The sequence below is a fragment of the Flintibacter porci genome (assembly GCF_041925195.1).
Classification (GTDB): Bacteria; Bacillota; Clostridia; order Oscillospirales; family Oscillospiraceae; genus Lawsonibacter; species Lawsonibacter porci.
Genome location: NZ_JBHEVB010000008.1, coordinates 1 through 57,381, shown reverse-complemented (window position 1 = coordinate 57,381; position 57,381 = coordinate 1). Strand labels below are relative to the sequence as shown.

Genomic DNA, 57,381 nt, shown 5'->3' with positions numbered 1-57,381 from the left:
TTGGGTTTAATGCCTTCACCGTGGGCTTTGGGGAACTGCTGGCCTGCTATATTCTGGGCAGCGTGCTGCTGGCAGCCCTGCCTCGGGTGTCCTTCTTCCGGGCTATGATCCCCCAGAACCGCCTGGAGCGCCTGGGGTTTGAGCAGAAGACCCCCAAGCTTTCTTGAAAGAAAGCTTGGCAAAGAACTTTGCGGGAAACTTCGTTTCCCTTCTGCGCCCGTAAGGAAGATTTTTTGTGGGAGTGACGTTCTGCGTCGCTCCCACTTTCTTTTCTTGAAAGAAAAGAAAGCAAAAGAACTTTGTGGGAAACTTCGTTTCCCCTCTGTGCCCGTAAGGAAAATTTTCGTGGGAGTGACATTCTGCGTCGCTCCCGCTTTTTTCTTGCCCAAAAAGCAACATCTGTCCCTTGCGTTTTGTTCATAAAAGAAACATAATTTATTCACACTTAAAATTTGATTTTCCTGGGAAATGGACTAAGATAAAGTAAATTCGTGATAACAGATCACGTTTCTTCCCCAAGGGGAGATCAGAAAGGATGGAGCTTTTATGCAGGAAGTGAAAAAACCTTCCAAGCGCCCCCTAGTTTTCTATTATCTCATCGGTATGCTCATTTTAATGGTGCTGAACATGACGTTTTTCCCGTCTGTGCTGGAAAAACAGGTCCAAGAGGTGAGCTACTCCACCTTCATGTCCATGACCTATGAGGACAACATCGGTCTGGTGCAGATCGAAGGGGATGAGATCACCTTTACCGACAAGGCTCAGGAGAAGATTTACAAGACTACCGCCATCGACAGCGATACTGAGATGGTCCAGCGGGTTTATGAGCACGGCGGCGATATCAACCGCATCGATACCCAGCCCGGACTGCTCACCTCCATTCTGGTGGGGTGGGTGCTGCCCCTGGTGCCCTTCCTGCTCATTGGCTACTTTATCCGCAAGCGGATGCAGAAGAGCATGGGCGGCGCGGACGGCATGATGTTCGGTATGGGCGGCGGCTCAGGCGCCAAGGTATATGTCCCCTCCTCCAGCGGCATCCGCTTTGCCGACGTGGCCGGTGAGGACGAGGCCAAGGAGCTGCTCAGCGAAATTGTGGACTTCCTCCACGACCCCGCCAAGTACGCCGCCATCGGCGCCAAGCTGCCCAAGGGCGCGCTGCTGGTAGGCCCTCCGGGCACCGGCAAAACCCTGCTGGCCAAGGCTGTGGCCGGTGAGGCCAACGTCCCCTTCTTCTCCATCGCAGGCAGTGAATTTGTGGAGATGTTCGTAGGCCGGGGCGCCGCCAAGGTGCGTGACCTCTTTAAGCAGGCCAACGAGAAGGCCCCCTGTATTGTCTTTATCGACGAGATCGATACCATCGGCAAAAAGCGTGACGGTCAGCTGGCCGGCAACGACGAACGGGAGCAGACCCTCAACCAGCTGCTCACCGAGATGGACGGCTTTGACGGCTCCAAGGGCGTGGTGGTGCTGGCCGCTACCAACCGCCCCGACAGTCTGGACCCCGCTCTGCTGCGTCCCGGCCGCTTTGACCGGCGTATTCCCGTGGAGCTGCCCGACCTCCAGGGCCGCATTGAGATCCTGAAGGTCCACGCCCGGAAGATCCGTCTGGCGGAGGACGTGGACTTTGAACCCATCGCCAAGACCGCCGCCGGAGCCTCCGGCGCGGAGCTGGCCAATATCGTCAACGAGGCCGCCCTGCGGGCGGTACGGTCGGGACGGCAGTTTGCCACCCAGGAGGACCTGCAGGAGAGCGTGGAGGTGGTCATCGCGGGCTACCAGAAGAAGAGCCGGGTGCTCTCCGACGAGGAGAAGAAGATCGTGGCGTACCACGAGGTGGGCCACGCTCTGGTGGCCGCCTTGCAGAACCACTCCGCCCCGGTGCAGAAGATCACCATTATCCCCCGCACCTCCGGCGCGCTGGGCTATACCCTCCAGGTGGACGACGGCGACCACTTCCTTATGTCCAAGGATGAACTGCTCAACAAGATTGCCACCTACACCGGCGGCCGGGCCGCGGAACAGCTGGTCTTCCACTCTATCACCACCGGAGCCTCAAACGACATTGAACAGGCCACCAAGCTGGCCCGGTCTATGATCTCCCGCTTCGGCATGAGCGAGGAGTTCGGCTTTGTGGCCTTTGAGACGGTAAGCAACCAGTACCTGGGCGGCGACGCCTCCCTGGCCTGCTCCCCCGAGACCCAGGCCCGTATCGACAAGAAGGTCACCCAGCTGGTGGATGAACAGTACCAGAAGGCTATGGAGCTGCTGAAGGAAAACGAGAGTAAGCTCCATGAGATCGCCGGGTACCTCTATGAGCATGAGACCATCACCGGACAGGAGTTTATGGACATTTTGAATCGGTAAGATGGATTTCCCCCAGGGCTTGTCCCTGGGGGAGTTTTTGTTTAGGGGGAGGATGTTACTTTGCCCGCGGCGGCAAAGTAACCAAAGCGCCGCCGGGGGACGGCTCCGATGAGCGCTGCGCCTTTGCTTGCGCTCATAGTCACCTTTCCCCCGGACCCCTATTTACGGGGGCGTGTCCCTTTGGCGTGTTGGTCAGTTTCGGCGGTCCGAAACTTTGACCATGCACACCCCTACTCTCGGGCCAATGGGCCCTTTTTCCATCAAAATTTGTGGGCTGTTTGATTCTATCGCACGCCGCCTGGTGCCTGCCTACCTGTTTGGTGAGGCGGTAGTCGAGCGGAGCAACTGCCACAGTTTTGCCAGGGTAGGCGGTGCCATTTCAGCGCAATTCCCACCAAATTTTGCATATAAAGGGCCTAAGGCCCGAGGCAAGTGGTATCACAGAACTTGTTTTAGGCCCGCCGGGAGGTTTTTAAAAGTTTGCAGGAGGGCGTTCCCCGCAAAAAGGGGTCCAGGGATGGCGACTATGAACACCCGCCTTTGGCGAGGTGTTCGTCGGAGCCATACTCCCTGGCGCATCTTTGGTTACTTTCTGTGCGAGCAGAAAGTAACATCCGTCTCTATAACGGAACCTGTCCCGCAGGGCGGAACTCTTCCCATAAAAAAGGTGGGAGCGACCTGAGCAGTCACTCCCACAAAAAATTTCTCTTACGGGCGCAGAAGGGAAACGAAGTTTCCCACAAAGCTTTTTTGCCTACTTTTTTCTCCGAAAAAAGTAGGTTACCGGCGGACGATGTTTTCCGAAATCTCCCCCAGCGCCTGAGCGGCCTCCATATCAAAGCGCTGGCTGCGGGCCAAATCGGCCAAGGAAACGATGCCCACCAGCTTTCCTCCCTCCACCACCGGCAGGCGGCGCACCTGCTGGCGGGCCATGAGCTGGGTGGCGGCCCGGCAATCGTCCTGGGGCGACACCGTGGCGCACCCCCGGGTCATGATCTCCCGCACCAGGGTCTGGGCGGGGTCCTCCTCGGCGGCCACACAGCGCAGTACGATATCCCGGTCGGTGACCATGCCACGCAGCTTCCGGTCCTCCCCGCACACCGGCAGCACGCCCACGTTGTGACGGCTCAGGAGCCGGGCGGCCAGGGCGGCGGAGGAGGTGGGCTCAATGGTGACCACACTGGGGTTCATCAGATCCTTAACTTGCACAGGGATCATCCTTTCCAGACGCACGGCGTCCTGTTTCTGTCAGTATGCCCCGGGCCTGCCTTTACCATACCGGCGATTCTTTAAATCAGATTAAGAATTAGACGAGAGTGTCAAAATCCCGTTGCATTCTCCCAGAAAAACAGGTATACTTGCATCATTTCCAAGCGGTATATTTTACCGCAGAGAGGAGAACCAACTTGAATAACGAAGGAAAAAAGCCCCGGAAAAACCTGAGCAAACCGGGCAAGATCCTCATCAACCTGCTGGTGACGGCGGTGGTAGGCTTTATCTACTTCTATCTGGGCCTGCCCGCCATCAATCTGCAGTCTCCGGACTTTTACAGCTTCATTTTTGTGCTGTGTCTGGCCTATGTGGCCTCTGCCCTGGTGACCTCCGGTTTCCGGGACGGCAAGACCTCCGGTAAAGCCCGGGTGGGAGACTACTTCCGCTTTATCAAGCAGCAGTGCCTGCCGGTGGGCATCTTTATGGTGCTGCTGGTAGTGGTGGCCCTGGTGGGTCAGATCATCTCTCTGCCCATCTTCCGGGCGGGAGCCTACCGGGACCTACTCACTGTGGAGAACGGCACCTTTGCCGAGGATATCAGCCAGATCTCCTTTGACAAGATCCCCACCCTGGACCGGGACAGCGCCGAGTACCTGGGCGACCGGCAGATGGGTACCCTCAGCGACATGGTCAGCCAGTTTGAGTACCCCTCCAAGCAGTCGGTGCAGATCAACTACCAGGGACGGCCGGTGCGGGTCTCCCCCATTGCCTACGCCGACCTCATCAAATGGTTTACCAACCGGGGCGAGGGTCTGCCCGCCTATGTGGTGGTGGACATGGTGACCCAGGAAGCCAGCGTGGTGCGGCTCCAGGAGGGCATGAAGTACTCCTTCTCCGAGCCCCTGAACCGCAACATTATGCGCCATCTCCGCTTCCAGTATCCCACTTATATGTTCGATAGCCCCAAGTTTGAAATCGACGAGGATGGCCAGCCCTGGTGGATCGCGCCCCGGGCGATGAAGACCATCGGCCTGTTCGGCGGCACCGACATTAAGGGCGCGGTGCTGTGCAACGCCATCACCGGCGAGAGCACCTACTACGACATTGCCGACGTGCCCAGCTGGGTGGACAACGTGTACACCCCCCAGCTCATTATGGAGCAGTACGACTACCATGGCACCCTTATCAACGGCTTTATCAACTCCGTGCTGGGTCAGCGGGACGTGACCGTGACTACCGAAGGGTATAACTACATTGCCCTCAACGACGATGTGTATGTGTACACCGGTGTCACCTCCGCCAACGCCGACCAGTCCAACCTGGGCTTCCTGCTGAGCAACCAGCGCACCAAGGAGACCAAGTTCTACTCCGCCCCCGGCGCCACGGAAAACGCCGCCAAGGGCTCGGCCCAGAGCGTGGTCCAGGACCTGGGCTACACTGCTACCTTCCCCCTGCTGCTGAACATCGCCGGGGAACCCACCTACTTTATCCCCCTGAAAGGCCAGGATAATCTGGTCAAGATGTACGCCATGGTGAATGTGGCCCAGTATCAGATCGTGGCCACCGCCACCACCGTGGCTCAGTGTGAGCAGGCCTATGTCCGACTGCTCTCCGACAAGGGGATCACCCAACCTGAGGAGGTGCCTCAGACCACCGCCCAGGGCACCGTGGCCGAGATCCGCTCCGCTGTGCTGGACGGCAACACCTACTACTTTGTCCGCCTGGACGGCGAGCAGGTATTCTACTCCCTGTCGGCGGCCAAGAATGAACTGGCTGTCATTCTGAACGTGGGCGACAAGGTGACCATTGAGCACGCAGCTACTGAGGAGGGCGGCTCCATTCTGGACGGTTACTCCCTGACCATCGATGGCCGTGCCGCGTCCAATCAAGCCGACACAGGCGAGAATACCGCCCAGCCGGCGGCATAACTTAAAATCTCAAATCAAAGAAGGCCGTCCCGGCAGGGACGGCCTTCTTTGATTGCTTAGTTCAGATTTTGTTGGACGGTACAGCCCATGCCGATCATGCTGGCCCGGTTGCCCAGCTGAGCAGCGACCAGACGGCAGCCCAAGAAGCTGGACTTCAGCAGGGGATGCACCCGAGCCTCCACCCGGGGCAGGACCTGTGGGGCCTCCATGACCCCGCCGCCTAAAATGACCCGCTCCGGGGCAAAGGCGTGGATCAGGCCGACCAGACCCAAAGCCACCTCGCCGCACCAGCGGTCCACCAACTGGGACACAGCAGGCTCAGCCAGGCGGGCAAAGATAGCGCGGCCATCGGTGAGGGTGGGATCTAGTTCCCGGGCCATGCGGACCAAGGCGGTGGTGCTGGCGTAACGCTCATAGCTGCCCGAACCCCGGTCATCGGCCTGCAGATCCTCCGGGTGGACCAACATGCCGCCGAATTCTCCGGCGCTGGCCATGCCCCGGTAGAGCTGCCCATTCAGAATGCAAGCTCCGCCTACTCCGGTACCATAGCTGACCATAAGGCTGTGGCGGGCCCCCTGGGCCGCGCCGTGGAAGGCCTCGCCCAGAGCGGCAGCGTTGACATCGTTTTCCACTGCGGCCGGCACTCCCAGCTCCTGAGTGAGCAGACGGCCCACCTCCATGCCGGTGTAACCGGGGATATTGTCACATAATAGAATACGGCCGCTCTCCGGCTCTACTTCTCCGGCGGTGGACAGGCCTACCCCGTCAATGGGGCCCATAGCACGGACCAGAGTAATCACCCGGTCCAGCACCGCCTGGGCGCCCTCCTGGGCGTGGGTGGGAGTCTGCTGGGTGTGAGACAGTGCAGTTCCGTCCCACAGGCCGCTTTTAATCATAGTGCCGCCTAAATCAATACAGGCAATGCGATAAGACATGATAGCTTCCTTCCTTATGAGTGAAATTTCTGCCCTCAAGGTACAATACTCTGCGCAAAAGAGTGGGAGCGACGGAATACGTCATTCCCATAAATATATTTCTTACAGGCGCGGAAGGGAAACGAAGTTTCCCACAAAGTTCTTTGCCAAGCTTTCTTTCAAGAAAGCGGTGGGCGCAGAGGCAAAGCGAAGCTTTGCAGAAGGCTTTTTTGCTAACTTTTTTCTTGAAAAAAGTTAGTGCATGTCGTGGCTGTTCAGGAGGTTCTGCTTGATGTCCCACAGCTTCTGGCTCAGGTCCACATAGTAGTTGTGGGGGTTCTCAAAGCGCTTTACCTCGTCCCACAGGGAATCCACCTGCCGCTGGCAGTAGGAGCGGCTGGCCTGGAGGTCGGGCACCTGATAGACCAGTTCGCCGTTCCGGAAGATGGGGACCATCAACTCCCGGGCCTCATAGTCGGTGTAGGTCTTGCGCTTCCAGGTGGCGTCGGGATCAAAGAGCTCCAGGGGCTGGGTAAAGTCAAACTCCTCGTTGTGCAGGCAGATGAGATCGGCCTCCGCCTTGCCCGTGTCCTTGGAGAAGATACGGTAGATCTTCTTGAAGTGGGGGGTGGTGATCTTGGCGGCATTCTCGCTGATCTTGATCTTGGGAATGATATTGCCGCTCTCATCCTCGATGGCCACCAGCTTATACACCCCGCCGAACACCGGCTCAGAGCGGGAGGTGATGAGCCGCTCGCCCACGCCGAAGGAGTCGATACGGGCGCCCTGGCGCACCAGATCCCGGATGATGTACTCGTCCAGGGCGTTGGAGGCAAAGATCTTGCAGCTGGTAAGACCCGCCTCGTCCAGCATCTCCCGGGCCTTCCGGGACAGGTAGGTGAGGTCGCCGGAGTCCAGGCGGATACCGCACTTGGTGATGCCCATGGGCTCCAACACCTCTTTGAAGGCACGGATGGCGTTGGGCACGCCGGATTTCAGCACGTTATAGGTGTCCACCAGCAGGATGGCGTTTTCCGGATAGAGCTGGCAGTAGGTCTTGAAGGCGGTGTACTCGTCGGGGAACATCTGCACCCAGGAGTGGGCCATAGTGCCGGTGGCGGGAGAGCCGTAGTGCTGGTCGGCCATGGTGCAGGCGGTGGCGGAGCAGCCGGCAATGTAGCTGGCCCGGGCGCCCAGCAGAGCGCCGTCGGGGCCGTGGGCCCGGCGGGAGCCAAATTCCGCCACCGGGCGGCCCTCGGCGGCCCGGACGATGCGGTTGGACTTGGTGGCGATGAGGCACTGATGGTTGAGGCACAGCAGGACAAAGGTCTCAATAAACTGGGCCTGGATGGCGGGGGCCCGCACGGTGAGGATGGGCTCGCCGGGGAAGATGGGGGTGCCCTCGGGCACAGCCCAGATGTCGCCGGTAAAGCGGAAGGTGCGCAGATAATCTAAAAACTCCGGGGCAAAGCAGCCCTTGGACTGGAGGTAAGCGATGTCCTCCTCGTCAAAGCACAGGTTCTCGATGTACTCCACCACCTGGGCCAGGCCCGCCGCAATGGCGAAGCCTCCCTTGTCGGGGACGGAGCGGTAAAACACGTCAAAGTAACAGATCCGGTCGGCCAGTCCGGTCTGGAAATAGCCGTTGCCCATGGTCAGCTCGTAGAAGTCGCAGAGCATGGTCAGGTTTGTTTTTGCTTTCATGGCTGGGGCAGCCTCCTCACATGGGGGTGACAAGACACCCCGAATTGCCTTTATTATACCCGCTCCCCTGGGGAAAGGCAAGGACAAGCGGGGCATTCCGTAAAAAAATTGTTAAAATCCAGGAGAATTTCGGAAAGGGTATGTAATTTTGTTCTGACTGGCAATACTAAATGGAACAAAGGACAGCGCAAAAGGAGGCGTTTGGTATGGATGTGCCCAGCCGTACTCTGGAAAATCTGGCCCGGGGACTGGCGGAGAAAAATCTGGCCCGCAGCCGGTATATGCTGGCGGCGGGAGCGGCCCACCGGGATGGGCTTGCGGTGGTGGAGCTGCTGTTTGTGCGCACGGCGGAGCAGGAGCGGGTCCATGTACGGCAGTTCGCCCGGCTGAGCCAGAAGCTGGGGGGCGCACATGTGCGGGCCGAGGGGGCCTATCCCCTGGAGATGGAGCAGGACACCGTGCAGTGGCTGCGCCGGGCCAAAGAGGAGGAGGACCGGGAGGCGGGAGAGTGGCGGGAGTTTGCCCGTCAGGCCCGGGAGGACGGAGTACCTCAGGCCGCAGACCTGTTTGAGCGGGTAGCCCAGGTGGACGAGACCCACGGGGACCGGTTTGCCCGGTGGGCCGGGCGGCTGGAGGACGGGGAGCTGTTTGCCCGGCCTCTCCCCTGCCTGTGGCGCTGCATCGTCTGCGGTCACACCCAGTATGAGGAGGGGGCGCCGGAGCGCTGCCCGCTGTGTCTGGGACCGCAGAGCCAGTTTCTGACTCTGGAGGGGGAGGACTGGTTTTAGTCTCAAAAATGCAAGCATTTTTGAGAGAGATGCAGCCCGCTGCAGCGCACTCGCTTTGCTCGCACGTTTGCGGGCTGAGAAGAGTTATTTCCCAGGCGCTTCCCTCAGGGGACCTTCTCTTGCCCCTTCGGGGCAATTCACCTTGTGTCCTGGGAAATAACGAATTTAATTTTGTTTTGCCGCCTGGAGGCGGCAAAACTCTGCCGAGGGCTTTTCGGCAAACTGAAGGAATCTTAATGCTTTTTTCATTGCTCTGGCCTGGGAAGCTGTGATATACTGACTCTATCTGGACAGGGCAGCCTGTCCGGTCTGATGATAAAGAAAAGGCGGGATACAAGTTGGAGCGTACCTTTGACGCGCTGGTGGTCGGCGCGGGTTATGCCGGGGCGGTGTGCGCCCGGCAGTTGGCAGAGCAGGGCGGCAAGCGGGTGCTGGTGCTGGAGCGCCGGGACCATATCGGCGGCAACGCCTACGACTGTCTGGACCAGGCCGGCGTGCTCATTCACCAGTACGGCCCCCATATCTTCCACACCAACGACAAGCGGGTCTTTGACTGGCTGTCCCGGTTTACCCCCTGGCGGGACTACCAGCACCGGGTCATCGCCAACATCCCCGACAATGCCGGGGGTCGCATGACCTACCCGGTCCCCTTCAACCTCACCTCCCTGGAGACCGCCTTTGGTCCCAAGGAGGGCAAGCGCCTGGGGGACAAGCTGCTGGCCGAATACGGCGCGGAGCAAAAGGTGACCATTCTGGAGCTGCGGCAGAACGCTGATCCGGAGATCGCTGCTCTGGCCGACTATGTGTACGAGCACGTGTTTGTCCACTACACCATGAAGCAGTGGGGACAAAAGCCGGAGGAGATCGACCCCAACACCACCGCCCGGGTGCCGGTGTTCCTCTCCCGGGATGACCGCTACTTCCAGGATGCCTTCCAGGGCATGCCTCAGGAAGGTTACACCCCCATGTTTGAGCGGATGCTGGACCATCCCAACATCACCGTGGAGCTGGGCTGCGACGCCCTGAAGCGGCTGGATGTGAGCGGGGAGCAGATCCGGGTGGACGGCGAAGTCTTTGACGGCCCCGTCATCTACACCGGCCAGGCCGACGAGCTCTTTGGCTTCCAGTTTGGCCCCCTCCCCTACCGCACCCTGGACTTCCGCTTCGAGACCCTTCCCCAGGACGACTTCCAGGGCTACGGCACGGTGAACTACACCGTGGACGAGGACTATACCCGCATCACCGAGTTTAAGCACCTCACCGGCCAGAAGGTGCCCGGGAAGACCACCATCGTGAAGGAGTACTCCCGCGCCTATACCGGAGCGCCGGGAGAGATCCCCTACTACGCCATCATTAACCCGGACAACAATGCCCAGTACGGCCAGTACAAGGCCCTGGCGGAGAAGTTCCCAAACCTCCACCTGTTGGGCCGCCTGGCGGAGTACAAATACTACAATATGGACGCTATCGCCGGCCGGGCGCTGGACCTGGCTGAAGAGCTGCTGAAGTGATTGCGGCGTGAGCCGCCGGGGCGCGGAACACCCGCGCCCCCTCCGACGAGAGGAGAGAATTACATATGGATAAGCTGATTACCTTTGCCGTCCCTTGTTATAACTCCGCTGCCTATATGGAGCACTGCGTGGAGACCCTGCTCCAGGGCGGCGACGATATCGAGATCATCCTGGTGGACGACGGCTCCACCAAGGACGACACCCCCGCCATCTGCGACCGCTACCAGGAGCAGTACCCCGACATTGTCCGGGCCATCCATCAGCCCAACGGCGGCCACGGTGAGGGTGTCAACCAGGGCATCCGTAACGCCCGGGGTATCTACTACAAGGTGGTGGACTCCGACGACTGGGTGGACGTGCCCTCTCTGCACAAGGCGCTGGACAAGCTGCGCCAGTTCGTCCGGGACAACAAGCTGGTGGACATGATGATCTGCAACTATGTCTACGAGCACGCCGAGACCAACACCCAGCGGGTGATGCACTACCGCAACGTATTCCCCCGCAATAAGGTGTTCGGCTGGGACCAGATCGGCCGCTTCCGTCCCTCCCAGTACCTGCTGATGCATTCGGTCATCTACCGCACCCAGCTGCTGCGGGACTGCAACCTGGAGCTGCCCAAGCACACCTTCTATGTGGACAACATCTTTGTCTACCAGCCCCTGCCCTATGTGAAGAACATGTACTACCTGGATGTGGACCTGTACCGCTACTTTATCGGCCGCTCCGACCAGAGCGTCAACGAGAAGGTGATGGTCACACGGGTGGACCAGCAGCTGCGGGTCACCTACCACATGATCGACTCCCACGACCTGCGCCAGGTCTCTGCGGAGCACAAGAAGCTGGGCCGGTATATGTTCAACTACCTGGCTATGATGATGGCCATTTCCTCCATCTTCCTGGTCATTGACAGCTCCCCCGAGGCCCTGGGCAAGCGCACCCAGCTGTGGGAGTACCTGCGTACCGTGGACTCCGGCATCTACCACAAGATGAAGTACCGCGCTGTGTCCGCCTTTACTGCTTTCCCCGGCTATCAGGGACGGAAGCTGTCGGTGGGACTTTATCGTCTGGCTCGGAAGATTTATAAATTCAACTAACCTACTTTTTTCGAGAAAAAAGTAGGCAAAAAAGCTTTGTGCAAAGCTTTGCTTTGCCTCTGCGCCCGTAAGAGAGATTTTTGTGGGAGTGACGTGTTCCGTCGCTCCCACTTTTTTGTTTGGAGGGTTCCGCCCTGCGGGGCGGGTTCCTTTGCCAGCGGCGGCAAAGGAACCAAACCGCCGCTGGGGAACGGCTCCGAGGAGCGCCTTCGCACAGCGGGCGCTCCAAGTCGCCTTTTCCCCAGACCCCTGTTTACGGGAGAGGGCAACTTTGGCCTTTTGGTTATCTCCGGCGGGCAAAATGTTGACCGATTTCCTCTCTCCACTCGGCCCACTGGGGCCTATTGCCATCAAAATTTGCAAGCTTTTGCCCTCTATCGTACACCGCCTGGTGCGTCCCTACCTGTTTGGTGCGGCGGTGATCGTGTATACTGCCCAGCTACCACAGCTTTGCCAGACTAGGCGGTGTCATTTCAACCCCATGTCTCCTAAATTTTTGCCTTGTAGGCCCCAGTGGGCCGAGGCAAGAAGAACGCAAGGTCTTGTGTTCGGAGCCGCCGGACGCAAGTGCCAATCTTCCAGGAGGGCGTCCCCCGTAATTGGGGTCCGGGGCAAGCCGCCTATGAGCGCCCGCTGGGCGAAGGCGCTCATCGAAGGCGGCCCCGGCGATTCTTTGGTGACTTTCTGATCGTTCAGAAAGTCACACCCCCGTCTCCCGATTGAAAAAAAGAACCCCTTCCCCTTGACAGCGACTCAAAAAACAGATAAGATATTCTGGCAAATAAGGAAAACCGCGTGGAAAAGGAAAAGTACCCGCCTCTGAGACGCACAGAGAGCCGCCATTTAGGTGCAAGGCGGACGGGAGGAGCCGGGGAACATCACCTTGGAGCAGAGGGCTGAACTTAAGTAGGCCTCTCCGGACGCCCCCGTTACCGGGCAGAACTTGAGTGGCCGGACGTGTTTGTCCGGCAAGAAGAGTGGTACCGCAGAGGATATTGCCTTTGTCTCTTTGTTGAGACAAGGGTTTTTTTGTTTTCTGAGAGGAGTGGCTTTGATGAACTGCCCCAAATGTGGAAACGAAATGTCATCTGGATGGATGATTCCGGGGAAAATCTGCCAGCTGGAGTGGGCCCCTGAGCGCGGGCAATTTCCCTTTCCCCGCAAGGGCAGGGTACGGCTCAAACCCACCCCGCCCCCGGATACCCTCTTTGACCTTGTGGAATATCCTGCTTATCTCTGCGCGGCTTGTAAAACCGTAATCTTTGAGTATCAATAAATGGAGGAACACGAGACATGGACTACAATAAGACCATCAATCTCCCCCAGACCGACTTCCCCATGCGGGCCGGTCTGCCCAAGCGGGAGCCCGACATGCTCCAGCGCTGGAACGATATGGACCTGTACAACGAGATGCTGAAGAAGAACGAGGGCAAGCCTCTCTTCTCCCTCCACGACGGCCCTCCGTTCTCCAACGGCAACCTGCATATGGGCCACGCCCTGAACAAGTCCCTGAAGGACTTCATCACCCGTATGTACGCCATGCGGGGCTACTACACCCCCTATATCCCCGGCTGGGATAACCACGGCATGCCCATCGAGAGCGCCATCATCAAGGAGCAGAAGCTCAACCGCAAGCAGATGAGCGTCCCCGAGTTCCGCACCGCCTGCCACAACTATGCCCAGAAGTATATCGACATCCAGATGGAGGGCTTCAAGCGCATCGGCGTGCTGGCCGACTGGGAGCACCCCTACAAGACCATGGACCCCGGCTTTGAGGCTGAGGAGGTCAAGGTGTTTGGGGAGATGTACAAGAAGGGCTATATCTACAAGGGCCTCAAGCCCGTTTACTGGTGCCCCAACGACGAGACCGCCCTGGCCGAGGCCGAGATCGAGTACCAGGACGATCCCTGTACCACCGTGTACGTGAAGTTCCAGATGAAGGACGACCAGGGCAAGCTGGCCGCCTATGACCACAGCAAGCTCTACTTCGTGATCTGGACCACCACCATCTGGACCCTGCCCGGCAACCTGGCCATCGCCCTCCACCCCGACGAGAGCTACGCCCTGGTGAAGGCTCCCAACGGTGAGACCTATATCATGGCCGAGGCCCTGGTGGAGAAGGTCATGAAGGTGGGCGGCTTCGAGTCCTGGGAGATCGCCGAGACTCACCCCGGCTCCTTCTTCGAGAACATGCTGGCCCAGCACCCCTTCCTGGATAAGACCTCCCGCCTGCTGCTGGCCGACTACGTCACCATGGACTCCGGTACCGGCTGCGTCCACACCGCTCCCGGCTTCGGCGCCGACGACTATCAGACCTGCCGCCGCTACGGCATGGAGATGGTGGTGCCCGTGGACGACCGCGGCCGTCACACTGACTACGCCGGCAAGTACGCCGGCATGAAGACCGAGGAGTCCAATCCCGTCATCCTGGCTGACATGAAGGAGAGCGGCGCTCTCTTCGCCAGCGAGGAGATCGTCCACTCCTACCCCCACTGCTGGCGCTGCAAGAAGCCCATCATCTTCCGCGCCACTCCCCAGTGGTTCTGCTCCGTGGATGCCTTCAAGGACGAGGCCTGCGCCGCCTGTGATGACGTGCGCTGGGTACCCGGCTGGGGCATTGACCGCATGAAGTCCATGATCCGGGAGCGCGCCGACTGGTGCATCAGCCGTCAGCGCCGCTGGGGTCTGCCCATCCCCGTGTTCTACTGCAAGGACTGCGGCAAGCCCATCTGCACCGACGAGACCATTGCCGCCGTTTCCAAGCTCTTCGGCGAGAAGGGCTCCAATGCCTGGTATGAGATGGAGGCTTCCGAAATTCTGCCTGCCGACTTTGCCTGCCCCCACTGCGGCTCCAAGGGCGGCTTCACCAAGGAGGAGGACACCCTGGACGGCTGGTTCGACTCCGGTTCCACCCACTTTGCTTCCATGCAGAAGGACCAGGGCTTCTGGCCTGCCACCATGTACCTGGAGGGTCTCGATCAGTACCGCGGCTGGTTCCAGTCCTCCATGCTCACCGCCGTGGGCGCTCTGGGCAAGGGTGCGCCCTTCAAGGAGTGCCTGACCCACGGCTGGACCGTGGACGGCGAGGGCCGTGCCATGCACAAGTCTCTGGGCAACGGCGTGGACCCTGCTGATATCTTCAAGAAGTACGGCGCCGACCTGCTGCGTCTGTGGGCCGGCAGCGCTGACTACCATGTGGATGTGCGCTGCTCCGATAACATCTTCAAGCAGCTCTCCCAGAACTACCTGAAGTTCCGCAACACCGCCCGGTACTGCCTGGGCAACCTCAACGGCTTTGATCCTGAGAACCTGGTCAAGCCCGAGGAGATGCTGGAGCTGGACAAGTGGGCGGTGACCAAGCTCAATGAGCTGACCCAGAAGTGCTTCGCCGCCTATGATAACTACGAGTTCCATGTGGTGTCCCACGCCATCAACGACTTCTGCGTGGTGGAGCTGTCCTCCTTCTATCTGGACATCATCAAGGACCGCCTCTACTGCGAGGAGAAGGACGGCCTGAAGCGCCGCTCTGCCCAGACCGCTCTGTGGCTCATCCTGGATACCATCACCAAGCTGTTTGCCCCCATCCTGGCCTTCACCTGCGACGAGATCTGGCAGGCTATGCCTCACTGCGCCGACCAGGATGCCCGCAACGTGGTGCTCAATGAGATGAACAAGCCCTTCGCCGACTATGCCCTCAGCGAGGACGAGATGGCCAAGTGGGACAAGATCATCGACGTGCGTACCGCCGTCAACGGCGTGCTGGAGAGCGCCCGGAACGAGAAGAAGATCGGCAAGAGCCTGGAGGCCGCCGTGGAGCTGACTGTTCCTGCCGAGGACGCCTTCCTGGCCGAGATGGACGAGGAGTATTTGGCTGACCTGTTCATCGTTTCCCAGGTCCATGTCACCGTGGGCGAGGCCCTGGCCGTTCAGGTCTCTGAGGCCAAGGGCGAGAAGTGCGAGCGCTGCTGGAAGCACCACGTCAAGGTGGGCTCCGACGCTAACCATCCCACCCTCTGCCCCCGCTGCGCCCAACTTTTTTCGTGAAAAAAGTTGGCAAAAAAGCTTTCTGCAAAGCTTCGCTTTGCCTCTGCGCCCGTAAGTAAGATTTCAGGTAGGAGTGACGTTCTGCGTCGCTCCTACCTTTTTTCTTGTTAGCCTATATTTAAAAGTTTTCCACATTATCTGGCCTTTTTGTGGAAAGTAAAGTAGAATAGAGAAAAACGGAAGGAAATGAGGTGCCGTGATGACCGATGTAATTGTGGTGGGAGGCGGCCCGGCCGGACTCACCGCCGGGCTGTACCTGGCCCGGGCGGGGCGCAGCGTGCTGGTGCTGGAGGAGAGCACCCCCGGCGGACAGATCAACTTCTCCCCCCTTGTGGAAAACTATCCCGGTCTGCCCCGGGTGGCGGGCAGCGAGCTGGGTGACACCCTGGCCCAGCAGGCCCAGGATCTGGGCGCTCAGCTGGAGTATGAGAGCGTCACCGCCGTGACGCCTCTGGAGGATGGTTTCCAGGTGGACACCGACTGCGGCAGCCATACCTGCAAGGGGCTGATTCTTGCCACCGGTGTGCGCCACCGTCCCCTGGGTCTTCCCGGTGAGGAGGATTTGGTAGGTCAGGGCATCTCCTACTGCGCCGTGTGCGACGGACCCTTCTGTAAGGGCAGGCCCGTGGCCGTAGTGGGCGGCGGCGACACCGCCCTCCAGGACGCCCTGTTTTTGGCCCAGCTGTGTCCTCAGGTGACCCTCATCCACCGCCGGGACCAGTTCCGGGGCGCTCAGCGGCTGGTGGATCAGGTTCTCGCCTGCCCCAATATTCGGTGCCTTATGGACAGCACGGTGGAGGCCCTGGACCAGGCAGACGGACAGCTCACCGGCATCCAGGTAAAGAACAAGATCACCGGAGAGACCACCGCTCTGGCGGTGGACAACCTGTTTGTGGCGGTGGGGCGGCAGCCTCAAAACCAGCTCTTTGCCGACCTGGTGGAGCTGGACGAGGCGGGGTATATCCGCTCTTCCGACTGCCGCACCAGCCGGCCCGGGGTGTATGCCGCTGGAGATTGCCGGACTAAAGATGTGCGGCAGCTGACTACTGCCGTCAGCGACGGCACGGTAGCCGCCCTGCTTTTCTTGGAAGAAACATAATCTATAAAGGGAAAATGTGCCTTTCTGAGCGATCAGAAAGGCACGAAAGAATCGCCGGGGGACGCCTTCGATGAGCGCCTACGCGTAGCGGGCGCTCATAGGCGGCTTTCCCCCGGTCCCCCGTTTACGAGAGTGTGTCCCTTCGGCTGGTCAATTCGTTCCGGCGGCCTAAGCTTTGACCGTGCGCCTTTCTACTCTCGGCCCACTGGGGCCTACCGCTTTGAAATTTGCCGTTCCGGTAGTTCTATCCAACACCGCCTACCCCCTGCCTACTTGTTTGGTGCGTGCGTGGTCGGATGGACCAACTACCCTGGCTTTGCCAGAGTAGGCGATGTCATCTCAACTGCACATCTCCTAAATTTTTGCTTTGTAGGCCCCAGTGGGCCGAGGCAAGTGGTATCACAGAACTTGTCTTTGCCCGCCGGAAGATCACTGCCAAGAAATCAGGAGTGTGTCCCCCGTAACCGGGGGTCTGGGGGGCAGATGACTGTGAGCGCCCGCTGCGCGAAGGCGCTCACCGGAATCAACCCCCAGCGCGTCTTTAGTTCCTTTCTGCGCGTACAGAAAGGAACCCGCCCCGCAGGGCGGAGCCGAATCAATACAAAAAAGGTAGGAGCGACGGAAAACGTCACTCCTACCTTCCATTTTATTACGGGCGCAGAGGCGAAACGAAGTTTCGCAGGAAGCTTTTTTGCCTACTTTTTTCTCGAAAAAAGTAGGTTACAGGTCGATTACTTCGCCGGAGAGAACTTCCCGGCCATCCACGACCAGCTCGCCGTCCCGGTAGTCCACGGTCAGGCGCTGACCGCTCTCCACCTGATCGGCAATGATCTTCCGGCTGATGAGGGTCTCCACGGTGTGCTGGAGGTACCGGCGCAGAGGACGGGCGCCGTAGATAGGATCGTAGGCACTGTCGATGATGAAGTCCTTGGCAGCGGGGGTGAGCTCCACCGTGAGCTGCTTGTCGCTGAGGCGGCGGTTGATGTCGGCCACCAACAGGTCGATGATGTGGGTGACATTGTCTTTGGTCAGAGGCTTGTAGAAGACGATCTCATCCAGACGGTTGAGGAACTCAGGCCGGAAGGAGCGCTTCAGGAGCTCGTTGACCTGATCCCGAGCCTCCTGGGAGATCTCACCGTTCTCATCGATGCCGTCCAGCAGGAACTGGCTGCCCAGGTTAGAGGTCAGAATGATAATGGTGTTCTTAAAGTCCACGGTACGGCCCTGGCTGTCGGTGATGCGGCCATCGTCCAGCACCTGCAGCAGGATGTTGAACACATCGGGGTGGGCCTTCTCCACCTCATCAAAGAGGATGACGCTGTAAGGCTTACGCCGTACCGCCTCGGTGAGCTGGCCGCCCTCCTCGTAGCCCACATATCCCGGAGGGGCGCCGATCAGACGAGAGACGGAGAACTTCTCCATGTACTCGGACATATCGATACGAACCAGATTCTTTTCGCTGTCGAACAGAGCCTCGGCCAGAGTCTTGGCCAGCTCGGTCTTGCCGACACCGGTGGGACCCAGGAACAGGAAGGAGCCGATGGGCTTGTTGGGGTCGGCGATGCCGGAGCGGCTTCTCAAAATGGCCTCGCTGACAAGGCGCACCGCCTCGTCTTGGCCCACCACACGCTGGTGGAGGATGTCCTCCAGGTGGAGCAGCTTCTCCCGCTCGCCCTCCATCAGACGGGCCACGGGAATGCCGGTCCAACGCTCGATGATGCGGGCGATCTCCTCCTCGGTGACCTTGTCCCGCAGCAGAGAGCGCTGCTTGCCCTCGTTGGCGATCTGCTCCTCCGCCTCCAGGGCCTTTTTCAGCTCGGGGATCTTGCCGTACTGGAGCTCGGCGGCCTTATTGAGGTCGTACTCCCGCTGGGCCTTCTCCAACTGGGCGTTGGCGGCCTCCAACTCCTCGCGGAGCTTCTGGACCTTGCCGATGGCGTTCTTCTCGTTGTCCCACTGGGCCTTCTTGGCGTTGAACTCCTCCCGCATGTCGGAGAGTTCCTTCTGGATCTCTGCCAGGTGCTCCTGGGAGATCTTGTCGGTCTCCTTTTTCAGAGCGGCCTCCTCAATCTCATGCTGGATGATCTTGCGCTGGATGATATCCAGCTCGGTGGGCATGGAGTCCATCTCGGTGCGGATCATGGCGCAGGCCTCATCCACCAGGTCGATGGCCTTATCGGGGAGGAACCGGTCGGTGATATAACGGTTCGAGAGGGTTGCGGCGGCGATGATGGCGCCGTCGGTGATCTTCACGCCGTGGTAGACCTCGTAGCGCTCTTTCAGGCCACGGAGAATGGCAATGGCGTCCTCCACGGAGGGCTCATTGACCATAACAGGCTGGAACCGGCGCTCCAGAGCGGCGTCCTTCTCAATATACTGGCGGTACTCGTTGAGGGTGGTGGCGCCGATGCAGTGCAGCTCGCCGCGGGCCAGCATGGGCTTGAGCAGGTTGCCTGCGTCCATGGAGCCCTCGGTCTTGCCGGCACCCACAATGGTGTGCAGCTCGTCGATGAAGAGGATGATGCGGCCCTCGCTCTTTTTGACCTCGTTCAAAACGGCCTTCAGCCGCTCCTCAAATTCGCCCCGGTATTTGGCGCCTGCAATGAGGGAGCCCATATCCAGGGAGAAGATGGTCTTGTCCTTCAGGCTGGCGGGCACATCGCCCTTGACGATCCGCTGGGCCAGGCCCTCGGCGATGGCGGTCTTGCCGACGCCGGGCTCGCCGATGAGGACGGGGTTATTTTTGCTCTTCCGGCTCAAAATCCGGATGACGTTACGGATTTCGTCGTCCCGGCCGATGACGGGGTCCAGCTTGTTCTGGCGAGCACGGTCCACCAGGTCGGTGCCGTACTTTTTCAGGGCATCATAGGTCTCCTCCGGGTTGTCGGAGGTGACACGCTGGTTGCCGCGGACGCTGGCTAGGGCCTGCATGACCTTCTCTTTCGTCACGTTATAAGTGCAGAACAGCTCCTTCAAATTGGAGTTAGGCCGCTCCATCAGACCGAGGAGCAGATGCTCCACGGAGATATACTCGTCCTTCATGGCGGAGGCCTGCTCCTGGGCGGCGGTGAGGGCGCGGTCCACATCCTGGGCCACGTACACCTTGTCGGCCTCCCGGCTGCCGCCGGACACCTTGGGCAGCTTGTTCACCAGGTCGGCGGCGGCAGCCTGGAAGCTGGGCACCGTCATGCCCATGGCGGTGAGCAGCTGGGGAATAAAGCCCTGCTCGTCGCTGACCAGAGCCAACAGCAGGTGCTCCTGCTCGATCTGCTGGTTGCCGTGGGCCTGGGCGATGTCCTGAGCCCCCTGGATGGCGGCCAGAGACTTCTGGGTAAACTGATTCATATTCATAGTAAGAAACCCTCCTTTTCATGGGGTTTGATGTTTTGGAAAATTAGCACTCTTATAAACTAAGTGCTAAGTGAATGATAGACCAAGTTTTTGAAAAATGCAAGAGAAAGTTTGAAAAAAGGGCGGGTAATTTACCCGCCCTTTCAGAGAGTCGCTGTTACTCGATGGCGATCTTCCGGCTCTGGGGGATCACCTCGCCCTGCTTGGGCAGGGTCAGCTTCAGCACGCCGTTATCATAGGCGGCGGTGATGTTTTCCTCCTGGATGCCGGAGACGTCAAAGGAGCGCTGGTAGCTGCCGCAGCGGCGCTCCCGGCACAGGTACTTGCCCTCCTCCTTCTTTTCGGAGGTCTCCTGGTGCTTGGCGGTGATGGTGAGAACGCCGTCCTGCAGGTGCAGGTCGATGTCGCCCTTATTAAAGCCGGGCAGATCAGCCTCCAGCAGGTAGTGGTCGCCCTTGTCCTGGATGTCGGTGCGGAAGGCGGGCAGCTGGCGCTGGCTGGCGGGGAACATGGAACGCTCAAATTCATCAAACAGGTCGTTGAAGCTGTTGCTCATACGTCCAAAGGGAATCATGCTATACATAATCAAAACTCCTTTCGGCCCAATGGGGAGCGGTTTGTATTTGCTCCCGGGCCCTTCTGAACTTTGACTTTAGTATAGTGCCCAATTATGAACAGTTCTTGCAAACATTGTGTCTAAATTGTAAATTCTAGCACTCTAGATATGAGAGTGCTAATTTTGGAGAGACGGCCTTGCCCCAAAAAGTGGAGGCTGATATAATGAAACAGAAGAAAACCGCCCTGTGGGCGGATTCCCATGTATAAATATAAAAGGAGGAACCCCATTGAAGATCCTTGTGTACGGCCCCAAGGCCCGACTTTGCCGCCCAGCTGGGAGCAGAGCTGGTATTCTGCACTCTGGACCAGTCGCCCCGCCAGGCGGCGGCGGAAAACCCGGACGCCCAGGTGCTCTTTGACGACCCCATTGTGGACGTGGGCCGGGAGATCATCGACCTGCTGCCTAACCTGAAGCTCATCCAGTCGGAGGGCGTGGCCTTCAACCGCATTGACCTGGAGGCGGCCCGGGAAAAGGGGATCTTCGTGTGCAACAACAAGGGCTGCAACGCCGACTCCGTGGCCGAACACACCGTCATGCTCATGCTCATGGCCCTGCGCCACGGCATCACCGGCCACAATGCGGTGAAGGCCGGCCTCCAGGTGAAGATGAAAGAGGCGGTCATGGCCTCGGGCAGCCCGGAGCTGGGAGAGCAGACCGTGGGCCTGGTAGGCTTCGGCGACATCGCTCAGGCCACCGCCCGGCGGCTCAAGCCCTTTGGCTGCAAGATGTACTATTACAGTCTCCACCGCCGTTCCCCCGAGGTGGAGGCCGATTTCTGGGTGGAATACCTGCCCCTGGAGGAGTTGGCTGCCACCTGCGACATCCTCTCCCTCCACTGCGCCGTTAACGACCAGACCCGGAACATGGTGAACGCCGACTTGGTCGCCAAGATGAAGCCGGGTATCATTCTGGTGAACACCGCCCGGGGCGACCTGGTGGACAATCTGGCGGTGCGCCAGGGCCTGATCGATGGGCGCATCGGCGGCATCGCTATGGACACCCTGGCTCCCGAGCCCACCCCCGCTGACCACCCCTTGGTGGATCTGCCCGCGGAGATCGCCGACCGGGCGATCTACTCCCCCCACCTGGGCGGCAACACCGGCGGTTCCTTCCGCCGGGCGCATAACAATATGTGGAACAATGTGAAGCTTATCCAGGAGGGCAAGCGGCCTAATTTTGTGGTAAATGGGCTGTAATCATTCTTTTTAGAAGCAAAACCGCAGTCGGAGTAAACCGGCTACGGTTTTTTGTTTGGGGGAACCCTTGTTCCTTTTTGCTTGCCCAAAAAGGAACCAAAAAGGCACCAGGGGGCTTCCTTCGATGAACACCTGGCTTGCGCCGGTGTTCATAGGCGTCGCCCCCTGGACCCCCGTTTACGGGGGACGCCCTCCTGAGGATTTGGCATTTGCGTCCGGCGGCTCCGAATACAAGACCTTGCATTCTTCTTGCCCCGGGCCTTAGGCCCTACCAGACGGAAATTTAAGGTGTTCGCGCTGTACGGACACCGCCTACTCTGGCAGAACCGTGGCAGCCGGGCAATCGATGACGGCCGCACCAAACAGGTAGGCAGGCACCAGGCGGTGTATGATAGAAGCAACCCTTCACATATTTTGATGGCAAAAGGGCCTAAGGCCCGGGAGTAGAGGGGGGCACGGTCAAAACTTAGACCGCCGGAAGATACGAAAAACCCAAAGGGACACGCTCCCGTAACAGGGGGTCCGGGGGCCGACTCCCCCTGTCAGGGGGAGATGGCCCGAAGGGCCAGAGGGGGTAGGGACAAGGTGACTGTGAGCGCCCGCTGCGCGTAGGCGCTCACCGGAACCGTCCCCCGGAGGCGTTCAAGGTGAATTGCCCCGGAGGGGCAAGAGAGGGTGGCCTGGGCCATTGGTTACTTTGCCGCCGCGGGCAAAGTAACATCCGTCTGCTACCCTGCCCCGCAGGGCGGAACCCTCTCTCATAAGATTTTATATTTTCTTCGCAAAAACAGTCTTTCCCGCCAAAACCGTCTCAAAAACAGGAACTTTCGGCAGCTCCTGGGGAGAAACCGCAAACAAATCTCCATCCAGAATCACCAGATCCCCCTGCATCCCGGGCATCAGCCGCCCACGAACCTCCTCGTCCCGGCTCGCCCAGGCCGCCCGGGAGGTAAACAGGCTCAGTCCCTCCTCCAGAGACAGGGCCTGCTCCGGCAGGTAGGTGCGCTTCCCCGCACGGTCCTGGCGGGTGACGGCGGCGCGGAGGTTGTCCAGCACGTCAAAGGGTTCCACCGGGCAGTCGGAGCCACCGCTCACGGCCAGTCCCAGCTCCAGCATGGAGCGCCAGTTGTAGCACTCCCGGGCGCGCTTCTCCCCCACCCGCTGGGTAATGATGCCCATGTCCTCTTCAATAAAAATGGGCTGGATATAGGCCTGGAGGCCCAGAGCTTTCATCCGCGCCAGCAGAGCGGCATCGGTGATCTGGGCGTGGACTGCCCCGTGGCGGGCCTGAGGCCAGGGGTCCCGGGCCTGGACCGCTTCCACCGCCTGGCACAGCTGCTCCAAAGCCCCGTCCCCGATAACGTGGACGGCCACGTCCATCCGGGCTGTGTGGGCGGCCTCCACCAGCTGCTCCAGCTCGCTGGGCGTGTAGATGGCCATGCCCTTCCACTCCGGGTCGTCTGCATACCCCTCTCGAAGCAGGGCGGTGCGGGCGCCCAGAGAGCCGTCCTGGAGGAGTTTCCTCGGCCCGGTACGGAAGAGACTCTCCCGGTCCTGGGGATCCGACCGGACCGAAAGGAAGCGCTCAAAATCCGATGGAGCAAGCAGACACTGCTCGTATACCCGCAGCGTCAATTCTCCGTCCTGTTCCATCTCCCGGAACAAGCGGACCAGACGCACCGGGTCCATACCGGGCAGCACCTGGAGGTCGTCGGAGTGGACGCAGGTGAGGCCCTTGGCGTTGGCATCGGCTTGGCCTCTCCGGGTGAGGGACTTGACCTCTTCATCGGAGAGAGGGGGCACCACCTGCATGTAGAGGCGCATGGCCTCCTCCCGCAGCAGGCCCTGCTCAAAGTCTACCTTTTCCAGAACAGACTCCTCCACTCCGGTAAGAGTTTTCAGCCGCTCCAGCATGGGGGTGTTGCAGGCGGCCACGTGGGCGCAGCAGCGCAGCAGGCATACCGGAACTTCCCGGGAAATCTGATCCAGGTCGGCCCGGGTGGGCATGCGCTCCTCGGCCAGAGTCTCCTGGTTCCAGCCCATGCCCAGCAGATAAGAGGCCCCAGTCTGGGCCAGCTTGTCCCGCCCGCGGCGGATCATCTCTTGGATGGAAGGGACCCCTGCCAGAGGCAGGCTGTCCTGAAACAGAGCGTAGAGCAGCAGGTGCATGTGGGTGTCATGGAAACCGGGGAGCACCTGACGGCCCTCCAGGTCGGTTTTCTCGTCCCAGGGGAGTGCCAGGGCGTCCCGGTCGCTGCCCACAAAGACGATGGTGCCATCTTCTACGCCAATGGCCTGCTGCCGGTCTTTGCCGGGAACCATGGTGTCCACCTTGCCGTGATACCAGAGTCTGCGCATGAGAACTCCTCCATTTTCTTTTCTTAAACATATGATACGGCACGTTCCGCCAAAAATCCACCTGCTTTTTTCTTTCCGGCGGGAAATGCGGGCGGATGATATCCGCCCCTATGGGGTGCGGGAAAGCATAACAGGCCGATGGGGACATCGGCCCCTACAGAACAAAAAAAGCGGGAGCGACGCAGAACATCGCTCCCACAAACAGGTTGCTTACAGTCACAGAGGGGAAACGAAGTTTCCCAGAAAGTTCTTTTGCGTACTTTTCTTTCAAGAAAAGTACGTCAATTCTCGGAGTAGCGGGACAGGAACTGGCGGGTGCGCTCCTCCCGGGGATGCTCGATGACCTGCCGGGCCGGTCCTTTCTCCACGATGACGCCGCCGTCCATAAACATAACCTCGTCGGCCACATCCCGGGCAAAGGCCATCTCGTGGGTGACGATAATCATGGTGGTCTTCTGCTCGGCCAGGGAGCGAATCACTTTCAATACCTCCCCGGTGAGCTCCGGGTCCAGAGCGGAGGTGGGCTCGTCAAAGCACAGGATGTCGGGCTTCAGGGCCAGGGCGCGGGCGATGGCCACACGCTGCTGCTGTCCACCGGAGAGCTGACTGGGGTAGTGGTCGGCCCGGTCACTCAGGCCCATTTTGGCCAGCAGCTCCCGGCCCTCGGCCTGGATCTCCTCCAGAATGGCCTTCTTATTCTGCTTATATTCCGGCAGTTCCTGGCTGAGCAGCTCTTTGGCCAGGGTAACATTTTGCAGCGCCGTGTACTGGGGGAACAGGTTGAAGGACTGGAACACCAGACCAAAGTGGAGGCGCTTTTTCCGTATCTCGGTTTCCCGCTGAGTGGCAGGATCGCTGGCATCAAAAAGTACCGAGCCATTGACAGATATGGTCCCCTGGTTGGGTGTCTCCAAAAAGTTGAGGCAGCGCAGCAGAGTGGTTTTGCCGGAGCCGGAGGAGCCGATAATGGCCAGGGTCTGTCCCTGCTCCAGGGAGAAGCTGATGTCCTCCAATACCCGGGTGGGACCGAAATGCTTTTCAATATTGCATACGTCCAAAATTGCCATATTCGGTCCTCCTCATCACTGAAAGAATTCCATTTTCTTCTCCAGCTGGCCCAGCAACAACGTGACCACGCCGCTGAAGATCAGGTAGTACACAGCGGTAAAGAACAGGGGCCACACCAGGCCGGCGATGCCGGAGTTGCCCTTCATGAAAGACTCGCCCATCCAGATGACTTCCTGCAAAGCAATGACCCGGGCCAGGGAGGTATCCTTTACCAGGGTGATGATCTCGTTGGACATGGGAGGGACGATGCGCTTGATCATCTGCAGCAGGGTAATGTGGCGGAAGATCTGGAGCTTGGTCATGCCCAGCACCTGGCCCGCCTCCTGCTGGCCCTTGGGAACGCCCTGGATACCGCCCCGGTAGATCTCGGAGAAGTAGCAGGCGTAGTTAATGATAAAGGCCACGCACACGGCCAGCATCCGGCCTGACTCTCCGCTGGGCCAGCTGAACCACTTCTGCATACCGGGTACGTAGAACAGGGCAATGATCTGCAGCACCAGGGGGGTGCCGCGGATGATCCACACCAGCAGCCGGCATACCAGGCTGATGGGCTGCAGCCCCAGCAGCCAGTTGAGCAGGGGAGACATGCCGGGCTTCCGGAGAAACCCCAGCGGCGCCCAGCGGTTCATGGAACCGAAGCTGATGATAAGGCCCAGGGGCAGGGCTCCGATGAGGGTGATAAAGAACAGCTGCAGCGTCTTGAGAAAGCCGCTGTTCAGCGCCGCAAGCACAGTTTGGAATGTGCTGGAGGTGAAAAATTCGATCATGGTATCGTCCTCTCCGGGTGATGATGGTGGGGCAAAAGCCGCCGAAAGGCAGAGCGCGCATAAGACGCGCTCTGCCTCAGGTATGACTATGGGGAAGGAATCACTCCAGGATCACAGCATCCTGAAGGCCGTAGGTGGTGGCAGTCTCCAGCACGGTTCCGTCGGCCACCTTCTCAGCCCAGAAGGTATTGAAGGCGTCTACCAGGTCGGAGCCCTGGCGGAAGCCTACGCCGTACTCCTCAGACTCCAGACCCTGGGCGTCGTTGAGGTTGAGGCTGTAAACCAGGTCGGCATAGCTGGTGCCCTCGCCGGTCATCTCGGCGGCCATCAGCACGTCGATGACGGCGGCGTCAGAAGTGCCCGCGGAGACCTCCATCAGAGCGTTGGACTGAGCCTGGACGGGAACGGTGGTGGCGCCCAGAGCCAGGGCGGCATCCTCGCCGGCGGAGCCGGACTCCACGGCGATGTTCAGGCCCTCCAGAGAGGTGAGACCCTCGAAGTCAGCGGCCTTGTCGGCGGCATAAATCAGGGTCTGGTAGTTGGTGCAGTAGGGAACGGAGGTGCCCATAGCGGCCATGACGTCGTCGCTGAGGGTCATGCCGTTCCACACGCAGTCGATGGCCTTGGAGTTGAGCTCCTCCACCTTGTAATCCCAGGTGATCTCCTGGAACTCCACATTGACACCCAGGCTCTCGGCAAAGGCCTTGGCCATGTCGGCGTCAAAGCCGATCCACTCGTCGCTGCCTTCCTCTTTGTAGTCCATGGGGGCAAAGTAGGTGATACCAACCACCAGGGTGCCCTTATCCTTCACATACTGCATATCGCTGGTCTGGGTCTGGCTGGAGCTGCCAGAGCCGGAACCGCTGGTATTGTCAGAGCCGGAGCTGCTGCCGGAGGTATTGCCGCTGCTGGAGCAGGCGGCCAGGCTTGCGCACAGGGTCAGAGCCAGAGCAAGAGACAAAAACTTTTTCATAGTATGTATCCTCCCAAACATTGAAGTGAGAAAGAGAGGGGGAGCCCCCCTGTTGCTTTCACATTTTAGCACGCTAATGTGATGTTGTAAAGGGGAACTTCCATTCCCTCCCTGCTTTTTCTCTTTTGTATAAAATGTCTGAACTAACTTGGACTTGTTATGTAGAAGATAAACAAAATTAGGAATGATTCCTGGAAGCGGCGGCACAAGTGGGTCTGGAGCTGCATGGACCGCTTCCTTTTGCAGGAGAATAGAATGGGGGGCGGGACAACCGTCCCGCCCCTCTATTCTTTGGATGGAGGTTCTTACTTCATGCCGTTCTCATAGGACTCGATCATCTTCTTGACCATCTGGCCGCCCACAGAACCGGCCTGCTTGCTGGTCAGGTCGCCGTTGTAGCCCTGCTTCAGGTTCACGCCTACCTCGCTGGCAGCCTCCATCTTGAACTTGTTCATGGCTTCGCGGGCGTTGGGGACCATAGTACTCTTGTTACTGGACATGATTCGTCTCTCCTTTTTTTCTGTCTGTTTGTTGTGGATGTTTGATTCGGATGGAACATCCGCATCTATCTTTACCCAAACCAGCCTGGCTATGCGGAAAAGACGTTTCCTGATTTTGTTGTTTTTCCATGGCTTTCCATCGGTTAAAAAACGCACTGCTCCAGCACCGGCGGACAGGCCGATTGCTGGGGAGGCAGCAGGTTCATCACCGACACCTCGTAGGCGGTGCGCTCCTCACAGCGGTCGCCTAAATTTTTTGTGTACACCCGGCTCTGGAGCCGTCCCTCCAGCCCCAGCTTCTCCCCCACCTCCATCTGGCCGCACTGATAGGCCAGACTGCCCCAGGCGATGCAGGGCAGATAGTCGGAGCGGCCGTAGCGCCGGTTCACCGCCAGGATCATGTCGCAGATGGTGCGGCCCAGGGGGGTGCAGCGCAGACTGGGAGGCTTACATAGGGTGCCGGTACACACCAGGCGGTTCTGGTCCTCCCCCTGTTCCAGCAGCAGTTCCCGGACAAAGACGCTGATGACCAGGCGGCTGCCCACCCCGGTGCGGTTGTTGAAGGTGCGCACCTCTCCCCGTACCGTCAGTTCATCCCCCCGCTCCAGCCAGCCGTGCTGTTCCAGCAAAGGGCGGGAGATCACCGCGTTCACCTGGTCGGCGGCGCCGGACAGGCGGCTGACCAGCACAGGGACGGTAAAAAAATCCACGTCGTGGTTGTGGTGAGACAGAGCGGGGGGCTGGGCGGCCCGGCCGTGAAGAAGAATACGGTTTACGTCGGGGGAGGTCTGTTTCATGGCGGATCACACTCCTGAAAATCGTTTGTTCTTCCTCACTCTATGAACCGACCGGGCCGTGTATGTCCCAAAGCAGCAAAAAAGCGGCTCTCCCCAAGTGGGAGAGCCGCAAACATTGTGCATTTGTGGGGATCAGCGGCCAAATCCGCCGCCCCGGCCACCGCCGAAGCCACCGCCGCGGCCGCCGGAAAATCCACCGCCACGGCTGCCGCCGAAGCCGCCGCCGCGGCCGCCGGAGAACCCGCCGCCCCGGCTGCCAAAGCCGCCGCCGCGGGGACCGCTGGAGAATCCACCGCCCCGGGAGGAGCCGCCGCTGGGGCCATGGAAGCCGTTAAAGCCGCCGGGACCGCCCGGTCCGCCCGGACCTCTGGGACCTCCGGGGGGAGGAGGCGGAGGCCGCCGCCAGCGCCGCTGGTACCAGCCATAGCCGGGACCGTGCCAGAATAGGATAGGCCGGAATACATAGGGGGGATTGACCACCCCGTAATACCGCTGACGGTAGCTGGTATAGCGCAGGGAGTCCAGAATGGAGGCGATCACCACCAGGATGACCACCAGGGCGATCACGCTTATGATGGTGTCAGTTCTGCTGTTGTAGGACGAGCTGCCTTTGCTGAGATAGCCCAGGCCGTACTGGTCCACGTAGAATTCATTGACGCCGGTGAACAGCTTGACCACGCCGTCGCCGAACTTGCCCGCCATGGCGTCCTCATAGAGGTACTGATCCATGTAGGAGGACACCTGGCTGTCGGTCATGGGGTAGTCGGGACCTACCGCCAGGTAGCACTCGCCGGTGCTGGTGTTGATGACCAGGATGCCGTCGGCGGCAGCCAGCTCGATCTGGACGCCCAGGTCGTAGGCGTAGTCGTCGATCTTACCGTCAATGGAGGTGCGGGTGGCCACGGCGATGAGGCTGTCATACCGCTTGACCCAGTTGGCGTTGAAGAGACAGATCTGTTCCTCCTGCTGGTCGGTGAGTACGTTTGCCTGGTCGTCGATCCACTTGGTGTAGGCCGCCGTGGACAGGGAGGAATCCAGTCCGGTAGACTGGGCGGTCTCCTCCACCGGGTCGGCGCTGGCGGCGCGCCACTGGCCGATACCGATGGCGGCGGCGATCATAATGATGGTCAGGGCCACTGCCACCGAAGTTTTCTGGAAAAGTTTCATAGTCGGTTCCTTTCCGCTGTGCCGATTGCCGATTGTGAGGGAATTGGATTAACCACGAAGCTCCAACAGCTTCTGCTTCAGCTCGCCCTCGATGCGACCCAGCTCGGCCTCGGCCTCCTTGCGCTTCTGGCTGCCCTCGGTCTGGATCTTCATGACCTCATCCAGGGTGGAGATGAGCTGATTGTTGGTGTGCTGGAGGGTCTGGATGTCCACGATGGACTTCTCAGCCTCACGGGCGGCGTCGATGGTGCCCATTTTCAGCATGTCCGCGTTCTTTTGCAGCAGCTGGTTGGTCATGTTGGTGACGGCGGACTGGGCGGCCGTGGCCTGGCGGGAGTGCTCCAGCCCCAGGGCCAGCACCATCTGGCTCTTCCACAGGGGGATGGTGTTCACCAGGGAGGACTGGATTTTCTCCAGCATGAGGGTGTCGTTATTTTGCAGCAACCGGGTCTGGGGGCCCATCTGCACGGAGATCATGCGGGTGAGCTCCAGGTCGTGGATCTTCTTCTCAAAGCGGTTGCACAGGTTGGCAAAGTCGTTGTAGGCCTGGGCGTCCTCCTGGCTGCCGGAGGCGGCAGCCTTCTGCTTGAGCTGCTCCAGATCGTTGGCACGGAGATAATTGAGCCGCTTTTTGCCCGCAATGATATACATGGTGAGCTCTTTGTAGTACTTGGTGTTCAGCTCATACATCTGGTCCAGCATGGCGATGTCCTTCATCAGCACCACCTGATGAGACTCCAGCGCCCGGACGATCTTGTCCACATTGACCTCGGCCTTGGCGTAGCTGGCCTTCAGGGCCTCCAGGTCCTTGCGCTTCTTCTGGAAGAAGCCGAAGATACCCTTCTTCTCCTCTTCCTCCTCACCAAAGCCCTTCAGCTCCACCACCAGGTCGGACAGAGCCTGGCCTACCTCGCCCAGATCCTTGGTCTTGACGCTGTTCAGGGCGTTTTCCGAGAAGGCGGCGATGTTCTTCTGGGCGGCGGCACCGTACTGGAGCACCAGGTTGGAGTCGGTGACGTCGATCTTCTTGGCAAACTCGTCCACCATCTTTTTCTCGGCGTCGCTGAGCATGGACTCGTCCAGCTTGACGGCGTTGGCGTCCCGCTGGGCCTGGATGGCGGCGGCGTCAGGCTGGGGAGCCTGAGGTGCAGTGGGCTCCAAGGTGAGCTCGGGGGCCGCCTGGGCGGCGGTGGGCTCCAGGGTCAGTTCGGGAGCGGCAGCGGCCTGAGCGGCGGCGCCGGAGGGATCTAAGGTCAGCTCGGGGGTCAGGTTCAGTTCATCACTCATGACAGGTTCCTCCTAATCGATGGTAGAAGTAGGGTGTGTTTTTACAGCTCCAGGGTCACGTCGCTGTCCTGGCTCTTGGTGGTTTTCTTGCCTTCTCCCGCCAGACCCTCCTGGGCCAGCAGGTTTTCCATGACGGTGATATCGGTGGAGATGTCCATGGCCTCGGCGCCGAACAGGGCGTCCAGCTGCTTGTCAAAGGCCTGGACGATGGTGCCCATCATTCGCTCCACCCGCTGCTTGGTGGAGTCGATGTTGTCGCCGGACACTCCCATGGCGTCCATGCGGTCATATGCGTTGAGAATTTTCAGGGTGGTGGGCAGATAGTAGTCCAGGAAGCGGCGGATCTGGGGCAGCTTGGCGGGCTCCTTGATGACCTGGTCGATGATCTTGGAGGTGACCTCCTCCAGATGGTCGATCTGGGCGGAGATGGTCTCGTCCTCGATGCTGTCGTTGAGGCGGCGCATCTCACTCAGCGCCCGCTCCCGCTCCTTAATGAGGTTGTCGATCTCCGGGTTGCCGGTAGACTTGGGAGCCTCGGGCTTCTTCTCCTCTTTCTTCTCTTCCTTTTTCTTCTCTGCCTGGCCGGGCATCTGGTAGTGCTTGTCCGGGAAGATGGCCTTGCCCACCACAAAGGCGGCAATGGAGATCACCGCGCACAGCACATAGTCCATGGGCTGGCTCAGAGACAGGAAGAGGCCGAATACCAGCCAAACCACACCCACCAGATAAATGGGGATCGTGGAGCGTTTTACATGTTTTGCCATTGTACAATTCCTCCATAGCACGGGGAAAAATAGGGGTTCTTATGGTGCCCATTGTACCCTTAGGGGGCTGGAGGTGTCAAGGGATTTGCCCCGACCCGTAGGGATTTCCCGGAAAAGAGAAGGGAAAGTTTCGGTGGTATTTTACCCCTCCATTGACTTTATTCCACATTTTCGATATGATTGCAAATATAAAATTCCCGGACCGCGCCCCGGCGAGGCCCTTGGGGCAGTAAAGGAGACCAAATATGCTCACCCTGGAACAATTCAAAGCAGCCCGATCCGTCCTGCGCGGCGTCATCCGGGACACCAGCCTGATCCACTCTACCGCCCTGTCCAAGTCCACGGGGCACAATGTGTATTTAAAACCGGAAAATATGCAGGTGACCGGCGCATACAAAATCCGCGGCGCCTACTATAAAATCAGCACCCTCTCTCAGGAGGAGAAGGAGCGGGGGCTCATTACCGCCTCCGCGGGCAACCACGCCCAGGGTCTGGCCTACGCCGCCCAGGCCGCCGGAGTGCCCGCCACCATCGTCATGCCCACCACCACCCCCCTGGTGAAGGTAAACAACACCAAGGACTACGGGGCCAAGGTCATCCTCCACGGGGAGGTCTTTGACGAGGCCGCCGCTCTGGCCGCTCAGCTCTCCGAGGAGAAGGGCCTCACCTATGTCCACCCCTTCAACGATCTGGGCGTGGCCACCGGACAGGGCACCATCGCCTATGAGATCTTCCAGGACCTGCCCGACGTGGACGTGATCCTGGTGCCCATCGGCGGCGGCGGACTGGCCGCCGGTGTGTCCACCCTGGCCAAGCTGTTAAACCCCAATGTCACCGTCATCGGTGTGGAGCCGGAAGGTGCGGCCTCCATGAAGGCCAGCCTGGAGGCGGGCCACGTGGTCACCCTGCCCACCGCCAACACCATTGCCGACGGCGTAGCGGTGAAGACCCCGGGCGATCTGGTCTTCCCCTATGTACAGAACAATGTGGACCACATCATCACCATTCCCGACACCGAGCTGGTGGACGCCTTCCTGGATATCATGGAAAAGCACAAGATGGTGGTGGAAAATGCCGGCCTGCTCACCGTGGCCGCCCTCAAGCGCATCCAGGGCAAGGGCCTGAACGTGGTGTCCGTCCTCTCCGGCGGCAATATGGACGTCATCACCATGGCCTCTCTGGTGCAGCACGGTCTCATCAACCGGGGCCGCATCTTCACCTTTTCCGTCCTGCTGCCCGACCGTCCCGGCGAGCTGATGCGAGTGTCCGGCCTGCTGGCTCAGGACAACGGCAACATCATCAAGCTGGAGCACAACCAGTTTGTCAACATCAACCGGCAGAACGGTGTGGAGCTGAAGGTCACGCTGGAGGCCTTCGGTCAGGACCACAAGAAGCAGATTCTGGATCATTTGGTTCAGGCGGGGTATCAGGTGAAGGAAGTCGATACTGCGGACTTCTATAATTAAAGAAGGGTTCCGCCCTGCGGGGGGAGACGATGTGCCTTTCTGAGCGATCAGAAAGGCACGAAAGAATCGCCGGGGGACGGCTCCGATGAGCGCCTCCGCGCAGCGGGCGCTCATAGTCCCCTTTCCCCCGGACCCCCAATTTACGGGGGTGGGTCCCTTTGGGCGGTCGGTTCGTTCCGGCGGTCCTAAGCTTTGACCTTGCTGATTTCTACTCCCGGGCCTTAGGCCCTTTTGCCATCAAAATTTGCAGGCATTTGCATTCTAATGTACACCGCCTGGTGCGTCCCTACCTGTTTGGTGCGGCGATGGTCGGGCGGGCCGATGAGCTACTAGCCCCTATCAAAGACGTTAGGCGAGAATTGGCAGTTTTTATTTCCTGCCACTCTCCCCCTACGGGCGCAGAAGGGAAGCGAAGCTTCCCAGGAAGTTCTTTGCCAAGCTTTCTTTCAAGAAAGCGGGGCCGCCCGACGGGACACAAGGTCCCATCGGGCGGGTATTCAAAAGCGGCGGGCCGCCGGGCCGGGGAGGTCCGGCAGTGGGGCCGTGGGCACGGCCTGGAGCGAGTATAGCAGCCCGGCGGCGCCCCGGGAGGACGGCCGCCCTCCCTCTCCGCCTGTCATCCTATGCAGCGGGTTCCTGGCCGGTCCCGCCAGTATTTGAAAGTGAGGAATCGTCATGATCAAGATCGCCCCCTCTATTCTCTCCGCCGATTTTGTCAACCTGGAACGGGACATTAAAAAGGTGTCCTCCGCCGATTACCTCCACGTGGACGTGATGGACGGCTGCTTTGTGCCCAACATCACCATCGGCGTCCCGGTGGTCAAGTCCATCCGCAAGTGCACCGACATGTTCCTGGATGTGCACCTGATGATCGACAAGCCCCTGCGCTACATCGAGGACTTTGCCAAGGCGGGAGCAGACCTGCTGTCCATCCACCTGGAGGCCGACCACCCCACCCGCATCGCCGAGGCTCTCAAGGTCATGGGTGAGTGCGGCGTGAAGAAGGCGGTGGCCCTGCGGCCCATCACCTCGGCCAATGCCATCCTGCCCTACATCGAGGAGCTGGACATGGTGCTGGTAATGACGGTGGAGCCCGGCTTCGGCGGCCAGGCCTTTATGGAGTCCCAGCTGGACACCATTCGCCAGGTGCGCGCCATCATCGAAAAGTACAACCCGGCCTGTGAGCTGGAGGTAGACGGCGGCATCGCTCCCAAGACCGCGCCCCTGGTGGTGGAGGCGGGCGCCAACGTGCTGGTGGCCGGCTCCGCCGTGTACGGCAAGGAGGACATCCCCGCCGCCATTGCCGCTCTTCGGGTATAAATAGGTTGATTTAGGGGAAAACGAAGTTTTTCCCAAGTTCTTTTCGTCCTTTTCTTTTTCGAACAGGACAAGGAGGTTTTTTCTATTATGCAGTACTTCCCCCCCGCTCTGGAAAATCTGGTGGAGCAGTTTGCCAAGCTGCCCGGTGTGGGCGTGAAATCGGCCCAGCGGCTGGCCTTCCACGTGCTGTCCATGCCTGAGGATGAGGCGGCTGCCTTTGCCCAGGCCATCCTGACCGCCAAATCCACCATCCACTGCTGCCCGGTGTGCCAGAACCTGACCCAGGGCGAGGGACCCTGCTCCATCTGCTCCAGTCCCCGGCGGGACGCCTCCACCATCTGCGTGGTGGCCGACCCTAAGGACGTGGTGGCCATGGAGCGCTCCCGGGAGTACCAGGGGCTCTACCACGTGCTCCACGGGGTCATCTCCCCCATGAACCACGTGGGACCCGACGACCTGCACATCAAATCCCTGGTGGAACGGGTGTCCGCCGGGGGTGTGGACGAGGTCATCATGGCCACCAACCCCGACACCGAGGGAGAGGCCACGGCCATGTACCTGTCCCGGCTGCTGCGTCCCTTTGGCGTGAAGGTGACGCGGCTGGCCTACGGCATCCCGGTGGGCAGCCACCTGGAGTATGCCGACGACGCCACCCTCATGAGGGCTCTGGAGGGGCGGCGGGAAATGTGAGAGAGAAGAAGGAATATTCGTGCGAGCACTCCCGAAACCGACTAAACTCACCGTCCGGTATCTGCGGTCGGTGACCTTTCGACTGGTCGTCTTTCTGTTTGTGGCGGCCCTGTTCCTGTGGGCTCCGGATTGGCCGGATTTCACCGCCGGAAAGCCCTTGACCGTACCACTTGTGCTGCTGTGGCTGGCGGTGGCGTGCTCCATGCTGGCCCAGCTCAACCCCAAAAGCGCCCTGACCGCCGGGTGTATGAAGCAATACCCCAACCGCTTTGACCCCGTGGCCAACTACTCCCGCCAATCCCTCAAGGAGGCGGTGCGGCAGCAGAACCGGGGCGCGGTAAAGGTAGCCGCGGTGTGGCTGGCGGGCAACCTGGTGTTTGGAATCCTCTACTGGCGCAGGACCATCGGCGTGGCGGAGCTGGTGCTGCTGTGTGCCTTTTACTACCTCAGCGACCTCATTTGCGTGCTGTTCTTCTGCCCCTTCCAGACCTTTTTGATGGGCAACCGGTGCTGCGTCAACTGCCGCATCTTTGCCTGGGGGTCCTGGATGATGGCCACCCCCATGGCCTTTGTTCCCCACTGGTTCTCCTGGAGCCTGGTGGGATTGGGGCTGGTGGTGCTGGTGGTGTGGGAGGTGCGGTTTCGCCGCTACCCGGAGCGGTTCTGGTTCGGCTCCAACAAGCTGCTCCAGTGCGCCCACTGCCAGGAACAGCTGTGCCGGTATAAATTTCCGCGTTCTCCCCGCTTTCGCGGGTAAACAATAAGGTGGAACAGCGTTGGCTGCTCCACCTTATTTTTTTCACAATCGGATGGGTACCGACTTTCCCATTGTCAGCGACTGGGGCGTAACGGCACAGTCCATGGCCAGAATTTCCACCCCTGCCTGGGCCGCCCGGCGCAGGGCCTGCCCAAACTCGGGATGGGTCACATCGTTGGGGGCAAACCAGCGCACGTTTTCCATTTGGATAACAAAGCACACCGCCGACTCGTAGCCCGCCTCCCGGGCCTTCACCAGCTCGTCCAGATGCTTCACCCCCCGCAGGGTGGGGGCGTCGGGGAAGCGGACCACGCTGTCCTCCTCCAGCGTGACCCCTTTGACCTCCACAAAACCCCGGCTTTTTGATGACTCCCAGTAAAAATCAAACCGGGAACTCCCATATGTAGTCTCCGGACGCAGCAACGTCAGCCCCTCCCGGAAGCCCCCTGCCGCCGCCCACTCCCCAAACACCTTGTTTGGGGCCTGAGCGTCCATATTGATGAGCCGGTCCCCTTTTTCCACCGCAATGAGGTCAAATTTGGTCTTGCGGGACGGATTTGGGCTCTCCTCCAGCCAGACGGTGGCTCCGGGTACCAGCAGTTCCCAGCAGCGCCCGGTATTTTTTACGTGGCAAACAAGCTCCTCGCCCTCCGCTTCCACCCGGGCCACAAAGCGGTTGGGCCGGGAGAGAAAGCGGGCCGGGAGGATTTTACCATACTGCATCTTGTGTTCCTCCGCCGTTTTCTGGTATGATATAAGATAAGCGTCCGGTCAAAGCGAGGGCCGGACCCAAATTGAGTATAACCCAGGACCGCCGCCGGGGCAAGTCCCCGGGACCGGTCGGGATAGGAGGAAGCTGTATTATGCCTGAAGCAAAAAAGCCTGCCATTGATCTGCAGAAGATTTCCAACCCCCAGCTTGTGGAGGCTCTGGCCACCCTCCACAAAGAGAATACCCCCCTCAATCAGGGTAAGGTGCTGGACCTGGTGCTCCACCACGCGTCCTTCCTGGCCCCGGTGATTTTGGCTCCTGTGCCCAAGGGAAGCAATGTGCCTCCCCAGCTCCAGGGCAAGACCGCCATCCAGTTCCAGCTCATCACCACCAAGGACGGCCGCCCCTTCTTCCCCGCCTTTACCGACTGGGAGGAGCTGCGCAAGTTCAGCAAGCTCAAGGAGCAGCGGGTGGTCATGCTCCGCTTTGACAACTACGCCGAGATGGTCCTCAAGGACGACCGCACCGCCGGTATGGTGATCAATCCCCTGGGCCTGAGCCTCACCCTGGACCGCAAGAGCCTGGAGAACATGGCCCGGAAGAAGGCCGAGCTGGCCCGGGGCTATGCCGAGGAGCAGGTGGAGAAGGACACCCAGGTGATGGTGGGCGACCCGGAAGAGGAGCCTGAGGAGCTGCTGGATGCGGTGTGCGAGCTGGCCGAGAAGCGGGAAGAGATCCAGCGCCTGTGGCTGCGGGAGATGGTGCGCCAGGACGGCATGAAGCGCTATATCATCGTGGTGGACCACACCGGCGAGCAGGCTGAGGTCTTCCAGGCCATCGCCCAGGCTGCCGCTCCCCACTTCGGCAAGCTGCCGGTGGATATGATCCCCTACGGCACCGGCTTTGCCGACGCCGCCACCGAGGACGCCATGCCCTTCTACGTCCGGGGAGAATAAAAAAGGACCGCAAGTGCGGTCCAGAGAATGTTACAGGGCGCCCAGCTCCCGGATGGTGTCCTGAATGGTCTTTTGGGGCAGATAGACGGCCGCCATTTCGCTCAGCTGAGCCAGCGTGAGAGAGCCGGCCGCCTTGGCCATGGGGTGCTTGAGATAGGGGCCGAACCGGCGCTGAAGCACTGCCTTGGCCTTGGGGTCGGCCATGAGCTGGGAGAGCGTGATCTGATTGCGCTTGAGATCCATATATGTTCACCTCTTCCCCATCTTATGCGCCCCGGGGAAAAAGGTTCGTCGCTTGTTAGCAAGGAGGTCCATCATGGGACGCAAGAAAAAATCCAACTTTTTGGTCTCCGCCCACCACACCCTGCGAAAAAAGAGTGTGGTGGCCGCGGTGTACATCGTGCTGCGGCTGCTGGTGATCCTGATGATGGTGGCACAGTTCTTCAACGGCAACTTTGAAAACGTCTTTCTGTGTATACTGACGCTGATTCTCTTTCTGCTGCCCACCATTTTTGAAAAGAGCCTGCAAATTGACCTGCCCAACGCGTTGGAGATCATCATTTTGCTGTTTATCTTCGCCGCGGAAATTTTGGGCGAGATCCGGGCCTTTTACACCACCTTTGCCTACTGGGACACCATGCTGCACACCATCAACGGCTTCCTGTGCGCCGCCATCGGCTTCTCCCTGGTGGACATGTGCAACCGCAACAAGCGAGTCTCTCTGTCCCTCTCTCCGGTGTACATGGCCATCGTGGCCTTCTGCTTCTCCATGACCATCGGCGTGCTGTGGGAGTTTTTTGAGTGCACCATGGACCAGTTCTTCCTGCTGGACATGCAGAAGGACACGGTGGTGAACGTCATCTCCTCGGTGAACCTGGATCCCACCGGCGGAAACACCCCGATAGCCATCAAGGGCATCACCGATGTGATCGTGGTGTGCGGGGATGAGCAGATCCCTCTGGGTGTGGGAGGCTATCTGGATATTGGCATCCTGGACACCATGAAGGACCTGTGGGTCAACTTCATCGGTGCGGTGGTCTTTTCCATTGTGGGCTATTTTTACGTAAAAAGCCGGGGCAAGGGCTGGTTTGCCCGCAACTTTATTCCCCAGGTGCTGCCCGAGGACGAAACTTCCAACCCTCAGGAATAACCTGCGGAAAAGAGTGCATACTAACCTCATCCACTGTGAGGAGGTTTTATAACAATGGATCAGAACAACAATCACATTCACTGCACCGTGGACAGCTGTGTCCACCATTCCGCCCAGAACGCCTGCTCTCTCAACCAGATCCGCGTGGGCTGCTGTGAGGGCAACCCCACCAGCTGCAAGGGCACCGAGTGCGACTCCTTCCAGCTGAAGTAAAAACCCATAAAAAAGGGCCCGTCCAATCGGACGGGCCTTTTTATGTTGTTTACGCCAGATGCAGGCCGTAAAATCCCACCAGAGACAGGGCCATAAGCCCCGCGGTGATCAGCTCCAGCGGTGCGCCCCGAAAGCTCTTGGGGCAGCCGTCTACGTTCAGGTCCAGACGCAGTCCGGCAAAGCTGATCAGGGCGATGGTGGCGCCCAGACCGCCAAACAGGGCGAAGAGCAGAGCGGCGCCCAGGTTGTATCCCCGCTGGGAGATAATGAGGGCCGCGCCCATGGCGGCGCAGTTGGAGGTGATGGAGGACAGGCCCTCGTCCAGGCGGCGGGACAGCTCGGGCACGCAGGAGTGCAGGAAGCTGCGCAGAGCCCACACCACCAGCGGGCCTACCAGAGCAAACACCAGGGTTTGGTAGTAGTCCAAAGCAAAGTGGTACAGCAGCTGGTCGGCCACCCAGGTGACCAGGGCGGTGAGGGTCATCACCGCCGTCAGGGCCGCGCCGGTGCGGCCTGCCTCCAGGGGGTGGTCAAAGGCCTGGGTACGGGTGCCGATGCCCAGACAGTTGACCAGAATAAAGTTTTCCGACAGCAGGGCGGCCAGAGCCACCCCTGCCAGGTATACAGCGGTCATAGGACTGCCTCCTTCCATTTCCGGGGGAATTGGGACTTACACTTCGCCGTCCACATATTCCACACCCTCCGTATCCAGATTGGCCACAATGGACAGGGCCTGGTTGACGCAGTCGGTGACCGCGTCGCAGGTGGCGGTGGCGCCGGAGATGGTATCCACGGCGTTGCTGCCCGAGGAGCGGATGGTGCCCGACTTGCCCTTGTACTGATCCAGATAGTCGCTTTCCAGGGCCTGAGTACCGGTGCTGAGGGTCTCGTTGTGGCTGGTGATGGCCACGCCGGTAACCTCGCCGTTGGTGTTCACGCCCACCACCGCGGTCATCAGACCGCCAAAGCCGTGGGCCTGGACCTCCACGCAGTAGCCCACCAGGCCGTCATTGTTGTAGCCGGCGGTGATGCTCAGGGCGCCGGAGGCCCGGAAGGGAGTTTCCGTGCGGGTGGTGGCCTGGGGCATTACCTGAGACAGCAGCTCCTGCTGGAGCTTGGTCTCGGTGCGCACGGTGGCAAAGTCGGTGAGCTGGTGTACCCCAAAGACCATGCCGGCCATCAGGGCCACGGCCACAGCCAGCACGCCCCACTGGCGCACCTTCAGGCGCAGCTCGTCCAGGTACCCTTCGCCGGGCATGGTGCCCTCTCCCGCCCGGGAGAGCAGCCGCAGCTGGGGCTTGACAAATTTGATCTTGGCCAGGCTGGCACGCACCTGGGTGATCTGTTCCCGGGTGGCGGCAAACCGGCCCACACCGAAGCGCCGGGGCATGCCGGTGCGGTCCAGCAGCCATACGCAGCAGTTCATGGTGAGAATGGCCCAGCCCACTCCGTCAGGATAGGAGCCAAAGTAGCGCAGCAGCACAGTGAGCAGGCCGCACCCCACGCCAAACAGGACCTGGCCCCGGGGGGTGACGGGGGTGGTGGTGTAGTCGGAGGCCATAAAGATGGCGCCCAGCATCAGCCCGCCGCTGAAGAGCTGGGCCAGCATCCAGGCCACACGGCCGCCGTCTCCCTGGGGAAACAGGAAGGTGAGCAGGGCCACGGTGGCCAGGAAGGCCAGAGGTGCCCGGGGCTGGATGACCCGGCGGGCCACTAAGTAAAGGCCGCCCAGAATCAGCATCATCACCGCCACGCTGCCCATGGCGCCTCCGTGCTGGCCCATCAGCAGCTGACCCACGCTCTGGGGGGGAAGCTGGCCGTTGTGGAGGTAGGACATGGGAGTGGCGGAGGTCACCGCGTCGGCGGTGGACAGCAGGCCGGGGTGCTGGAAGGCGTCCACCCAGTTGGTCATGATACCGGGGAAGGTGGTCAGCAGCATCCGCCCGGCCAGGGCGGGGTTCATGAAGTTGCGGCCCAGGCCGCCGTAGAGCTGCTTGACCACGACAATGGCAAACACGCCGCCCAGCACCGGCGCCCAGTAGGGGGCGGTGACGGGCAGAGTCATGGCCAGCAGCAGTCCGGTAACGCAGGCGGACAGGTCCTGGGTAGTGTCGGGGAGCTTCCGCAGGCGGCGGTAGACGTACTCAGATACCACGCAGGTGATGACGCTCACCGCCGTCAGAGCCAGTACCCGGATGCCGAACAGGTATACCGCCATACCCAGGGCGGGCAGCAGGGCCACGATCACGTCCAGCATGGTGCTGGAGATGCTGGACACCTGAGCGATCTGGGGAGGCTGGCGGCGGATGACAGGTCTCAGCTCAGTCATGGGATGCACCTTCTTTCTTGGCCTGGCGCATCAGGTCCATCAGGGGAATGTGGGAGGGGCAGATGTAGGAGCAGCACCCGCAGTCCATACAGTCCTCCAGGTGCAGGTTGTCCAGCAGCTCCTTCTCCCCCAGGCGCATGGCCCGGTAGACCAGAACGGGGTTTAAGTCCATGGGACAGGCGGAGACGCAGTGACCGCACTTGACGCACACCATCTCCGGCTGGTTGACGTTGTGCTCCTGGGCTGTGAGGCACAGCAGGGCGTTGGTGTTCTTCACCACCGGGGCGTCCAGGTTCTCCTGGATCATGCCGTTCATAGGGCCGCCGGTGAGGGTGATGGCGGCCTCCTCCCGCAGGCCGCCCGCCGCCTGGAGCAGGCAGCGCAGCGGGGTGCCGATGGGCACCCACAGGTTTCGGGGCCGGGCCACCGCGCCGCCGCTGACGGTCACCGCCCGGTGGGTCAGAGGCTCACCGGTGAGCAGGGCGTGGCGGATGGCGTACACGGTGGCTACGTTAAAGACCGCGCAGCCCACATCCAGGGCGGACTGTCCCGGAGACACCTCCCGGCCGGTGACGGCGCGGATGAGCTGCTTTTCCATCCCTAAGGGGTAGCGGGTCTGGATGGTGACCAGTTCCACCTCACGCTTTTTCCGGCGCAGGCGGCGCTCCAGAAATTCCACGGCGTTGAGCTTGTCGCCCGCCACCACCAGGATGGCCTTCTCGGCCCGCACCAGGCGGCTGAGCATCTGCACAGCCTGGAGGATCTGGTCGCCCTTCTCCAGCAGCAGGCGGTGGTCGGCGGTGAGGTAGGGCTCGCACTCGGCGGCGTTGACAATGAGGACCTCCGTCTTGCCCACCGCCTGGCGGATGCGCAGGTGGGTGGGGCTGGCGCCGCCGCCCAGGCTGGTGATGCCCGCCTGGCAGATGCGCTGGAGGGCCTCCTCCCGATTCATCCGCTCCCAGTCCATGGGCAGGGGCAGGTCGGGATAGGGGGTGTTCTTGAAGTCATTTTCAATGACCACCGCGTCCCACTTGCCTCCCCAGGGGTGGGGACGGGGCTCAATGGCCTTCACCCGCCCGGACACGCTGGCGTGGACGTATACCCCGTCGCCGGTGGGCTTGGCGATGACCTGACCCACGGTGACCAGATCGCCTTTTTTCACCACCGGCTCCGCGCCGCCCTCCGCGCACATCACCATAGGGATGACCACCTCTTTGGGCGGCTCCTCCAGGGGCACGATGGGCTTGCGCCGGGTGCTTTCCTTATGGGAGGTGGGGTGTACCCCGCCTAAAAATCGAGTTCTCATAGCTTGCCTCCATAGCCCCGCGAGGGGCGAGTCTGGCGTATCGTTATTGAGGGAACCACTGCTCCAGGATCTGGGCCACGCCGTCCTCCCGGTTGGAGGGGGCGACGAGGTCGGCGCACTGGAGCACGTCCGGGGCGGCGTTGGCCATGGCCACGCCCACGCCGGCCTTCTGAATCATGGTCAGGTCGTTGGTGCCGTCGCCAAAGGCCGCGGCCTCCAGCAGGTCCAGTCCCAGATGGCGGCACAGGGCCTCCAGCGCGTCCCCCTTGGTGGCTCCGGGTGCGTTGAGCTCCAGATTGGTGGGCAGGGAGATGGACTGGATGAGCTGGGGGAACTGCTCCGAGAGGAGCTTCATGGCCTGGGGCCGCAGCTCCAGGTCGGGGAAAAAGGACTGCATCTTCTGCACCGTGTCGCCGCCCTGGGCCATGGCGGCGGGCAGATCGTCCACCGGCAGGCGGTTGGGACCGATGATCATGCGCACCACCGGGTCGGGGATATAGTGCTCCAGGTGGTCCAGGAACTTTCGGGGCATGATCCCCCGGTCGTTCTGGTAGCAGTCCACGGTGCAGCCCAGACCCTCCAGCAGGCGGTAGACCGCCTGGGCGGTGTCCAGGGGGATTTCGGCCCGGTAGAGGACCGTGTCGGTTTCCCGGTCATATACCTTGGCTCCGTTCATCAAAATGAAATAGCGCAGGAAGGGCAGTTCCTTCAAAAAGTCGGGCACGCCCCCGAAAAACCGGCCGGTGGCGATGACCACCTGGGCGCCGGACGCAGCGGCGCGCTCCAGGGCGGCGCGGCTGCGGGGGGTGAGATGCTTTTTCTCGTCGAGCAGGGTGCCGTCCAGGTCGGCGAGAATGAGCTTGGGCGCCATGGCTTAAAACCTCGCGCCGCCGAACTCGGCCAGCTTCAGGTTCTTGTTCCGGTCCTGCACCCACTGGATGGACCACTGGGAGGCGAACAGCAGCAGCTGGTTGCCCTTGTAGTCCTCCACCAGCTTGGCGTCGCCCGGCAGCAGCAGGTCCTCCTCCTTGAGGGGCTGGGCGTCCTCGTCCTCTTTGACGATCCAACGCAGATACTCGTAGGGCAGGCCCTCCTTGTACAGCTCCACGTTGTACTCACTGCGCAGGCGGTACTCCAGCACGTCAAACTGCAGGGTACCCACCACGCCCACAATGACCTCCTCCATGCCGGTGTAGGGGGTCTTGAAGATCTGGATGGCGCCCTCCTGGGCGATCTGCTCCACGCCCTTGAGGAACTGCTTGCGCTTCATGGTGTCGATGGAGCGGATGCGCTCAAAGTGCTCGGGAGCAAAGGTGGGGATGGGGTCGAACTTGAACTTCTTGCTGGGGGAGCACAGGGTATCTCCGATGGAGAAGATGCCGGGATCGAACACGCCGATGATGTCGCCGGCGTAGGCCTCCTCGATGATCTCGCGCTCGGCGGCCATCAGCTGCTGAGGCCGGGACAGCCGGATCTTCTTGCCGCCCTGGACGTGGTAGACCTCCTTGTCCGCCTGGAACTTGCCGGAGACCACCCGCATAAAGGCGATGCGGTCCCGGTGGGCCTTGTTCATATTGGCCTGGATTTTAAAGACGAAGGCAGAGAAGTCCTCGTCAAAGGAGTCGATGATCTCGTCTCCTGCCTTTCGGGGCAGGGGCGCGGTGGTCATGCGCAAAAACTCCTCCAGGAAGGGCTCCACGCCGAAGTTGGTGAGAGCGGAGCCGAAGAACACGGGGGACAGCTTGCCGTGGCGCACCCGGTCCAGATCAAAGTCGCAGGAGGCGCCGTCCAGCAGGTCAATTTCGTCCACCAGCTGGTCCCGCTTGGCAGCGCCGATGAGGTCGGCCAGGGCGGGGTCGTCGGGCTCAATGACAGTGGCGGTGGCCGCCTTGGCGTTGGTGTTGGAGGTGAAGTGGATGACCTTCCGGTTCTGGCGGTCGTACACGCCCTTGAACTCCTTGCCGCAGCCGATGGGCCAGTTCATGGCGTAGGTGTCGATACCCAGCTCCTTCTCCAGCTCCTCACACAGCTCAAAGGGGTCCCGGGCCTCCCGGTCCATCTTGTTGATGAAGGTGAAGATGGGGATGTCCCGCATGGCGCAAACCTTGAAGAGTTTCCGGGTCTGGGCCTCTACGCCCTTGGCGGCGTCGATGACCATGACGGCGCTGTCGGCGGCCATGAGGGTGCGGTAGGTGTCCTCGGAGAAGTCCTGGTGGCCGGGGGTGTCCAGAATGTTGATGCAGAAGCCCTCGTACTGGAACTGCATCACGGAAGAGGTAACGGAAATACCGCGCTGCTTCTCGATCTCCATCCAGTCGGAGGTGGCGGCGCGGGTGTTCTTTTTGCCCTTGACCTGGCCGGCCTGGGCGATGGCTCCGCCGTAGAGGAGGAACTTCTCGGTGAGGGTGGTCTTACCGGCGTCAGGGTGAGAAATGATAGCGAATGTTCTTCTGCGCTTGATTTCAGACTCGTATTGTGACATATCAAAACCTCCGATGGAAGGAATGGGGGAAAACCTGCATATAAACAAGTTATTTTACCATATTCCGCACCTTCACACAAGGGGGCGGAAATACAAAAAAGCCTGAAACAGCGGGGCTGTTCCAGGCATTTTTTCAAAAATCGTTATTTTTCCGCCCAGTTTCCGGTGGCCTCGGCGGTGAGGTAGGCGTTGATGAAGCCGTCCAGCTCACCGTCCATCACGGCGCCGATGTTGCTGGTCTCGTAGGCGGTGCGGTTGTCCTTCACCAGCTGATAGGGCATGAAGACGTAGGAGCGGATCTGGCTGCCCCACTCGATCTTCAGCTGCACGCCCTTCAGGTCGGAGATCTTCTCCGCCTTCTCCTGCATCTGCAGCTCCACCAGCTTGGCCCGGAGCATCTTCATACAGTTGTCCTTGTTCTGGAACTGGGAGCGCTCCTGCTGGGAGGCCACCACGATGCCGGTGGGCTTGTGAATGAGACGTACGGCGGAGGAAGTCTTGTTAACGTGCTGGCCGCCGGCGCCGCTGGCGCGGTAGACCTGCATCTCAATGTCCTCGGGGCGGATCTCCACCTCCACGTCCTCGGGCAGGTCGGGCATGACCTCCACGGAAGCAAAGGAGGTCTGGCGGCGGGCGTTGGCGTCAAAGGGAGACACGCGCACCAGACGGTGCACGCCGTGCTCGCCCCGCAGGTAGCCGTAGGCGTTCTCGCCCTCGATCATAATGGTGGCCGACTTGATGCCCGCCTCGTCGCCGTCCTGGTAGTCCATGATCTGGTAGGTAAAGCCATGGCGCTCGGTCCAGCGGGTGTACATACGGTAGAGCATCTGGGCCCAGTCCTGGGCCTCGGTGCCGCCGGCGCCGGGGTGGATGGTCAGGATGACGTTGGAGCTGTCGTACTCGCCGGTGAGCAGGGTCTGCAGCCGGGCCTCCTCCATCTCCTCTTCCAGGGCGGCGTAGCCCTCCTCCAGCTCGGGGACCAGAGACTCGTCCTCAAACTCGTTGCCCATCTCGCACAGGGCCATCAGGTCGTCCCAGTGCTGCTTACGCTTATGGTGCTTGTCCACCTTGGTCTGGAGGGTCTTGATGCGCTGCTGCACCTTCTGGGCCTTCTCCAGGTTGTTCCAGAATCCGTCGGCGGCCGACTCGGCCTGGAGCATATCCAGCTCCCGCTCGGCGCTCTCCAGGTCCAGGGCCTGGCCCAGCTTCTCCAAGGTGGGGGCCAGATTGTTCAGCTTGACTTTGTACTCGTCGAATTGAAGCATAGGGTCCTCACTCTCTTTAACAAAAATAAACTTCCCGGTGGGGAAACATGAAAATTCAGCTAAAATATTATATCTGACGCGGGAAGAAAAGTAAACCCCCGCAGGAAAAATCGGGGATTTTCATAATGGAGAGAATGGAAAAGGCCCTCCTGCAAGGAGTTCCGACGCCCGGTGGCGGCGGAATAAATTGAAATTGGTTTTTTCCGGGGACCGGTGCCTCGGAAAAAACACTTCTCACGCAAGTTTGGCCGACTTTTCCGTAAGGAATCGAGGCCGAACTTGCGTGCAATCCTGATTCAAACAAGGCGCTTTGCGGCTTGTTTGAGGAAAAGGCGGTCTCCGTATAGGAGACCGCCCTCAGCGATCGCTGATGAGCCACACCTCGCCCTGGAAAATCAGGTCATCCAGATCCTTGGGCGCGGGGACCGGGATCTGAGGATAGGGATGAGTATTATACATGGCGGTTTCTTCCATTTTTGTTCGCCTCCTTGGGTAACGTTGTCCGGTGCTTGCCGGCATACAGACCAGTATATGCCGGGCAGGGCGCAATATGTGCCGGATTTTGTACACCCAAGGAACTAAAATTTTCCAGCGCTTAAATTGCAATTCGGGGGGCAGCGTGGGATTGGATGCTGTGGACCTCGCCTTGATGGGTCACGATGCTCTGGTGTCGCTCGCAGTTTATTTGATCCCCAACATGAACCCGGTCGTAGTCTTCTTGGCTGCAGGACAGCGTAAATTGCTGCTGTGTGGCCTCCTCAATGACGATATAGTTTTCTGTCCCGGATTCAAACTTATCCATGACTGTGACCTCTCCCGCCATTGCATAGTAGCTGGCGTGGACCTGGTGCACCCGATAGGCAGCATAGCACCCGCCGACCACCACCACAAGCGCGGCGGCCAAAAGAAGCTTTTTATATAATTTCATTGCCGTGACTCCTTTCCATGAGAATCGATCCCTTTGTGCCCTTCTATTTGGTTAGACGCAAAAGGAACCGGTTGGTTTTTTTCAATCTGCAATTTTGCGCAAAAAGAAAGGAAACCGGAATGTTCCAGTTCCCTTTTTAAAAAATGCGGGGCTTTGAAGCCCCGCATATGGTATAATCTCTATGTTGTGATGGGCAGATGTCAGGGCACAAAGCGGTAGCCCAGTCCCCGCACCGTGCGGATGTGGACGGGATGCTGGCGGTCGGGTTCGATCTTGCCCCGCAGGCGGTTGATGTAGACCATGATGGCGTTGTCATCCACCGCCACCGCCGTGCCCCACACCCGCTCGTAGAGCATGTCCTTGGTGAATACCTGGTTGGGGTGCTGGAGGAATAAAAGCAGCAGGGCGCCCTCCCGGGAGGACAGGTCCAGCACCTCCTCCCCCTTGAAAAAGCGCATGGTGGCTCCGTCATAGCGGAAGGGGCCGCAGCGCAGCTGCTGGGAAGCGGCAGAGGAAAATTCCCGGCTGCGCCGCAGCAGAGCTTTCACCTTGGCTCCCAGCACCACCGGGCGGAAGGGCTTTGTGACATAGTCGTCTGCTCCCAGGGACAGTCCGTAGAGGGAGTCGTAGTCCTCGTTGCGGCCGCTGATGATGATGACCGGGGTCTTGATCCCCCGCTCCCGCAGCCGGCGCAGCACCTCGAAACCCTCCATGTCTCCCAGATTTACGTCCAGCAGAATGATGTCAAAGGTGCGTGCTTCCAGGGCCTGGAGGGCCTGCTCCCCGCTGCCCACCGCCTGGGAGTCCATGTCGTTGCTGCGCATCACCTTTTCCAGCAGTTTGCAGATGGCCGGGTCGTCGTCCACAATGAGCACCTGATCCGCCATGTCCTGTCCCCCTTCCAGGCACCTGAGCAAACTGCACAAACGCCCTGTGATTTTTTCTGGAATTATTATAATATCAGGGGGGAAACAAGTCAATTCCCTGGAGAAAGGAAGCCGCTATGAGAGAGAAGAAGCGCAGCCGCCCGGAGATGCGGCCGGTAATGCTGGGTACCGCGGTGGTGCTGGTGCTGTTTCTGGCCGGACTGCTGTACCTGGGTGTGGCCACCTGGCTGCAATACAAAAACAGCATCATCGACAAGCAGAAGGAGCAGATGCTGCTTACCACCCAGGCCATCAGTGAGAACCTGGAGCAGTATATCCAGGAGGCCCAGGCGGATTTGGAGAGCCTCTCCCTTGCGGCGGAGAAGCTGGATGACCCCGACCTGGCCGCGGGAGCCAGGGAGCAGCTGAAGACCTATGCGGACAGCCATGAGGGAGCGATATATGATGTGGTAGTGCTGGGGAAGGATGGCCAGATCACCTTCCGCATCCGGGACAGCCAGGTAGCCCAGGTGTTTGGTTCCACCACCCAGGAGGGCCAGCAGGTGGCCCAGGTGCAGATGGAGGATAAAACGTTGTGCCTGATGCTGGGAGGCCAGCTGCCCCAAGGCGGTCGGCTGTGCCTGCTGATAGACCTGGGGAACTACTATAAAAAGCAGATCGCCCAGCTCCATGTGGGCACCAACGGCTATGTGCTGGTGAAAAACTCCGACGGCGTGATCCTCATGCACCCGGAGGACAGCCAGCTGGGCATCAATGTCATCTCCGGCCGGGAGGAGCTCTACCCCGGTGTGGACCTCACCAGCCTCAACCAGCTGGTGGAGGCCCAGAACCAGGGGGGCCAGGGGGTCATGGAGTACGAGTCCTACTGGTGGATGGACCCCGACCTGCCCATGGTGCGCAAGGTGGCCGCCTGGTCGCCGGTGCATGTGGGGGACGACTTCCTGGTGGTCAGCGCGGTGATGGATTACAGCGACATGTACGCCCCGGTGGCCCAGGGCTTTATCCGCCTGGCCCTGGTGTTTCTGGCTTTGACGGTGTGCGTCACCGCCATGGTCCTCTATTTGGGCAAGCTGATGCTGGACCGGCAGCGCAGCCAGGCGGAGATCTCCGACCTGCGAGAGATCAATCAGGCCCTGGAGGAGCTGCACCGCAGCGAACAGGCCATTGCTCACCAGCAGCGCCTTCAAATCATGGGCACCATGACCGGAGGCATCGCCCATGAGTTCAACAACCTGCTCACCCCTATTTTGGGCCACGCGGAGCTGATGCTATTGGACCTGCCCGAGGACTCCGAGCTCTACGACAGTGCCCAGGAGATCGCCCAGGCCGCCGGACACTGTAAGGAGATCATCCAGCAGCTGTCCGCCCTGAGCCGAAAGAATGTGGAGACTGTCTACAAGCGCCTGGACGCCGGAGAGGCCTTTGGCCGGGTGATGAAGATGGTACGCTCCATCTGTCCGGACAACGTGGAGCTGGACATCGACCTGGACTTTGGCGGGGCGGCGTTCCTGGGCAATGAGACCCAGCTGAGCCAGGTGGTGCTCAATATGGCGGTCAACGCCGTCCATGCCATTGGACAAAAAGAGGGACATATCGCCATCACCGGACGGGCCTTGGGCAAGGAGGAACTGGAGGAGCGGGGCCTGACACCCCCCTCCCGGCTGTGGGAGCGGTATCTGTGCCTGGATATCCGGGATGACGGCTGCGGCATGAGCAGCGCCACCCTCGCCCAGATCTTCGACCCCTTCTTTACCACCAAAAAGGCGGGCCAGGGCACCGGCCTGGGGCTGTCTCTGGCTGACCAGATCATCCGCTCTCACAAGGGCAGCATCACCGCTGAGAGCCAGGTGGGCCAGGGCAGCGTCTTCCACATCCTGCTGCCGGTGGCCCAGGCGGAGAGCGTCCCCTCCCCTGCTCTGGACGGGGAGCAGCCCACTATCCTGCTGGTAGGGAGCAGCGCCAAGGTGCTCCAAATGCTCTCCGACAGTTTTCGGGCCATGGATGTTCCGGTGGAAACTGCCCGGGACTGGGATGAGGCTGCCGCTGTGCTGGAGCGGGGCGCGGTAGACGTGCTGGCGGCGGACGGCGGCCTGGAGGAGGAGCGGGCTCTGGACTTCTGCCTGTCCTTCCAGGGCAAGTACCCCCGGCTGATGAAGCTCCTGCTGGTGGAGCGTCCCACCCGGGAGGTGCTGGAGGCCAAAAACCGGGGACTCATTCAGGGCTGGCTGGAAAAGCCGGTGTCGGCGCAGGCCATTCTGGAGGAGGCGCACCGGCTCCGGGGGGAGCAGGCAGTCGGCGCAACCACACTTTAAAAGATGTTTTTATGGGCTGGGGACCTCCCCAGCCCATTTTTTGACCCTTTCTTAACAAACTGTAAGGCCAGCCTTACAGGACTGTAAGCGGAATGCGTGGATGGTGTAAGCTTTCCTCCCTATAATAAAAATCACTAAAACTAAGCGGGAGAAGAAAGAAAAATGAGGAGGAAGTTACAATGAATGAAACCATGCTGGCGCTGTTGGGCTTTGCTACCGTCATCGCCATCATCGTCCTGCTGCTGCGGAATGTCACCGTACCGGCTCTGGCCTTTGTAGGCGTATCCACCGTGACTACCGCGATTCTGGTACTTACCGGAACCTTTACCATCAAAGAGATGGGCGACTTTATTGCCGCAGGCGTCGCTGACGTCCACTCCACGGCCGCCCTGTTCATCTTCTCGGTGCTGTTCTTCGGCATCATGAATGATGTGGGCCTGTTTGACCGGATCATCAATGCCCTGATGAAGAAGGTAGGCACCAATGTGGTAGGCGTGGCCGTGATGACCTGTATCATTGCCATGATCGGCCACCTGGACGGCGGCGGAGCCTCCACCTTCCTGATCACCATCCCCGCCATGCTTCCCGTGTACAAGCGGCTGAAGATGCGCCCCACCACCCTGCTGCTCATCTGCGTGACCGCCATGGGCGTGATGAACCTGCTGCCCTGGGGCGGCCCCACCATGCGCTCCGCCTCCGTGCTGGGCATTGAGGCCAATGACCTGTGGATCCAGCTGATGCCCATGCAGGCGGTTGGTATTGTCATCGCTCTTGTGACCGCTTTTGTCTGGGGCAACATTGAGAAGCGCCGGGGCGCCGGTGTCAACAGCACTCTGGTCATTGACTACGGCGACAGCGACGATACCGGCGTCAGCCAGGAGCAGAAAAACGAGCTGGCCCGTCCCCAGTTCTTCTGGGTCAACCTGATCCTGACCCTGGTGGTCATTCTGGCCCTGGTGTTTGTCAAAATCCCTTCCTACTGCACCTTTATGATCGGCTGCGTCATCGCCCTGTTTGTCAACTACCCCGGCGCCAAGATGCAGAATAAGATCATCAAGTCCCACTCTTCCGCCGGTCTGATGATGGCCTCCACCATTCTGGCCGCCGGTGTGTTCTTGGGCGTGCTGGAGCAGAGCGGCATCATGAACCACATGGCCAATGTCCTGGCCTCCTTCATCCCCACCTCCATGGGCCGCTTCCTGCCCATCATCATCGGCGTGCTGTCCGTGCCCCTCACCCTGCTGTTCTGCACCGACTCCTACTTCTACGGCCTGCTGCCCGTGCTCATCAGCGTGGGCGATGCCTTCGGTGTGGATCCCGCTCATACTGCCATCGCCATGGTGGTCTGCCGCAACTGCGCCACCTTCATCAGCCCCGTGGTGCCTGCCACCTTCCTGGGTGTCGGCCTGGCCGGTGTGGAAATCAAGGACCACATCAAAAACAGCTTCTTCTGGATTTGGGGCGTGAGCATCTGCTGCCTCATCTCCGGTCTCCTTTTGGGCGTTATCGTCCTGTAATCCCAGTCCCCCCTACATGGGAACACCGTCTCCGTCCGGAGGCGGTGTTCCCATATATCCATAGAAAGGAGCCTTCCCATGCTCAGTGAAATTTTAAACTTTAACCGGGAATTTGTGGCCCGAAAGGACTACCTCCCCTACCAGACCACCAAATATCCCGACCGGAAGCTGGCCATCCTCACCTGTATGGATACCCGGCTCACCCACCTGCTGCCTGCCGCCCTGGGGCTGAGAAACGGGGAGGTCAAGATGATCAAAAATGCCGGGGGCGTGGTGCTGGCGCCCTACGGCGGCGTGGTGCGCAGCCTGTTGGTGGCGGTGCTGGAGCTGGGCGTGGAGGAGATCCTGGTGATCGGCCACACCGACTGCGGCGTGTGCGGCATGCGTCCTGAGGTGATCCGGCAGCACCTGCTGGCCCGGGGTATTGCGCCGGAGATTCTCTCGGAGATCGATGAGGCGGGAGAGGTAGACCTGGACGCCTGGTTTACCGGTTTTTCCGGAGAGGAGCAGGCAGTGCGGGACAGTGTGGCGATGCTCCGAGCCCATCCCCTCATGCCTCGGGATGTGGCCATCCACGGCCTGATCATCGATTCGTCCACGGGCGCGCTGCGGGTGCTGGAGCAGGACGGCCAGAAAACGTAAAAATCCCTCTTGACACCGGCCTGGAGATATGGTATTCTAATTGAGCACTTAAACGAGATCGGCGCCACGTCCCTTATGCCGGAGTGGCGGAATTGGCAGACGCCCGGGACTTAAAATCCCGTGGGAGCAATCCCGTGCCGGTTCGACCCCGGTCTCCGGCACCATATCGCGGGGTAGAGCAGTTGGTAGCTCGTCGGGCTCATAACCCGGAGGTCGGTGGTTCAAGTCCGCCCCCCGCAACCACATTGTGCGACCAAAAAAGATATCGCACCGGAAAACCCCGAAGCCGCAACGGTTTCGGGGTTTTTTCGCGTCCATTTTTGACTGCACGAAAAAAAGATATCTTCCCACCTCTTCCCCGTGCGGTGAGGACTTGAACTAAAACTGGGGGCTTTTGCGCTCAATTTTGAGTGAGCAACACGGAAAAATTTCTGTTTCTTCGAAAATTATTTTGTTAAATTTTTGTGAACAAAGTGGTTTGTGCTAAAATGTAGTACAAACCACTTTTCTATTCCACACATCTTGGCCGTCACTTTTTTAAGGTGACGGCCTTTTTTGTTTTCAGATAAAATCAAAACGAGAGCCCAAAAGGCGTCACGCACAGGAGGAAATCAACTTGGATCGAAAACAGTATTTTGAGGAACTACATATTGCGCTCACGCGGGAGGGGTTTACCTCCCAGCCTGAGCAGGGTGAATTGCTTCCCGTGGAGTGGGATGGTCTCCCCCTCTGCCGGATCACAGCGGACGGAGGCGTTCGCTACTGGCAGGGGGATGTAGCGACGCCGGAACGGGAACGAGCCTGTGAGCGAGCCACCGATCTGGCCTGCACCGTGCGGGAGTACATGACGCTGCTGGAACAGGCTCCGCCCCTGCAAGCCCAGAGCCTGACCGGTGACTACCGCCTGCTGGCTGACTTCAACGGAGCCGTGCTGGCTGCCCATCCCACCCGGCTTGGCGTCCAATTCGTCACATGGGACTGGAGCTTCGACCACACAGGTCTCAACCAGGGCAATTACTTTCAGGAAAACTATGCAGGTGCCAAACAGGACTTCGTCATCCGCGCCGGCCTCATTCCCAAACAACAGATCTTCAATCAAGAGCAACTTATCGAAATCTACCGGTGCTGCTCTGACACCTTGGACGCTGGTTTTGACTTGACTGCCGAGCAGGAAAAGTGCATCCGGAGTGTTCAGGAGCAGATTGCCATTGCAGCTCCCGATGCTCTGGAGCGCATAAGAGAGCAGGAGCAGCACCCCATGGAACCCTACAACCAAGAACCGATCATGTAGTATTCAGGCGCCGGAGTTTTGGAAATAAGACTCCGGCGCTTTTTTATTGCCTCAAACCAGACAGGAGGATTGAAGATTGGATCAAAAGAACGAACAAAAAGCGCCGCTGCGCATCAAAAATCTGGCTGAGTTAAAACGCTGTATCCGCCCCGGGACAGAGTTGGTGGCAACCAGCCATAGCAAGCACCCTGCCCTGGTCGGGCTTGTACGGGTGGTGACTGAGGTTCAGACCAACGCTTACTATTCCGTGGTCAAGGATCAGCCGACTCATCAATATTCGACCTGTAATTACGGGAAGGGATTCCGCTCTGATTTCGAAAAGGCATCCAACTATTTATTTGAGGGCACGACCATCAAGGTCCTTGACCGCAGAAGTAGTGATGGTAGCGTGCTTTACGAAATGGAACTTTATCCGGGCGAATACCTTGTCCTCGGTCAGAAGAACGACATGGAGGAGAATGCGGATATCAGAGAAGACAATGGCGAAATCAAGCAGGAAGGGATGAACATGACCTTATGACACGCTATTTCATGCGAGATACGCCGCTGTGCCAGCTGGAACAGCAGATGATGACCCCGCCCAATTTCAAGCCCAGAGGTCACGGCCGGTATTCTCCCGGTTTCCAATACAGCAGCGAGGACACGGAGTGCCCATATCTGGCAAAGCGGCTGGACAGCTTTACTGTGGGCGAGATTTCGCAATTTCAGGCGATGGCTGAAAAGCTGAATCTCACCAGCATGAAGGATCTCATCAACCTGACCTTCTGCTGCCAGCAGGCGACGGTGATCACGGACTTCACAAATTTGAAAGAGGTTGGCCGTGATCACTACATGAACATCCATGGCGGGTGTGCCAGCATGAAAGAACTGGAACAGCTGGACGGAGTGGAAACCGCTGTCCTGTTGATTGAGGACAATGAGGGGACTATCACCCGCTACGGAGTGGTCTATGGCAACGGCATGCAGCTTTCACGGCTCTATGATGGAAAACACCTGCCCTGCTACCACTATGAGGCCGATATGACTGCTGTCGGGATATCCTCTCGGTGGGAGCCGGAGAACAGCAGGAATGTGACCTGGATCTATCTCCCTGCATCAAAAGGACAAATTGAGCGCGCCATGCAGCGATCCGGCATTGCTGACCCAAAGGATATTTGCCTCTTTATATCTGACAGTTCATTCCCAGAGGAAGTGGACGTAGCACTGGACTTCCAGTGCGATAACATCCACGAGCTCAATAAGCTGGCACTGGTCGTGGATAAGCTTTCATATGATGACCGTGAGAAGCTGGGGGCCGCAGTAAGTATGGCCAAGCCGGAATGTGTCAGCCAAATCCGCCGTTTGGCAGAAAACTTGGATCTGTTTGAATTCGCCCCTGGCGCTCACACCCCTGCTGAATACGGGAAATACATGATCCAGAAATCCGGCCATTTTGAGTATGACCCCAATCTGGACGAGTTTTATAACTATGAGCGGTATGGCCTGCAGCACATGCACTATCAGTCGGGAGTGTTTACCAACCGCGGCTACATCGCCTATGTCGGTGCAGTAAGTCTAGAGGAGCTGATGGCAGACGACCCAGCAGAGGCCTATCAGCGGGAGCAGGACTTTCAGATAGGAGGGATGACATGATCCAACTCTTTATGAGCCGCAGCGGGAGTTCTGCCATTGTCCCGCTCCAGTTTCCCGCATCTCAGAGTGCTATTGCTGAAGCCTCCAGACAACTTGATGAGGCCAGCAGAGAAGGAAAAACAAAGATCGTTGAGATCAAAAGCATGATCGCCAATCTGCCGTCGTACCTCAGCCGACTTGACCCTGATTCCAGAACACAGCTTGCACAGCTGAATCGGCTTTCGAGTATCATTGCCCAAATGGACTCCCACGAACGGAACATCTATGCCGGCGCATTGGATGGCAACAGCATCAACGATTTGAACGATGTTATCCGTGTGGCGGAGCAGGTTTCGGACTACATCCTCATTCCCAATATCAATTCAGATGTGACACTCGGCCGTTATGTCGCTGTTGCCGGTCAGATTCAGGGTGATCCCAGATTCCCCGAAGCGGCCTGGCCCTACCTGGACTTCGCGAAAATCGGTGCGGAATACTATGCTGAGCATGGAGGGGCGTACACGCACGCTGGCTATTTGCTTCGCAAGCAGGATGCTGAACCCGTCAGAGAGAATGCGGAAAAAATCCGGCTTGAGCTCTCCTCCACTCAAGCGCAAGTGAGTGTATCGCTTCCGGCATTGAAGGAAGAGTTGGAGCGAGTAAAAAAATTGCTTGGGATTGATTGTTTTGCAGAGGCCGCAATTACCAGGATTTCTTTTTCTGTTCCCAATTTGAACGAGTATATTCCCACCACGGGAGTATGCGTGGAAGACGCAAATGAATTGGCCTGGGCAATTGAAGGAATGCAACTTGAAGATAGAGAGCTCATGAAATATCTGTCGGTTCTTTCTGTAGAGCAACCGGAAACTCTTCAAGAGGCCCTGCACTACGCCATGAATCTGGATGACTACGAACACTTCTCAGATGATCTGGATGCTTACGGAAAAGCTGTTCTGCGACGTATTGGTGCTGATGATGAGCTAATTAACACCATCGACGGGTATATGGATTTTGAGAGGATGGGCGAGGACGCTATGGTGGAGGATGGTGTCCGGAAAACTGAGTTCGGCTTAATCCGGCGATACAGCAGCCCTTTTTCTGAGGAGACACATACGTTAGAGATGGAATACCTTTCATAATGACTCGGGTAGTCAATTTTCTCTTGGTAAAACTGATAGCTTATACGTTGCTTAAAGTAAAGAATACTGAACAGCATCACCTGATGGATTAGGAGGAATGCAAATGAAAAAGAAACTCATGATCTCGGTGGCTTTGCTGGCCGTACTGGGAGCTGCTGTTGTAGGCTATTTTCACTTCTCTTAATAAAAATGTTTTTGACCATGGCTAATCTCTCTAAACTGTGGTATGTTGTGTACTTACTAAACCAAGGAGGTGAAAAACAATGAAACAGAAATATACGAAAAAATGTGAAAACGGCGTTCAGCTGAGGCCCGCTTCCATTGAGGAGGCGGGCCTTTTCTATTCAGAACTGGACCAGAAACAGGATGAAGCTCTGGGCACAGTTGGTCACATCCGCATGGACTTTGGTTCTGGTGGCAAGGAATTCTGGCATACCTGGTGGCCTCACAACGAGGATCGATTCAATACTTTGGAATTCAAGGAAGAACTCCAAGCTATCGTTGACACCTTGCGAGCACACGGGCCGCTAAAAGATCTGGCCTCCATGAGTAGCTACTGTCACAAAAACGGCGGTGCCATCACAGAGGACAGCAGAAGCTTTGGGTATGTGGCCGAAACAGACCACTACCGCTACTGTCTCCGCTGTACCCCTGCTCCGGGTGATTATCAGGGCTACCTATACTGCTATGATAAGCGGCAGCAGGAAATGGGCCAAAAGGACAAGATAGTGGGGCGAGTGACCTTTGCAGATGGTACGGCTCAGGAGTGCACAGACCCACATCAATATTGTCGTTCTTCGGCAGCGTAGTAAAGTGGCCACAGCTGCTGGCATAGATGTCCAACGCTTTCTCTGCTCTGAAATGGTATCCCTTGCGTTTGCACCATTTCTGGTAACGCTCTGTA

Annotated in this window: 49 protein-coding genes, 2 tRNA genes and 1 other annotated feature (1 of these 52 only partly in view); of the genes, 27 read left to right on the top strand and 24 right to left on the bottom strand. The window is 59.5% G+C overall.

Annotated elements, in window-relative coordinates; all coding sequences use genetic code 11:
• Together ACEVJL_RS10240 and ftsH are read left to right on the top strand one after the other, a co-directional pair.
• Nucleotides 1-167, top strand: partial view of a QueT transporter family protein gene (locus ACEVJL_RS10240; protein ID WP_374737788.1) — the final stretch only. The gene continues 379 nt to the left of window position 1, outside the view; the window shows 167 of its 546 coding nt (coding positions 380-546); the start codon falls outside the window, past its left edge; the stop codon is at nt 165-167.
• A gap of 379 nt (nt 168-546) precedes the next feature.
• A complete protein-coding gene (gene ftsH / locus ACEVJL_RS10235) occupies nt 547-2,364 on the top strand; it encodes an ATP-dependent zinc metalloprotease FtsH (protein WP_374737787.1) in 1,818 nt (605 codons plus the stop codon).
• Between the two features lie 780 nt (nt 2,365-3,144).
• Here the strand turns inward: ftsH and ACEVJL_RS10230 are convergent.
• A complete protein-coding gene (locus tag ACEVJL_RS10230; protein WP_235396478.1) occupies nt 3,145-3,582 on the bottom strand; it encodes a CBS domain-containing protein in 438 nt (145 codons plus the stop codon).
• A 188-nt stretch (nt 3,583-3,770) separates the two neighbouring features.
• Here ACEVJL_RS10230 and ACEVJL_RS10225 point away from each other — a divergent pair, with 188 nt between their 5' ends.
• Nucleotides 3,771-5,504, top strand: a complete 1,734-nt coding sequence (locus tag ACEVJL_RS10225) for a CvpA family protein (RefSeq protein WP_374737786.1) — start codon at nt 3,771-3,773, stop codon at nt 5,502-5,504.
• Nucleotides 5,505-5,560: 56 nt separating this feature from the next.
• Here ACEVJL_RS10225 and ACEVJL_RS10220 read toward each other — a convergent pair whose 3' ends face one another.
• Together ACEVJL_RS10220 and ACEVJL_RS10215 are read right to left on the bottom strand one after the other, a co-directional pair.
• A complete protein-coding gene (locus ACEVJL_RS10220) occupies nt 5,561-6,439 on the bottom strand; it encodes an ROK family protein (protein WP_235396473.1) in 879 nt (292 codons plus the stop codon).
• A gap of 234 nt (nt 6,440-6,673) precedes the next feature.
• Entirely contained in the window at nt 6,674-8,122 is a 1,449-nt protein-coding gene (locus tag ACEVJL_RS10215) for a nicotinate phosphoribosyltransferase (protein WP_020989989.1), read from the bottom strand.
• Between the two features lie 206 nt (nt 8,123-8,328).
• Here ACEVJL_RS10215 and ACEVJL_RS10210 point away from each other — a divergent pair, with 206 nt between their 5' ends.
• The 6 genes from ACEVJL_RS10210 to ACEVJL_RS10185 all read left to right on the top strand — a co-directional run bounded on the left by ACEVJL_RS10210 (nt 8,329) and on the right by ACEVJL_RS10185 (nt 16,658).
• A complete protein-coding gene (locus ACEVJL_RS10210; protein ID WP_374737785.1) occupies nt 8,329-8,910 on the top strand; it encodes a rubrerythrin family protein in 582 nt (193 codons plus the stop codon).
• A gap of 338 nt (nt 8,911-9,248) precedes the next feature.
• Nucleotides 9,249-10,421, top strand: coding sequence for a UDP-galactopyranose mutase (gene glf / locus ACEVJL_RS10205; protein WP_302670947.1), 1,173 nt, complete (start codon nt 9,249-9,251; stop codon nt 10,419-10,421).
• Between the two features lie 65 nt (nt 10,422-10,486).
• On the top strand, nt 10,487-11,515 hold the full coding sequence (locus ACEVJL_RS10200; RefSeq protein WP_008982393.1) for a glycosyltransferase family 2 protein: 1,029 nt from the start codon (nt 10,487-10,489) through the stop codon (nt 11,513-11,515).
• Nucleotides 11,516-12,302: 787 nt separating this feature from the next.
• Nucleotides 12,303-12,527 (top strand) — a binding site (T-box leader).
• 42 nt (nt 12,528-12,569) lie between these two features.
• Nucleotides 12,570-12,791 carry a PF20097 family protein gene (locus ACEVJL_RS10195; protein WP_368076390.1) on the top strand — a complete coding sequence of 74 codons (222 nt, stop codon included), beginning with the start codon at nt 12,570-12,572 and terminating at the stop codon, nt 12,789-12,791.
• 17 nt (nt 12,792-12,808) lie between these two features.
• Complete coding sequence (ileS, locus tag ACEVJL_RS10190; RefSeq protein ID WP_374737782.1) at nt 12,809-15,559, top strand: isoleucine--tRNA ligase; 2,751 nt, start codon at nt 12,809-12,811, stop codon at nt 15,557-15,559.
• A gap of 199 nt (nt 15,560-15,758) precedes the next feature.
• Nucleotides 15,759-16,658 (top strand): NAD(P)/FAD-dependent oxidoreductase, encoded by a 900-nt coding sequence (locus ACEVJL_RS10185; protein ID WP_374737780.1) that lies wholly within the window; start codon nt 15,759-15,761, stop codon nt 16,656-16,658.
• Nucleotides 16,659-17,378: 720 nt separating this feature from the next.
• Here ACEVJL_RS10185 and clpB read toward each other — a convergent pair.
• Nucleotides 17,379-20,009, bottom strand: coding sequence for an ATP-dependent chaperone ClpB (gene clpB, locus ACEVJL_RS10180; protein WP_374737778.1), 2,631 nt, complete (start codon nt 20,007-20,009; stop codon nt 17,379-17,381).
• Nucleotides 20,010-20,166: 157 nt separating this feature from the next.
• Nucleotides 20,167-20,592, bottom strand: coding sequence for an Hsp20/alpha crystallin family protein (locus ACEVJL_RS10175; protein WP_020989992.1), 426 nt, complete (start codon nt 20,590-20,592; stop codon nt 20,167-20,169).
• 272 nt (nt 20,593-20,864) lie between these two features.
• Here ACEVJL_RS10175 and ACEVJL_RS10170 point away from each other — a divergent pair, with 272 nt between their 5' ends.
• Nucleotides 20,865-21,824 carry a 2-hydroxyacid dehydrogenase gene (locus ACEVJL_RS10170; protein WP_374737777.1) on the top strand — a complete coding sequence of 320 codons (960 nt, stop codon included), beginning with the start codon at nt 20,865-20,867 and terminating at the stop codon, nt 21,822-21,824.
• 768 nt (nt 21,825-22,592) lie between these two features.
• Here ACEVJL_RS10170 and ACEVJL_RS10165 read toward each other — a convergent pair.
• The 9 genes from ACEVJL_RS10165 to ACEVJL_RS10125 all read right to left on the bottom strand — a co-directional run bounded on the left by ACEVJL_RS10165 (nt 22,593) and on the right by ACEVJL_RS10125 (nt 31,505).
• Nucleotides 22,593-24,182 (bottom strand): amidohydrolase, encoded by a 1,590-nt coding sequence (locus tag ACEVJL_RS10165; RefSeq protein WP_374737776.1) that lies wholly within the window; start codon nt 24,180-24,182, stop codon nt 22,593-22,595.
• A 281-nt stretch (nt 24,183-24,463) separates the two neighbouring features.
• The gene (locus tag ACEVJL_RS10160) at nt 24,464-25,249 is read right to left on the bottom strand and encodes an amino acid ABC transporter ATP-binding protein (protein ID WP_374737775.1); all 786 of its coding nucleotides are present in this window, start codon (nt 25,247-25,249) and stop codon (nt 24,464-24,466) included.
• A 15-nt stretch (nt 25,250-25,264) separates the two neighbouring features.
• Nucleotides 25,265-26,017, bottom strand: a complete 753-nt coding sequence (locus tag ACEVJL_RS10155) for an amino acid ABC transporter permease (RefSeq protein WP_110442422.1) — start codon at nt 26,015-26,017, stop codon at nt 25,265-25,267.
• Between the two features lie 100 nt (nt 26,018-26,117).
• The gene (locus ACEVJL_RS10150) at nt 26,118-26,990 is read right to left on the bottom strand and encodes a transporter substrate-binding domain-containing protein (protein ID WP_302668739.1); all 873 of its coding nucleotides are present in this window, start codon (nt 26,988-26,990) and stop codon (nt 26,118-26,120) included.
• A 305-nt stretch (nt 26,991-27,295) separates the two neighbouring features.
• Nucleotides 27,296-27,490, bottom strand: a complete 195-nt coding sequence (locus tag ACEVJL_RS10145) for an alpha/beta-type small acid-soluble spore protein (RefSeq protein WP_008982403.1) — start codon at nt 27,488-27,490, stop codon at nt 27,296-27,298.
• 143 nt (nt 27,491-27,633) lie between these two features.
• On the bottom strand, nt 27,634-28,287 hold the full coding sequence (locus ACEVJL_RS10140; RefSeq protein ID WP_008982404.1) for a single-stranded DNA-binding protein: 654 nt from the start codon (nt 28,285-28,287) through the stop codon (nt 27,634-27,636).
• A 132-nt stretch (nt 28,288-28,419) separates the two neighbouring features.
• Nucleotides 28,420-29,454, bottom strand: coding sequence for a TPM domain-containing protein (locus ACEVJL_RS10135; protein ID WP_235396454.1), 1,035 nt, complete (start codon nt 29,452-29,454; stop codon nt 28,420-28,422).
• A gap of 48 nt (nt 29,455-29,502) precedes the next feature.
• Nucleotides 29,503-30,741, bottom strand: a complete 1,239-nt coding sequence (locus ACEVJL_RS10130) for a toxic anion resistance protein (RefSeq protein WP_374737774.1) — start codon at nt 30,739-30,741, stop codon at nt 29,503-29,505.
• 41 nt (nt 30,742-30,782) lie between these two features.
• A complete protein-coding gene (locus ACEVJL_RS10125) occupies nt 30,783-31,505 on the bottom strand; it encodes a 5-bromo-4-chloroindolyl phosphate hydrolysis family protein (RefSeq protein ID WP_374737773.1) in 723 nt (240 codons plus the stop codon).
• Nucleotides 31,506-31,750: 245 nt separating this feature from the next.
• On the opposite strand from ACEVJL_RS10125, the gene ilvA reads away from it, so the two are divergent.
• The 4 genes from ilvA to ACEVJL_RS10105 all read left to right on the top strand — a co-directional run bounded on the left by ilvA (nt 31,751) and on the right by ACEVJL_RS10105 (nt 35,738).
• Nucleotides 31,751-32,971: a threonine ammonia-lyase gene (gene ilvA / locus ACEVJL_RS10120; protein ID WP_374737772.1), complete on the top strand. Its 1,221-nt coding sequence runs from the start codon at nt 31,751-31,753 to the stop codon at nt 32,969-32,971.
• Nucleotides 32,972-33,646: 675 nt separating this feature from the next.
• On the top strand, nt 33,647-34,291 hold the full coding sequence (gene rpe, locus ACEVJL_RS10115) for a ribulose-phosphate 3-epimerase (protein ID WP_302668744.1): 645 nt from the start codon (nt 33,647-33,649) through the stop codon (nt 34,289-34,291).
• A gap of 87 nt (nt 34,292-34,378) precedes the next feature.
• A complete protein-coding gene (gene recR / locus ACEVJL_RS10110; protein ID WP_008982413.1) occupies nt 34,379-34,981 on the top strand; it encodes a recombination mediator RecR in 603 nt (200 codons plus the stop codon).
• A gap of 19 nt (nt 34,982-35,000) precedes the next feature.
• Nucleotides 35,001-35,738, top strand: a complete 738-nt coding sequence (locus ACEVJL_RS10105) for a hypothetical protein (RefSeq protein WP_374737771.1) — start codon at nt 35,001-35,003, stop codon at nt 35,736-35,738.
• Nucleotides 35,739-35,780: 42 nt separating this feature from the next.
• On the opposite strand, the gene sfsA is transcribed toward ACEVJL_RS10105, so the two are convergent.
• Nucleotides 35,781-36,461: a DNA/RNA nuclease SfsA gene (gene sfsA, locus ACEVJL_RS10100; RefSeq protein WP_374737770.1), complete on the bottom strand. Its 681-nt coding sequence runs from the start codon at nt 36,459-36,461 to the stop codon at nt 35,781-35,783.
• A 140-nt stretch (nt 36,462-36,601) separates the two neighbouring features.
• Between sfsA and ACEVJL_RS10095 the strand changes: the two genes are divergently transcribed.
• Nucleotides 36,602-37,405, top strand: a complete 804-nt coding sequence (locus tag ACEVJL_RS10095; protein ID WP_008982416.1) for an enhanced serine sensitivity protein SseB C-terminal domain-containing protein — start codon at nt 36,602-36,604, stop codon at nt 37,403-37,405.
• Nucleotides 37,406-37,435: 30 nt separating this feature from the next.
• Here ACEVJL_RS10095 and ACEVJL_RS10090 read toward each other — a convergent pair whose 3' ends face one another.
• Entirely contained in the window at nt 37,436-37,648 is a 213-nt protein-coding gene (locus ACEVJL_RS10090) for a hypothetical protein (protein WP_008982417.1), read from the bottom strand.
• Between the two features lie 73 nt (nt 37,649-37,721).
• Between ACEVJL_RS10090 and ACEVJL_RS10085 the strand changes: the two genes are divergently transcribed.
• Both ACEVJL_RS10085 and ACEVJL_RS10080 read left to right on the top strand, forming a co-directional pair.
• Nucleotides 37,722-38,555 (top strand): DUF2238 domain-containing protein, encoded by an 834-nt coding sequence (locus ACEVJL_RS10085; protein WP_302668748.1) that lies wholly within the window; start codon nt 37,722-37,724, stop codon nt 38,553-38,555.
• Between the two features lie 54 nt (nt 38,556-38,609).
• Nucleotides 38,610-38,768 (top strand): DUF1540 domain-containing protein, encoded by a 159-nt coding sequence (locus ACEVJL_RS10080; protein ID WP_008982419.1) that lies wholly within the window; start codon nt 38,610-38,612, stop codon nt 38,766-38,768.
• A gap of 49 nt (nt 38,769-38,817) precedes the next feature.
• On the opposite strand, the gene ACEVJL_RS10075 is transcribed toward ACEVJL_RS10080, so the two are convergent.
• From ACEVJL_RS10075 to ACEVJL_RS10040, 8 genes are all read right to left on the bottom strand, one after another.
• On the bottom strand, nt 38,818-39,402 hold the full coding sequence (locus ACEVJL_RS10075; protein WP_374737767.1) for an Rnf-Nqr domain containing protein: 585 nt from the start codon (nt 39,400-39,402) through the stop codon (nt 38,818-38,820).
• Nucleotides 39,403-39,438: 36 nt separating this feature from the next.
• Nucleotides 39,439-41,097, bottom strand: coding sequence for an RnfABCDGE type electron transport complex subunit D (locus tag ACEVJL_RS10070; RefSeq protein ID WP_235396438.1), 1,659 nt, complete (start codon nt 41,095-41,097; stop codon nt 39,439-39,441).
• Nucleotides 41,090-42,403, bottom strand: coding sequence for an electron transport complex subunit RsxC (gene rsxC / locus ACEVJL_RS10065; protein WP_374737765.1), 1,314 nt, complete (start codon nt 42,401-42,403; stop codon nt 41,090-41,092). Before rsxC ends, ACEVJL_RS10070 begins: the two co-directional genes overlap by 8 nt.
• A gap of 43 nt (nt 42,404-42,446) precedes the next feature.
• The gene (locus ACEVJL_RS10060; protein WP_235396434.1) at nt 42,447-43,274 is read right to left on the bottom strand and encodes a Cof-type HAD-IIB family hydrolase; all 828 of its coding nucleotides are present in this window, start codon (nt 43,272-43,274) and stop codon (nt 42,447-42,449) included.
• 3 nt (nt 43,275-43,277) lie between these two features.
• A complete protein-coding gene (locus ACEVJL_RS10055; RefSeq protein WP_374737762.1) occupies nt 43,278-44,885 on the bottom strand; it encodes a peptide chain release factor 3 in 1,608 nt (535 codons plus the stop codon).
• Nucleotides 44,886-45,028: 143 nt separating this feature from the next.
• Nucleotides 45,029-46,150: a peptide chain release factor 2 gene (gene prfB / locus ACEVJL_RS10050; RefSeq protein ID WP_008982426.1), complete on the bottom strand. Its 1,122-nt coding sequence runs from the start codon at nt 46,148-46,150 to the stop codon at nt 45,029-45,031.
• 595 nt (nt 46,151-46,745) lie between these two features.
• Complete coding sequence (locus ACEVJL_RS10045; RefSeq protein WP_374737760.1) at nt 46,746-47,078, bottom strand: hypothetical protein; 333 nt, start codon at nt 47,076-47,078, stop codon at nt 46,746-46,748.
• 200 nt (nt 47,079-47,278) lie between these two features.
• Nucleotides 47,279-47,965 carry a response regulator transcription factor gene (locus ACEVJL_RS10040; protein WP_110442403.1) on the bottom strand — a complete coding sequence of 229 codons (687 nt, stop codon included), beginning with the start codon at nt 47,963-47,965 and terminating at the stop codon, nt 47,279-47,281.
• Between the two features lie 116 nt (nt 47,966-48,081).
• Between ACEVJL_RS10040 and ACEVJL_RS10035 the strand changes: the two genes are divergently transcribed.
• The 10 genes from ACEVJL_RS10035 (at nt 48,082) to ACEVJL_RS09990 (ending at nt 57,286) form a co-directional block, all read left to right on the top strand.
• Complete coding sequence (locus tag ACEVJL_RS10035; RefSeq protein WP_374737758.1) at nt 48,082-50,277, top strand: ATP-binding protein; 2,196 nt, start codon at nt 48,082-48,084, stop codon at nt 50,275-50,277.
• Between the two features lie 179 nt (nt 50,278-50,456).
• Nucleotides 50,457-51,794, top strand: coding sequence for a CitMHS family transporter (locus ACEVJL_RS10030; RefSeq protein WP_020989999.1), 1,338 nt, complete (start codon nt 50,457-50,459; stop codon nt 51,792-51,794).
• A gap of 78 nt (nt 51,795-51,872) precedes the next feature.
• Nucleotides 51,873-52,436 carry a beta-class carbonic anhydrase gene (locus tag ACEVJL_RS10025; RefSeq protein ID WP_110442400.1) on the top strand — a complete coding sequence of 188 codons (564 nt, stop codon included), beginning with the start codon at nt 51,873-51,875 and terminating at the stop codon, nt 52,434-52,436.
• Between the two features lie 77 nt (nt 52,437-52,513).
• Nucleotides 52,514-52,600, top strand: a tRNA-Leu gene (locus ACEVJL_RS10020).
• Nucleotides 52,601-52,603: 3 nt separating this feature from the next.
• Nucleotides 52,604-52,679, top strand: a tRNA-Met gene (locus tag ACEVJL_RS10015).
• Nucleotides 52,680-53,052: 373 nt separating this feature from the next.
• Nucleotides 53,053-53,727 carry a hypothetical protein gene (locus ACEVJL_RS10010; RefSeq protein WP_374737755.1) on the top strand — a complete coding sequence of 225 codons (675 nt, stop codon included), beginning with the start codon at nt 53,053-53,055 and terminating at the stop codon, nt 53,725-53,727.
• Between the two features lie 76 nt (nt 53,728-53,803).
• Entirely contained in the window at nt 53,804-54,247 is a 444-nt protein-coding gene (locus tag ACEVJL_RS10005) for a hypothetical protein (RefSeq protein ID WP_374737754.1), read from the top strand.
• Nucleotides 54,244-55,359 (top strand): antirestriction protein ArdA, encoded by a 1,116-nt coding sequence (locus ACEVJL_RS10000; RefSeq protein ID WP_374737752.1) that lies wholly within the window; start codon nt 54,244-54,246, stop codon nt 55,357-55,359. Before ACEVJL_RS10005 ends, ACEVJL_RS10000 begins: the two co-directional genes overlap by 4 nt.
• On the top strand, nt 55,356-56,477 hold the full coding sequence (locus ACEVJL_RS09995) for a hypothetical protein (RefSeq protein ID WP_374737750.1): 1,122 nt from the start codon (nt 55,356-55,358) through the stop codon (nt 56,475-56,477). The genes ACEVJL_RS10000 and ACEVJL_RS09995 overlap by 4 nt, the downstream gene beginning before the upstream one ends.
• Before the next feature lie 263 nt (nt 56,478-56,740).
• Nucleotides 56,741-57,286 carry a hypothetical protein gene (locus ACEVJL_RS09990; protein ID WP_374737749.1) on the top strand — a complete coding sequence of 182 codons (546 nt, stop codon included), beginning with the start codon at nt 56,741-56,743 and terminating at the stop codon, nt 57,284-57,286.
• Nucleotides 57,287-57,381: the final 95 nt, after the last annotated feature.

Excerpts from the sequence above, each read along its gene's own strand:
- ACEVJL_RS09995 (WP_374737750.1), top strand. The coding sequence starts at position 55,356 with ATGATCCAACTCTTTATGAGCCGCAGCGGGAGTTCTGCCATTGTCCCG.
- ilvA (WP_374737772.1), top strand. The coding sequence starts at position 31,751 with ATGCTCACCCTGGAACAATTCAAAGCAGCCCGATCCGTCCTGCGCGGC.
- ACEVJL_RS10085 (WP_302668748.1), top strand. The coding sequence starts at position 37,722 with ATGGGACGCAAGAAAAAATCCAACTTTTTGGTCTCCGCCCACCACACC.
- ACEVJL_RS10165 (WP_374737776.1), bottom strand. The coding sequence starts at position 24,182 with ATGCGCAGACTCTGGTATCACGGCAAGGTGGACACCATGGTTCCCGGC.
- ACEVJL_RS10025 (WP_110442400.1), top strand. The coding sequence starts at position 51,873 with ATGCTCAGTGAAATTTTAAACTTTAACCGGGAATTTGTGGCCCGAAAG.
- ACEVJL_RS10045 (WP_374737760.1), bottom strand. The coding sequence starts at position 47,078 with ATGAAATTATATAAAAAGCTTCTTTTGGCCGCCGCGCTTGTGGTGGTG.
- ACEVJL_RS10030 (WP_020989999.1), top strand. The coding sequence starts at position 50,457 with ATGAATGAAACCATGCTGGCGCTGTTGGGCTTTGCTACCGTCATCGCC.
- ACEVJL_RS10000 (WP_374737752.1), top strand. The coding sequence starts at position 54,244 with ATGACACGCTATTTCATGCGAGATACGCCGCTGTGCCAGCTGGAACAG.
- ACEVJL_RS10160 (WP_374737775.1), bottom strand. The coding sequence starts at position 25,249 with ATGGCAATTTTGGACGTATGCAATATTGAAAAGCATTTCGGTCCCACC.
- ACEVJL_RS10080 (WP_008982419.1), top strand. The coding sequence starts at position 38,610 with ATGGATCAGAACAACAATCACATTCACTGCACCGTGGACAGCTGTGTC.
- ACEVJL_RS10040 (WP_110442403.1), bottom strand. The coding sequence starts at position 47,965 with ATGGCGGATCAGGTGCTCATTGTGGACGACGACCCGGCCATCTGCAAA.
- ACEVJL_RS10175 (WP_020989992.1), bottom strand. The coding sequence starts at position 20,592 with ATGTATAGCATGATTCCCTTTGGACGTATGAGCAACAGCTTCAACGAC.
- ACEVJL_RS10055 (WP_374737762.1), bottom strand. The coding sequence starts at position 44,885 with ATGTCACAATACGAGTCTGAAATCAAGCGCAGAAGAACATTCGCTATC.
- ACEVJL_RS10060 (WP_235396434.1), bottom strand. The coding sequence starts at position 43,274 with ATGGCGCCCAAGCTCATTCTCGCCGACCTGGACGGCACCCTGCTCGAC.
- ACEVJL_RS09990 (WP_374737749.1), top strand. The coding sequence starts at position 56,741 with ATGAAACAGAAATATACGAAAAAATGTGAAAACGGCGTTCAGCTGAGG.
- recR (WP_008982413.1), top strand. The coding sequence starts at position 34,379 with ATGCAGTACTTCCCCCCCGCTCTGGAAAATCTGGTGGAGCAGTTTGCC.
- clpB (WP_374737778.1), bottom strand. The coding sequence starts at position 20,009 with ATGAATATGAATCAGTTTACCCAGAAGTCTCTGGCCGCCATCCAGGGG.
- ACEVJL_RS10130 (WP_374737774.1), bottom strand. The coding sequence starts at position 30,741 with ATGAGTGATGAACTGAACCTGACCCCCGAGCTGACCTTAGATCCCTCC.
- rsxC (WP_374737765.1), bottom strand. The coding sequence starts at position 42,403 with ATGAGAACTCGATTTTTAGGCGGGGTACACCCCACCTCCCATAAGGAA.
- prfB (WP_008982426.1), bottom strand. The coding sequence starts at position 46,150 with ATGCTTCAATTCGACGAGTACAAAGTCAAGCTGAACAATCTGGCCCCC.
- ACEVJL_RS10145 (WP_008982403.1), bottom strand. The coding sequence starts at position 27,490 with ATGTCCAGTAACAAGAGTACTATGGTCCCCAACGCCCGCGAAGCCATG.
- ACEVJL_RS10185 (WP_374737780.1), top strand. The coding sequence starts at position 15,759 with ATGACCGATGTAATTGTGGTGGGAGGCGGCCCGGCCGGACTCACCGCC.
- ACEVJL_RS10135 (WP_235396454.1), bottom strand. The coding sequence starts at position 29,454 with ATGAAACTTTTCCAGAAAACTTCGGTGGCAGTGGCCCTGACCATCATT.
- ACEVJL_RS10075 (WP_374737767.1), bottom strand. The coding sequence starts at position 39,402 with ATGACCGCTGTATACCTGGCAGGGGTGGCTCTGGCCGCCCTGCTGTCG.
- ACEVJL_RS10215 (WP_020989989.1), bottom strand. The coding sequence starts at position 8,122 with ATGAAAGCAAAAACAAACCTGACCATGCTCTGCGACTTCTACGAGCTG.
- ACEVJL_RS10095 (WP_008982416.1), top strand. The coding sequence starts at position 36,602 with ATGCCTGAAGCAAAAAAGCCTGCCATTGATCTGCAGAAGATTTCCAAC.
- ACEVJL_RS10230 (WP_235396478.1), bottom strand. The coding sequence starts at position 3,582 with ATGATCCCTGTGCAAGTTAAGGATCTGATGAACCCCAGTGTGGTCACC.
- ACEVJL_RS10035 (WP_374737758.1), top strand. The coding sequence starts at position 48,082 with ATGAGAGAGAAGAAGCGCAGCCGCCCGGAGATGCGGCCGGTAATGCTG.
- ileS (WP_374737782.1), top strand. The coding sequence starts at position 12,809 with ATGGACTACAATAAGACCATCAATCTCCCCCAGACCGACTTCCCCATG.
- ACEVJL_RS10155 (WP_110442422.1), bottom strand. The coding sequence starts at position 26,017 with ATGATCGAATTTTTCACCTCCAGCACATTCCAAACTGTGCTTGCGGCG.
- ACEVJL_RS10090 (WP_008982417.1), bottom strand. The coding sequence starts at position 37,648 with ATGGATCTCAAGCGCAATCAGATCACGCTCTCCCAGCTCATGGCCGAC.
- ACEVJL_RS10200 (WP_008982393.1), top strand. The coding sequence starts at position 10,487 with ATGGATAAGCTGATTACCTTTGCCGTCCCTTGTTATAACTCCGCTGCC.
- ACEVJL_RS10150 (WP_302668739.1), bottom strand. The coding sequence starts at position 26,990 with ATGAAAAAGTTTTTGTCTCTTGCTCTGGCTCTGACCCTGTGCGCAAGC.
- ACEVJL_RS10140 (WP_008982404.1), bottom strand. The coding sequence starts at position 28,287 with ATGAAACAGACCTCCCCCGACGTAAACCGTATTCTTCTTCACGGCCGG.
- ACEVJL_RS10195 (WP_368076390.1), top strand. The coding sequence starts at position 12,570 with ATGAACTGCCCCAAATGTGGAAACGAAATGTCATCTGGATGGATGATT.
- ACEVJL_RS10125 (WP_374737773.1), bottom strand. The coding sequence starts at position 31,505 with ATGGCAAAACATGTAAAACGCTCCACGATCCCCATTTATCTGGTGGGT.
- sfsA (WP_374737770.1), bottom strand. The coding sequence starts at position 36,461 with ATGCAGTATGGTAAAATCCTCCCGGCCCGCTTTCTCTCCCGGCCCAAC.
- ACEVJL_RS10070 (WP_235396438.1), bottom strand. The coding sequence starts at position 41,097 with ATGACTGAGCTGAGACCTGTCATCCGCCGCCAGCCTCCCCAGATCGCT.
- ftsH (WP_374737787.1), top strand. The coding sequence starts at position 547 with ATGCAGGAAGTGAAAAAACCTTCCAAGCGCCCCCTAGTTTTCTATTAT.
- ACEVJL_RS10210 (WP_374737785.1), top strand. The coding sequence starts at position 8,329 with ATGGATGTGCCCAGCCGTACTCTGGAAAATCTGGCCCGGGGACTGGCG.
- ACEVJL_RS10220 (WP_235396473.1), bottom strand. The coding sequence starts at position 6,439 with ATGTCTTATCGCATTGCCTGTATTGATTTAGGCGGCACTATGATTAAA.
- rpe (WP_302668744.1), top strand. The coding sequence starts at position 33,647 with ATGATCAAGATCGCCCCCTCTATTCTCTCCGCCGATTTTGTCAACCTG.